The following is a 54707-nucleotide window of genomic DNA, read 5'->3' as shown; positions in this document are numbered from 1 at the left end:
CATCGTCGCGCCCAGAAGCCATAGCGGCTTGCCAACCGCCGCAAAGGCCACCAGCCCGCCAAGGTTCGAGGCGAAATTCAGCAGCTTGGTATGCGCTGTGGCCTTCAGCACGCCATAGCCCGCCAGCATGACGAACCCCAGCATCAGGAATGCCCCGGTCCCCGGCCCCAGAAGCCCGTCGTAAAAGGCGATGGCCGGCACCACGGTCAGGCTGAACAGCGCGGGCGCCATGCGCTGCGTGCGGTCAAGATCGTTCAGCCCCGGCTTCAGCGCAAAAAACAGCGCAATCCCGATCAGCACCACCGGCAGGACATAGCGCAAAAGCTGCGTCGGCAGGGCAGCGACGCAAAGCGCGCCCGCCAGCCCGCCGGCAAAGGCGATGGCCGCGGCGCGCCTTTGGCTGTGCAGATCGACCAGCCCGCGCCGGGCATAGGAAATCGCGGCAGTGGCAGCGCCGAACGCTCCCTGCACCTTGTTGGTGGCCAAGGCCTGCGTCGGCGGGATCCCGGCCAAAAGCAGCGCCGGCACGGTGATCAGCCCGCCGCCCCCGGCGATGGAATCGACGAAACCGGCGGCAAAGGCCGCGCCCACCAGCATCAGGACAAGATCAAGCGAAAGGTCGAACATAATGGCGCTGATGCGGCTGCCGCGCGAAATTGTAAAGCCCGGCGCGGGTGGCAAGGCCGATGGGTATTTGGAAAATGGTGAAATGCCAGAACGCGCCCCAAAGGCAGAGGCCGCGCCAGCTGAGCGCGACCTCGAGCATTTCACCATTTTTCAAATACCCATTACCCATATCCAGGATCGCGGTCAGGAAGCTTACGTTCGGGGATGCGCGGCGCGATAGACGGCCAGAAGATGCGCGTCATCGACGCCGGTATAGACCTGCGTCGTTGAGAGGCTGGCATGGCCCAGCAATTCCTGAATCGTGCGCAGATCGCCCCCTGCCGCCAGAAGATGCGTGGCAAAGGAGTGGCGCAGCGCATGCGGCGTCGCCGAAGCCGGCAGGCCCAGCGCCTGACGCAGCCCGCGCATCGCGCCTTCCAGCACCGAGGCGCTGAGCCTGCCGCCGCGCGCACCGCGAAACAGCGCCTCGTCGCGGTTCACGGGCCAAGGCGACAGGACGAGATAGGCGGCAATCGCCTCGCGCGCGACGGGCAGCACCGGCACCTGCCGTTCCTTGCCACCCTTGCCGCGGATGGTCAGCGCCTCGCGCAGCGGCCAGTCGCTGCCGTTCAGGCCCAGCGCCTCGCCGATGCGCAGGCCCGAGCCGTAAAGCAGCGTCAGCACCGCCGTGTCGCGGGCGGCGATCCATGGCTTGGGGTGGGTTTCGGCGGCAAGGTCCAGAAGTTCGCGGGCCTGTGCCTCGGCCAGCGGGCGCGGCAGCGAGCGGGTGAATTTCGGCGAACGCGAGGCCAGCGCACGCGAGGCGTCGAAGCCGTGCCGGTCGGACATCCAGCGGATGAAGCTGCGCACCGCCGACAGCCGGCGGGCCAGCGAGCGTGCCGACAGGCCGCGCCCGCGCTCGGCGGCGGCAAAGGCGCGCATGTCGGATTGGGTCAGCGCGCCCAGATTGCCCGGCAGCGCCGGTTCGCCGTGATGCCGGCCAAGAAAGGCCAGAAAGCTCAGCAGATCCGCCTGATAGGCGCGGATGGTGTGGTCGGAACGGCCGCGCACCGCGCGCTCGCCATCCAGCCAGCGCGCCAGCTCGTCGGCCATCAGCGGTGCCAGCGCCAGCAGCAGGGTCCGCGTCGCGGCCTCGGTGCTGGCCGCCGGCCCGGTCATTCCCGCAGCCAGCCCAAAAGCACCAGCCGGAACACCTGCCCGAAGAAGCGCAAGAGATCGGTGCCCTGCGCCGGGGTGAAGCGTCCGAGCTCGGCCGAGCCCATCAGCAGCAGCGCCGGAAAGCGACCCCGGCCAAGCTCGATCGGCAAGAGCGCCTCGGAGCGGATCGGCGCGCGGGTGTCGCCGTGATGGGGCAGCGTCTGCGCCGCCGCCCGGCGCAGGATGATGTCATCGCCGCGTGGCGCGCGCCGGCCGCCGGCGATCAGTTCCGCCATGGCATCGGCCGTGACGATGGACAGGCCCGGCGGCACGCGCGGCAGCATGTCATTGCTGCCCGAGGCCATGATCAGGCGCAGCGTCTCGACCCGCAGGATCGGCGCCACATTGCTGTCGAGGTTTTCCAAAAACCCCTCGAAATCGTCGGGCTCCAGCAGCGACAGCACCGCACGATGAATGGTGTGCATGCCGCTTTGGTTTTCGTAGGCGGTCGAGATCACCGATTCATGCGTGGCCTCCAGCCGGTCCAGCCGCGATTCCAGCGCCTGCATCGCAAGGCCCCGGATGTCGATGACGTTTTCGCCCAGCATCGCCTCGCGCGCCCCGATCAGGGCGCGCATCAGGTCGCGATCGGCAAGGATCAGGTCCGGCTGCGCCAGAAGCCGGGCGCGCAGTTCGTCAGGAAGGCTCATACCGGGGCCCCGCCGCTGGATTACAGGATCTTCTGGCCGGTCTTGGCCCAGTCCGCGTTGAACTGTTCCAGCCCCTTGTCGGTCAGCACATGGCTGGCCATCGCCTTGATGACCGAGGGCGGCGCGGTGATCACGTCGGCGCCGATGCGCGCGGCATCGGTGATGTGGTTCACCGAACGGATCGAGGCGGCAAGGATCTGGGTCGTGTAGCCGTAATTGTCGTAGATGGTGCGGATGTCCTCGATCAGCTGCATGCCATCGAGGTTGATGTCGTCCATGCGGCCGATGAAGGGGCTGATGAAGGTCGCGCCCGCCTTGGCCGCCAGAAGCGCCTGGGCAGCGGTAAAGCACAGAGTGACGTTGACCATATGGCCTTCGGAGGAGAGCGCCTTGCAGGCCTTGAGCCCGTCCCAGGTCAGCGGCACCTTGACCGCGATGTTCGAGGCGATCTTGGCCAGATGCTTGCCCTCGCGGATCATGTCCTCGGCATCCGAGGCGACCACTTCGGCGCTGACCGGGCCTGCGACGATCTCGCAGATCTCCTTGGTCACTTCCAGGATGTCACGGCCGGATTTCATGATCAGCGACGGGTTGGTCGTGACGCCGTCCACCATGCCCAGTTCATTCAGCTCGCGAATGGCGGCGGTGTCTGCGGTATCGACGAAGAACTTCATGCTCGTGCCCCTCCTTAGGCTTTCCCTGGGGGTTTAGCGCATAACAGTCGCTGCGGAAAGGGCAGCCGGCATGGCGCGCGCCCGGGTTGCGGGCAATGTCGCGCCCGTGGCACAGTCGGGCTCGTTCGTCGCAGGAGACCCTATGGAAGCCCTAGATCCCGGCATCTCGCCCGTGCTGGCCGGCCTGCTGGCCGGGCCATGGCTGGTGGGGAACTGGCCACTGCCCCTGCTACTGATGTGGCTGGGCCTTCCGGGCTGACGATGCGGCAGCCGCTGTTTTATCCGCATGGCGCCCGCATCGCGGTGCTGACGCAAGAGGTGGTCGGCGTGCTCGACTATCTTGCGCCCGAGGGCGGGGTGCGGCTGGGGCAGCTGGTCGTGGTGCCCCTGGGGCCGCGCCGGGTGATGGGCGCGGTCTGGGGGCCGGGCATGGGCGATTTCGACATGGCCAAGCTGCGCCCCGTCGCGCGGCTGGTCGAGGCACCGCCGTTGACGCCCGAGATGATCGAATTCCTGACGCGGATGGGCGAATACACCCTGACGCCGCTGCCCATGATGCTGCGCATGGCGACGCGGGCGCCGGATCTGGACCAGCCGCCGGCCGCGCGGCGCATCATCCATCGTGCCGGGCCTCCGCCCGAGCGCATGACCGACGCCCGCGCCGCCGTGCTGAGGGTGATCGAGGATCACGGCGGTGCCGGCTTCGCCCCGGGCGAGCTGGCGCAGCTGGCCGGGGTCAGCGGCGGCGTGGTGCAGGGGCTGGTCAAGGCTGGCACGCTGGCCGAGGTGCGGGCGCCGCGCGACCTGCCGTTTCCGCGGCTGGACCCGGACCTGCCCGGCAAGCCGCTGGCCCCCGATCAGGCCGATGCGGCGGCGCTGTTGCGGCAGGCGGTGCAGGGCCGCACCTATGGCACCACGCTGCTGCGCGGCGTCACCGGCTCGGGCAAGACCGAGGTTTACCTTGAGGCGGTGGCGGAATGTCTGCGCCAGGGCCGGCAGGCGCTGGTGCTGCTGCCCGAGATCGCGCTGTCGGCCGAATTTCTGAACCGGGTCGAGACGCGGTTCGGCGCGCGTCCCGGCGAATGGCATTCCGGCATCACCCGGACCGAGCGGCGCCGGCTGTGGATGATGGCGGCCGAAAACCATGTCGGCATGGTGGTCGGCGCGCGATCAGCCCTGTTCCTGCCCTTTGCCGATCTGGGGCTGATCGTCGTCGATGAAGAGCATGATTCCAGCTACAAGCAGGAAGACATGGTCTATTATTCCGCCCGCGACATGGCGGTGCTGCGCGCCAGCATCGGGCAGGCGCAGGTGGTTCTGGCCTCGGCCACGCCCTCGGTCGAAAGCTGGGTCAATGCAGCCAGCGGCAAATATGCCCGGCTGGACCTGCGCGCGCGCTATGGCACCGCCGAACTGCCCGAGATGGGCACCATCGACCTGCGCGCCGAGGAGATGGAAAAGGGCCGCTGGATCAGCCCGACGCTGGCGCGGGAAATCCGCGAGCGGCAGGCGCGGGGCGAGCAGTCTCTGCTGTTTCTGAACCGGCGCGGCTATGCGCCGATCACCGCCTGCCGGGCCTGCGGCCAACAAATCGGCTGCGATCAATGCGATGCCCGCATGGTCGAGCATCGGTTCCAGAACCGTCTGGTCTGTCACCAATGCGGCGCGACAAAGCCCATTCCGACTGCCTGCCCCTCCTGCGGTGTCGAGGGCAAGATGACCGCCATCGGCCCCGGCGTCGAGCGCTTGGCCGAGGAAGTGGCCGAACGTTTCCCCGAGGCACGGGCCTCGGTCCTGTCCTCGGACCTGTTCCATTCGGCGCGGGCGCTGAAAGAGGCCATCGCCACGATCAGCGCCGGCGAGACCGACATCATCATCGGCACCCAGCTGGTCGCCAAGGGGCACAACTTTCCCCGGCTGACGCTGGTGGGGGTGATCGATGCGGATCTGGGGCTGCAAGGCGCCGACCTGCGCGCGGCCGAGCGCAGTTTTCAGCTGATGCGGCAGGTTGCGGGCCGCGCCGGGCGCGAAGGCGGCGAAGCGCGGGGCCTTGCGCTGTTGCAGACGCATCAGCCCGAGCATCCGGTGATCCGTGCCATCCTGTCGGGGCAGGACGAGGAGTTCTGGGACGCCGAGGCAGCGCAGCGGCAGGCGGTCGGCATGCCGCCCTTTGGCCGGCTGGCGGGGATCATCCTGTCGCATCCCGATCAGCCAGTGGTCGAGGATTACTCCCGCGAACTGGTGCGCCGGGCCGGGCCGTTGGAAGAGATCGGCGCCGAGGTCTGGGGTCCGGCGCCGGCGCCCATCGCCCGCATCCGGGGGCGTTACCGGGTGCGGATCCTGATCCGCTCGGCCCGGCAGGCGCCGGTGCAGCTGGCGATCGCGGACTGGCTGCGGCTGGCGCCAAAGCCGCCAACCAATCTGCGGCTGGCGGTGGATATCGACCCGCAGAGCTTTCTGTGAGGGCGCGTTCGGGGGCGCTGCCCCCGGACCCCCGGGATATTTCACCACGAAAGAAGCGGAAGGGCGGCGGCTTACGGAAAGCCCTCGGCCCGGCGCAGCTCGCCGGTGACCTTGCCGCGCCAATTGGTCAGCGGGCCGGTCAGGTAACGCGCGACCGCCGGATCATTGCGGTCGATGAGCCCGAGATGCAGCATCAGCGTGGTGATCGCGGCCTCGGCGGCGCGGGTGCCGCCATCGGCGATTTTCAGCGCGATGCCCAACCGGCGCTCGGGGATGATGGCGACAAAGACCCCCTCGGCGCCGGTCTTGACCGCGACGCGGCCGCGCATCGCCCGCATCAGCGCCGTGCAGGCCCGGCCCTCGCCCGCGACCAGCTCGGGGTGGGCGACCATCGCGTCGAAAAGGCGACGCTGCGCCTGCCCGCGCGCGCCGGTGCCCGGTGCCGCGAAACCGGCCATGGCGCGGGCCAGCCCCTCGATCGTGCAGGCGAAATTCGGCGCCGAGCAGCCGTCGATGCCCCAGCCGGCGGCTTTTTCGTCCGTCACCTCCTCGAAGGCGCGACGCACGGCGCGCTGCACCGGGTGATCCAGTTCGACATATTCGGGACCGGCCTTGATATGGCGCATCAGAGTCAGGAAGCCGGCATGTTTGCCCGAACAATTGTTGTGAAGCTGGCAGGGCGCGGTCTCCGAACAGACCAGCCGGCGCCGTTCATGTGCATCGCCCGGCAGATGCGCGCCGCAGCGCAGGTCGCCCTCATCAAGTCCCAGATGCGCCAGCCATTCACCGACTGCGCCGACATGCAGCGCCGCCCCCTCATGGCTGGCGCAGGCCAGAGCCAGCTGGCGGTCGGTCAGCCGGGCGGCATCGGCCGCGCCGCTTTCCACCAGCGGCAGCGCCTGGATCATCTTGCACGACGAGCGCGGAAAGATCACCGCGCCGGGATTGCCCCAGGCCTCGACGATGCCGTTCACATCGGCAATCACCACATGGCCGCTATGGACGCTTTCGCGCAGCCCGCCGCGCCACAATTCGATGAGCCTTGCCGCCGTCATGGGTCGTTTTCCTCTGACAATCGCGCGATTTTTGTCACCGAGGGCTTTCTCGCGCCGCAGTTTTCGCATTATTCTGCCGAGAGATGGTTGAAAACACCACAATGATCGGCAACAAGCCCGGATAAACCGGACCATGGCAGGAGGCCAGAGCATGTTCACATCCGCGCCGCGTGTGGCGGCTGCCGCCACCGCATTCGCAATCGCCCTTTCGACCCCCGTGCTTGCACAGGACTCGACCAATGTGATCGGGACCGACGGTGACTGGACCGCCTTTTCGGCCTCGAGCCCCAAGGAATGCTGGGCAGTGTCCGCGCCGAAATCGACGCAGAACACCGATGCCAGCGGCAAGCCCAAGGATGTGACCCGCAGCGACATCCGCCTGTATATCGCCTATCGCCCCGGCCAGTCGGGCGAGGTCTCGTTCTCGGGCGGCTATCCCTTTGCGCCGGACTCGGCGGTCGAGGTCAATATCGGCGGCAATGTGTTCAAGCTGTTCACCGAAGGCGAAAGCGCGTGGACCGGTTCGCCCACGGAAGACGGCAAGCTGATCTCGGCGCTGCGTGCCGGTTCCTCGGCGGTGATCAGCGGCCGTTCGGCGCGCGGCACCCAGACCAAGGACACGTTCAGCCTGAAGGGCATCACCGCGATGACCAACAAGGCACAGGCCGCCTGCAAATAAGCCCGGCCAATCGCGACCGACATGAACAGGGGCACCGGCCCCTGTTTTCTTTTTGGGGGTTTTGCCCTATATAGGCGGCTTGCCCCCCTTCCGCCCGGATTGCCCAGCCATGAACGCCCCGATCACGCAAGACGTCCTGACCATCCCGCGCAAGCTGCCCGAGACGGCGCTGACCAATATCGTCGGCCTGACCCGCGACCAGCTGCGTCAGGCGCTGGTCGATGCCGGCACGCCGGACAAGCAGGCCAAGATGCGCGTGGGCCAGATCTGGCAATGGGTCTATCACTGGGGGGTGCGCGATTTCGCGCAGATGACCAATCTGGCCAAGGATTACCGCGCCTTTCTGGCCGAGCGGTTCGAGATCGCGGTTCCGGAAATCGTCACCCGTCAGGTCTCGGCGGATGGCACGCGCAAATATCTTTTGCGCATCGCCGGCGGGCATGAGGTCGAGACCGTCTATATCCCCGAGGAAAGCCGCGGCACGCTGTGCATTTCCAGTCAGGTCGGTTGCACGCTGACCTGCTCTTTCTGCCACACCGGCACGCAAAAGCTGGTGCGCAACCTGACGGCCGGGGAAATCGTCGGTCAGGTCATGGTCGCCCGCGACGATCTGGACGAATGGCCGCAACCCGGCGCGCCCAAGGATGAAAGCCGGCTGGTCTCGAACGTCGTGCTGATGGGCATGGGCGAGCCGCTTTACAATTTCGACAATGTCCGTGACGCGATGAAGGTGGTGATGGATGGCGAAGGCATCAGCCTGTCGCGCCGCCGCATCACGCTGTCGACCAGCGGCATCGTTCCGGAAATTGCCAAGACCGCCGAGGAAATCGGCTGCCTGCTGGCGGTCAGCTTTCACGCCACCACCGACGAGGTGCGCGACAAGCTGGTGCCGGTGAACAAGAAATGGAACATCGAGACGCTGTTGAACGCGCTGCGCGAATACCCGCGCCTGTCGAACAGCGAACGCATCACCTTTGAATATGTCATGCTGGACGGCGTGAACGACAGCGACGAGGACGCCCGCCGTCTGGTCAAGCTGATCCGGGGCATCCCGGCCAAGATCAACCTGATCCCGTTCAACGAATGGCCGGGCGTCGCCTATCGCCGCTCGGGCTGGGAACGGATCGAGGCATTCGCCGACATCGTCTACAAGGCGGGCTACGCCAGCCCGATCCGCACCCCGCGCGGCGAGGATATCATGGCCGCCTGCGGCCAGCTGAAATCCGCAACCGAGCGCGGCCGCAAATCGCGGGCAGAAATCGCGGCGGAAACCGGCACCGGCGCCTGATCGGCCCGGGGCACAAGGCTTGAGCCAGGGCCGGTTTCGGCCTAGCCTGAAGCGATCCCGGGGGCGGGGCTCGCCCCCTGCTGCAAAGCCATGCAAAGGATCGGACCATGACCGCCCAATCTCGCCGCAGCTTTCTGAAAGTCGGACTTGCCGCCGGGATCGCCCCGGCACTCGCCGCCCTGCCGCTTGCGGCGCGGGGCGCCCAGCCGCGCGTCTTCGCGCCGCAACCCTCGGACTGGCGGGGCTACGAGATCACCACCCGTGTCACCCTGCCCAAGGCCGCGCCGGCCCAGATCTGGCTGCCGGTGCCATCGCTCGACAACGACTATCAGCACAGCCTCGATGACAGCCATTCCGGCAATGCCACGCAGGCCGAAATCATCCTCGACCCGGCCAACGGCGCGCGTTACCTGCACGCCCGCTTCGACGGCAGCGCTCCGCCCGAACTGGCGCTGACCTCGCGCTTCCAGACCCGCAACCGCACGGTCGACTGGTCGAAACCCATGCCAGCCAGTGCCGATCCCGCCGTCCTGCAGGCCGCGCTGCGCCCCAGCGGCAGCAAGCCGCTGGACGGCATCGTCGCCGAAACCGCTGCCCGCATCACCGCCGGCGCGGGCAGCGACCTCGACAAGGTCCGGGCGATCTATGCCTGGATCGTCGCGCATTGCTACCGCAACCTCGACACGCCCGGCTGCGGCCCGGGCCATGCCGTGGCCACCCTGACCAGCGCCGGGCTCGGCGGGAAATGCGCCGATCTGAACGGGCTCTTCGTGGCGCTGGCCCGGGCCTCGGGCGTTCCGGCCCGCGACGTCTACGGCGTGCGGGTCGCCCCCTCGTCCTTCGGCTTCAAGCAGCTCGGCGCCAACAGCGAAACCATCACCGCCGCCCAGCACTGCCGGGCCGAGGTCTGGCTCTCGGATTACGGCTGGGTGGCCATGGACCCCGCCGACGTACTCAAGGTCATGCGCGCCGAAACCGAAACCTGGATCAAGGATCCCGGCGATCCGGTGGTCAGCCAGGTGAATGCCGCGCTTCTGGGCAATTGGGAAGGCAATTGGGTCGGCTTCAACACGGCCGAAGACCTCGCGCTGGCCGACCGCGCCACCCGCCTGCCCTTCCTGATGTATCCTCAGGCCGAAATCGCCGGCCAGCCCCTGAATGAGTTGGATGCCAAGGGCTTTGCCTACCAGATCACTGCCGCCCCCATCGCCGCCTAGGCCGCAACCGGGCGCCGCCCCTGCCCATCCGGGGCGGCGCCCGCATCTTCACCATTTCCCAAATACCCATGCGACCGCGCCACTGGCGCGACAACGGGATTCGGCGGGGCCACGCCACGGCCACTTGCCGAACTTGCCCCCTGCCGCCGGGAATCGTAGAAGCAACGGTACAAGCGAAAGAGGCCGCCCATGACCCATCCCAAACCCGTCGTCCTGTGCATCCTCGATGGCTGGGGGATCTCGTCGCGGCCCGAGCAAAGCGCGCCGGATCAGGCAAATACGCCGAACTTCGACCGGCTGATGCGCGACTGCCCGCATGGCACGCTGATCACCTTCGGTCCCGATGTCGGCCTGCCGCGCGGCCAGATGGGCAATTCCGAGGTCGGCCACACCAATATCGGCGCCGGCCGCGTCGTCGCCATGGATCTGGGCCAGATCGACCTCGCGATCGAAGATGGCAGCTTCTACGCCAATACCGGGCTGGGCGACTTCATCCGCAAGCTCAAGGCGACCGGCGGCACCGCGCATCTGATGGGCGTGATCTCGGATGGCGGCGTGCATGGCCATATCCAGCATGTCATCGCCGCCGCCCGCGCGGTTGCCGACAAGGGGGTGCCGGTGGTGATCCATGCGGTGACCGACGGGCGCGACGTGCCGCCCAGCTCGGCCATGGGCTTTATCACCGAACTTCAGGGCAATCTGCCGCAGGGCGCGCGCATCGGCACGGTCTGCGGGCGCTATTTCGCCATGGACCGCGACAACCGCTGGGAACGCGTCAGCCGTGCCTATGCCGCCATGATCCAGGGCCAGGGTCAGGCCGAGCCCGATGCCGCGCAGGCCGTCGTCGATGCCTATGCGCGCGGTGAGACCGACGAATTCATCCAGCCCAGCGTAATCGCCGATTATGCCGGCGCCCGCGATGGCGATGGCTTCTTCTGCCTCAATTTCCGCGCCGACCGCGCGCGTGAAATCCTAGCCGCCATCGGCCAGCCGGGTTTCGACGCCTTCGACACCGGCAAGCGGCCGGAATGGGCGGCGCTGCTGGGCATGGTGGATTACTCGGCCCGGCACGACGAATACATGACCGCCGCCTATCCCAAGCGGCAGGTGGTCAATACCCTGGGCGCCTGGGTCGCCGCAAAGGGCCTGCGCCAGTTCCGTCTGGCCGAGACCGAGAAATACCCGCATGTCACCTTCTTCCTGAACGGCGGCAAGGAATCGCCCGAGCCGGGCGAAGACCGCTTCATGCCGCAAAGCCCCAAGGTCGCGACCTATGATCTGGCCCCGGAAATGGCCGCGCCCGAGGTCAGCGCCAAGCTGGTCGAGGCGATCGAGGCCGGTTATGATCTGATCGTGGTGAACTTTGCCAACCCCGACATGGTCGGCCATACCGGCAGCCTGCCCGCCGCCGTTCGCGCCTGCGAGGCGGTGGACAAGGGGTTGGGGATGATGCTGGCGGCGCTGGACAAGGCCGGCGGCGCGGCGGTGGTGATTGCCGACCACGGCAATTGCGAAACCATGATCGACCCCGACACCGGCGGTCCGCATACCGCCCATACCGTGAACCCGGTGCCGGTGATCGTTTATGGCGGCCCGGCGGGCAGCAGCCTGCACAACGGCCGGCTGGCCGATGTCGCGCCGACGGTGCTGGACCTGATGGGCCTTGACCTGCCGTCCGAAATGACCGGCCGCACCCTGATCGACAAAGCATGATTCGACGTTTCCTTCTGCCCTGCCTCATGGCTGCCGGCCTTTGTGCCGCAGCCCCCGCGACCTCGGCGCAGCAGGCCGGCACTCCGGCCACCGAACCGGCCGAGCCGCTGGGGCAGGCCGCAGCCGAAGCCGCAGCCGCCGCCCAGATGCTGCGCGATGCCACCGGCCAGCTGGATCAGGCCCTGACCCAAGAGGATCAGGTCGCCTCGCTGACCCAGATGATTCAGGCCTATGAGCGCGGCCTTGCCGCCCTGCGCGAAGGGCTGCGCCGCGCCGGCATCCGCGAGCAGGAAATCCGTGCCGAATTCGACGCCCGCCGCGACAAGCTGGGCCGGGTGCTGGGTGTGATGACGGCGATGCAGAAATCGCCCGAAACCCTGCTGCTTCTGCATCCCGCCGGCCCCGAGGCCTCGGCCCGCGCCGGCATGATTCTCAGCTCGGTCGGCCCCAGCCTGCAGGCCGAGGCCGAGTCGATGCAGAAGGACCTTGAAGAAATCCGCACCGTCCGCGCCATCCAGCTGAACGCCGCCAATACGCTGGCGCAAGGGCTGGCGCAGGTGCAAGAGGCGCGGCGGCTGCTGACCTCGGCCACCACCGACCGTTCGCAGATGCCGGTGCGCTATGGTCAGGACCCCGAAGAGCTGCGCACGCTGGTGCAATCGGCGGATTCGCTGGATGCCTTTGCCTCGGGGATCAGCGGCATGGAAAGCGATGTCGGCCCGCCGATGGCCGATTTCGAGGGTGCGCAGGGCAGCCTGCCGCTGCCGGTGATGGGCACCGTGCTGCGCCGCTACAATGAGCCGGATGCCGCCGGGGTCAAGCGGCCGGGTCTGGTCATCGCCACCGGCCCGGCGGCGCTGGTCACCACGCCTTGGCCGGCGACGATCCGCTATCGCGGCCCGCTTCTGGACTATGGCAATGTAGTGATCATTGAGCCGGCGCGCGGCTATCTGATGATCTTTGCCGGCCTTGGTCAGGTCTTTGGCGAGACCGGCGACGTGTTGCAGGCCGGCGAGCCGGTCGGGCTGATGGGCGGCACTGAACCCAGCGCACAGGAGTTCGGCGCCGACTTCGTCGCCAATGCCGCCATCGGCGGCGGCGCGGGGCAGGATGAAACACTGTATGTTGAACTGCGCAAAGGCAAGGAAACGCTGGACCCGGCAGAGTGGTTCGTGATGAATCCGATTATCGGCGAGAAATCCCAAGCCTCCGCCAGCCCAGACACCGAGCAGAACCCGGCAGAACGGAACGACGAATGAAACATTACCTTCTGGCCGGCGCGATCGGCACCCTCGCAGGCGCGGTCGCGGCCACCCAATTCGCCGGCCCGATCCTTGCGCAAGAGACCGGCAAGAATGCCTCGGTCTATGAGCAGCTCGACCTGTTCGGCAACGTGTTCGAGCGCGTGCGCTCGGATTACGTCGAGCCGGTGGACGACAAGAAGCTGATCGAAGCGGCGATCAACGGCATGTTGACCTCGCTTGACCCGCACAGTTCGTTCCTGTCGGCCAAGGATTACGAGGACATGCAGACCCAGACCCGGGGCAGCTTTGGCGGCCTTGGCATCGAGGTCGGGCAAGAGGACGGGCTGGTCAAGGTCATCTCGCCCATCGACGACACCCCTGCGGCGCAGGCGGGCGTCAAGGCCGGCGACTATATCACCCATGTGAACGGCGAATCGCTGATGGGGCTGACACTGGACGAGGCGGTCGAAAAGATGCGCGGGCCCATCGGTTCGGAAATCAAGATCACCATCCTGCGTCAGGGGGTCAAGGAACCCTTCGACCTGACCATGACCCGCGACACGATCAAGCTGACCGTGGTCAAGACCCGCATCGTCGGCCATGCCGTGGTGCTGCGCGTCACCACCTTCAACGACGAGACCATGGACACGCTGAAGACCGAGATGGCCAAGGCGATCAAGGACGCCGGCGGCATCGACAAGGTCACGGGCTTTGTGCTGGATCTGCGCAACAACCCCGGCGGCCTGCTCAATCAGGCTATCTCGGTGTCGGATGCCTTCCTCGACAAGGGCGAGATCGTCTCGACCCGCGGCCGCAAGCCCGAGGAATCGGAGCGCTGGAACGCCGAGCCGGGCGATCTGGCGCAGGGCAAGCCGATGGTCGTGCTGATCAACGGCGGCTCGGCCTCGGCCTCGGAAATCGTGACCGGCGCGCTGCAGGATCACCGCCGCGCCATCGTCGTCGGCACCAAATCCTTTGGCAAGGGCTCGGTCCAGACGGTGATGCCGGTGACCGCCGACAGCGCCATCCGGCTGACCACGGCGCGCTATTACACGCCCTCGGGCCGCTCGATCCAGGCGCTGGGGATTCAGCCCGACATCATCGTCGAACAGCCGGCACCCAAGCCCGGCGAGGACGAGAATGCCGACAAGCCCAAGACCGATTCGAAATTCCTGAACTCGGAAGCCGATCTGCGCGGCGCGCTGAACAATGACGCGGTGTCCGACGAAGAGAAGAAGCAGATCGAGCAGGAGGCCCAGCAGGTCGAGGCCACCGCCAAGCTGCGCGAAGAGGACTATCAGCTGGCCTATGCCGTCGACATCCTGAAAGGCCTGTCGGCGATGAACGTGCGCTCCGATGACGTGCCCGACAGCGCCAAGCCCGCCAATACCGGCGAGGATGCCGCCAGTCAGGGGGCCAAGCAGCAATGAGCGGCGCCGAGACCATGACCGGCCCCTCGGGCCTGCCCTACCGGCCCTGCGCGGGTGTGGTGCTGATCGATGATCGCGGGCTGGTCTTTGCCGGCCAGCGCATCGACAATCCCGGCCACGCCTGGCAGATGCCGCAAGGCGGCATCGACCCCGGCGAGACCCCGCGCGAGGCGGCCTTGCGCGAGCTGGTCGAGGAAACCGGCGTCACCCCCGATCTGGTCGAGGTGCTGGCCGAAAGCCCGGACTGGGTGACCTATGACCTGCCGCCCGAATTGCTGGGCAAGGTCTGGAAGGGCAAATACGGCGGCCAGCGGCAGAAATGGCTGGCGCTGCGCTTTCAGGGCCGGGACGAACAGGTGCGCATCGAAACCGCCCATCCCGAATTCGACCGCTGGCAATGGATGCGCGCGGCCGATCTGATCGACAGCATCGTGCCGTTCAAGCGCGCGGTCTATCAGCAGGTTCTGGGCGACTTCGACGCCTTTCTGGCCTGAGCCACGCACCAAAGGCGTGACCCCGGCCCGATCCGGCCGGGGTGCGTGTCTTAGCTGTTGCGGTTCGACAGGATCAGGTCGCGGCCGGCAAAGATCCCGCCGACGCATTCCATCTGGAAGCGGTTGCTGTCACGGCTGCGGATCTCTTCCATCACATTGTCGATCTCGTCGGGATCATCGCCAAGTTGCACCAAGGCCTCGCGCCCCATAACGAAACCGCTTTCCAGCGTCTCGCGCACCTGAAAATCGGCCCCGGCCTTGACCAGCTCCAGCGCATGTTCGCGGTCATAGGCACGCGCCAGAACCGGAACCAGCGGGAATTCATGCTTGACCAGTTCGACGATGCGGGTGGTCGCGTGCTTGTCGCCGGGCACGGCAACGATCAGACTGGCCTTTTCGGCGCCGGCGGCATGCAGCACGTCGCTGCGCGAGCCATCGCCATACCAGACCTTGAAGCCGAACTGATCGGCGTCGCGGATGGTCTGCGGATCGCTTTCGATGATCGAGATGGAATGACCGCGCGCAATCAGCGGCTGGCTGACGATCTGGCCCATGCGGCCAAAGCCGATCATCAGCACCCGCGCCTCCAGATCACGGGCCGGCTCGACCCCCTCCAGCGACACCGGCGCCGGCCGGGCCTGACGGTCATGCAGGATGATCATCAGCGGCGTCAGCACCATCGAGACGATGACGATGGCGGTCAGCGTGGCGTTTTCCTGACCGTTGATGATGCCGAACTGCATGGCGGTCGAATACAGCACAAAGGCGAATTCGCCGCCCTGCGCCATCAGCACCGCGCGTTCCAGCGATTCGGCATGGCTGGCGCGGAACAGCCGGGCCACGACATAGATCACCAGCAGCTTCAGGACCATATAGGCCGGCACGCAGATCGCGATCAGCGCCCAGTTGGCCACGATCACGTCAAGGTCCAGCGCCATGCCGACGCCCATGAAGAACAGGCCCAGCAGCAGGCCCCGGAACGGTTCGATATCGGCCTCGAGCTGGTGGCGAAAGCTTGATTCGGACAGCAGCACACCGGCCAGAAAGGCGCCCATCGCCATCGACAGCCCGCCCCATTGCATCAGCAGCGCCGCCCCCAGCACGACCAGCAGCGCCGAGGCGGTCATCACCTCGCGCCCGCCGAACCGTGCCAGCAGGCCGAACATCGGATTGAGCAGATAGCGGCCAGCCACCACCAGCGCCGCAATGCAACCCAGACCGATGCCGATGCCGACCAGCCGTTGCGCAAGCGTCACGGTTTCGCCACCCGGCGCCAGAAAGGCGACCAGCGCCAACAGCGGCACGATCGCCAGATCCTCAAGCAGCAGGATCGAGACGATGCGCCGCCCCTTGGGCAGCGACATCTCGTTGCGCTCGGACAGCATCTGCATGACGATCGCGGTCGAGGTCAGCACAAAGCCCGCGCCCGAGACAAAGCTGGCCGGCGCCGGAAAGCCCAGTGCCAGACCAACGCAGGTCAGCGCCGCCATGGCCAGCACCACCTGCGCCAGACCGATGCCAAAGATCTCGCCCCGCATCGACCACAGCCGCGAGGGCTGCATTTCAAGGCCGATGATGAACAGAAACAGCACCACGCCCAGTTCGGCCACGGCGATCACCGATTGCGGATCGTTGAACAGGCCCAGCCCAAAGGGCCCGACCACCAGCCCGGCCGCCAGATAGCCCAGCACCGACCCCAGCCCTGCGCGGCGAAACAGCGGCACGGCGATCACCGCCGCCGCCAGCAGCACCACGACCGGGCCGATATTGGCGCCGTGCTCTACATGCTGCGCGACCTGATGCGCCGCCTCAGTCCCTTCCATTCCTGCCACTCCTGATCACGCGTTTCTGACCAAGACTAGCCGGGCTCCCGCCGGGCTTGAAGTCGGGAAAATGCCTTGCCTTCCGGTGGGGTGGAACAACCCGCGCGATATTCGCCCTCAGAGCCTGAAACCAGTTTCGGCGCCGGGCCGTTGACAGGATCGAAGGGCTGTTACCAAATAGCCATGTTGCGGATCGCCCAGGCGGGCCGCGAACACCCCGGGCGGCCAGCCCGCCCGGGCGGCGTAACGACAGGCCGGACAAAGGAAAGGACGGACCAACATGCGCTATCAAATCAGCGGAAAGCAGATCGACGTCGGAGATGCCCTCTCGACACATGTGCAAACAGAACTGGGCGAGACCATCGACAAATATTCGCAGCGCCCGACCGATGCGACGGTCATCTTTTCCAAGAATGCGCATGAATTCATCTGCGACGCGGTGGTGCACCTGTCCACCGGCCTGACCGTTCAGGCCAAGGGTGGCTCGACCGAGGTCTATGCTGCCTTTGAACAGTGCAAGGAACGGATGGACAAGCAGCTGCGCCGCTACAAGCGCCGGCTGAAAGACCATCACAAGGACCGGGTCGAGCCTGTGGCCTTCGAGCAGGCCGGAATGTATGTGCTGGCCGCCGACGAGGACGAATGGGAGGCGCAGGACGACGCCCTGCAACCCGTCATCATCGCCGAGATGGAAACCAGCGTCCCGACCCTGTCGGTCGGCGAGGCGGTGATGCAGATGGAACTGTCGGGATCACCCCTTCTGGTGTTCCGCAATGAGAAACATGGGGGCGTCAACGTCGTTCATCGTCGTGACGATGGCAACGTGGGCTGGATTGATCCCCGCAATCTGAGCTAGACTGTCCGACGAACAGTGTGACGAATAAACGTCCCGGTCACGTTTGGCGTGGCCGGGACAAGGACAATTTCGGGCGATATGCAGATTAGCGACATTCTATCACCCGCCGCCGTGCGGACGATGACCCAGAGCACCAGCAAGAAGCGGTTGTTCCAGGAAATTGCCGAACAGGCCCGCGCGGTCTATGGCGTCGATGCCGCCCAGACCCTGGATGCCCTGCAAGAGCGTGAAACGCTGGGCCCGACCGGGGTCGGCCATGGCGTCGCCCTGCCGCATGCCCGGCTGCATGGGCTGGACCGGGTGGTGGGCCTGTTCCTGCGGCTGGAAAAGCCGCTGGATTTCGACGCGGTGGACCGCCAGCCGGTGGACCTGATCTTTGCCCTGCTGGCGCCCAAGAATTCGGGCGTCGACCATCTCAAGGCGCTGGCGCTGGTCTCGCGCACGCTGCGCGATCAGGATCTGCGCAGCAAGCTGCGGGCCAATGACGACCCGGTGGCGCTGCACGCCATGCTGTCGGCCGCGCCGGGCATCAAGGCGGCCTGAATCCGCCCGTCCGGCCTTGGACGGCAGTTTCAGGATGAATTTCCGCCGATCCTGGGCTATAGTCGGGTCTTCTTGATCAGCGAGGCACAGCATGAAACATGTTGCCGACAAGCAGCACGAGACCGGCGCGGGCCGGATCCTGCACTTTACCCGACATGAGCGCGAATCGGGGCTGCACCCTGCAGTGGCCCGCCTGCATGCGCGCGCGCGCAACGAAAATGCGCAGGCGACGCGGCGCATCCGCGAATTCGCCCGTATCGAACGCGGCCAACAGGTCTGATCGGCGGCGGCCGGCCCTTGCGGCGCGGCCGCCCCTTTGGTCGCGGCGCGATCAGCTGCGCACCAGCCGCTCGTAGGCGGCAGCGATGTCGCGGCTGACCGGGCCGATGCGAAAGCGCCAATCCTCGCCGATCTGCGCCACCGGGGTGATTTCGGCGGCGGTGCCGGTCAGGAAACATTCCTCGAAACCAGCGATCTCGGCGGGCAGGATATGGCGTTCATGCACGGCCACGCCCCTGTCGCGCAGCAGTCCAATGACGGTCTGGCGGGTGATGCCGTTCAGGAAGGCGTCGGCCAGCGGCGTATGCACCTCGCCATCCTTGACGAAGAACACATTCGCCGCGGTCGCCTCGGCCACATAGCCCCGGTAATCCATGAACAGTGCATCCGAGCATCCCTTGGCCTCGGCCGCGTGTTTCGAGATGGTGCAGATCATGTAAAGCCCGGCGGCCTTGGCGGCGGTCGGGATGGTGTCGGGGCTGGGACGTTTCCATTTCGCGATGTCGAGCCGGGCGCCTTGCCATTTCGCATCGCCGTAATAGTTGCCCCATTCCCAGGCGGCGACCGCCAGCCGGATCGGGTTGCGCACCGCTGACACGCCCATGTCCATCCCCGAGCCGCGCCACATGATCACCCGGATATAGGCGTCGCTCTGCCCATTGGCCTGCAAGACGGCGGCCTTGGCGGCGTCGATCGCATCGGCGTCATAGGGTGATTTCAGGTCCAGCAGCCGCCCCGATTCGATCAGCCGCTCGGAATGGGCGCGGCCCTTGAAGATCTTGCCGCCATAGCAGCGCTCGCCCTCGAACACCGAGCTGGCATAGTTCAGCGCATGGGTCAGGATATGCACCTTGGCCTCGCGCCACTCGACCAGCGCGCCGTCCATCCAGATTTTCCCGTCACGATCGTCATAGGCGGCAGCCATCCATTCCTCCGGCCATTTATTTACGATTATTTCGCATATGCAGATTAGCACGCATTTTAGTTGCGCATTTCGTCACCCGGGCTAACTTTCAGCGATTGGAATGTCAACAATTCTGACGTAATAAGACGTGACAGAAACAAGGGGGAAACCATGCAGAACCAGCCCGGCCAGATCCCGACCGGCGGCGAGAACCTGCTGTTCCTGACCGATGACCAGCTGCGCCGCGGCATCGAGGCGATGTTCTTTGCCTATCGTGCCTTTACCAGCGACCCCGACCTGATCCTGTCCGAACTGGATTACGGCCGCGCCCATCATCGCGCGCTGCATTTCATCAACCGCGATCCGGGGCTGACGGTCACAGCGCTGCTGGATGTGCTGGGCGTGACCAAGCAATCGCTGAACCGGGTCTTGCGCGCCCTGCTTGACGACGGGCTGGTGGAAAGCCGCGTCGGCCGCCGCGACCGGCGCGAGCGCCAGTTGTTCCTGACCGAACAGGGCATCGCACTTGAACGTCGCCTCTCGGAAACCCAGCGCGCCCGCATGCGAGCCGCCTATCGCGCCGCCGGCCCGCATGCGGTGGCCGGCTTCCGTCAGGTGCTTGAGGCGATGATGGATCGTGATACGCTGCGCCAATACAAGGCCCTGAAAGACCTGCAAGAGCCGACATGACCCAGCCCGACCAGCCGCTTGCCCATATCCTGATCGTTGATGACGACGAACGCATCCGCACCCTGCTGCGGCGCTTCCTGATGCGCAGCGGCTTTCTGGTCACCACGGCCCGCGACGCCGCCCATGCCCGCCGGCTGCTGTCGGGGCTGGATTTCGACCTGATCGTGCTGGACGTGATGATGCCCGGCGAGGACGGATTCTCGCTGACCCGCGACCTGCGCCAGCGCATGGCGACGCCAATCCTGCTGCTGACCGCCAAGGGCGAGACGCAGGACCGGATCTCAGGTCTGGAAAGTGGCGCCGACGACTACCTCGCCAAGCCCTTCGAACCGCGCGAGCTGTTGCTGCGCATCGCCGCCATCCTGCGCCGCATGCCGGCGGCCGAAACGCGCGGCCCCAAGTTCCTGTCGATCGGCCCGCTGCGCTATGACGCCGACAAGGGCGAGCTTTGGCAGGGCGAGGTGCCGCTGCGCCTGACCGGCACCGAACAGGCGCTGCTGAGACGCCTTGCCGATACGCCGCGCCAACCGGTCAGCCGCAGCACGCTGATCGAGGATCTTGGCCGCAGCCCGGGCGAAGACGCCGGCGAAAACTCGGAACGCGCCATTGACGTGCAGATCACCCGGCTGCGCCGCAAGATCGAACCAGACCCGCGCGAGCCGCGCTATCTGCAAACCGTGCGCGGCACCGGGTACATGCTGGTGCCCGACTGACCAGCGCCGTTCTGACAGCACCGCCGGATTTGGGTATTTAAGAAATGGTGAAAGGGCTGGAGGCGCACCGCCCCCCAACTCTTCACCATTTTCCAAATACCCAATGCCAAGCTGGCCAGAGGCGTCGGCGATGAAAAAAGGGGCCCGAAGGCCCCCATCTCATGCCAATGCGCCGTGGCAGTGCTTGAACTTCTGGCCCGAACCACAGGGGCAGGGATCGTTGCGCGACGGGTTGCCCCAGGTGGTGGGGTCGGTTTCGTCGAAGCCCGGCACGCGGCCCGAGACCTCACCGCCTTCGGCCTCTTCATGTTCGGGCTGCAGATGCGTCTCGGTTTCGTCCTGCTGCTGCTGGTGTTGCCGAAGCATCTCCTCGCGCTCGGCATCGGTCAGCGGGCGGATGCGAGCCAACTGCTGCGTCACGTCGAAGCGCAGCCCGTCCAGCATGGTTTCGAACAGCTGGAAAGCCTCGGTCTTGTATTCCGACAGCGGGTCGCGCTGCGCATAGCCACGGAAGCCCACGACCGAGCGCAGATGTTCCAGCGTCACCAGATGTTCGCGCCATTTGGCGTCGATCTGTTGCAGCAGCACCTGCTTTTCGATCTGGCGCATGTTCTCGTCGCCGAACTGCTCGGCCTTCTGCGCCATATAGGCGTCGCTCGCCTGTTGCAGGCGTTCGCGCATCGCGTCCTGATCGACGCCGTCCTCGGCTGCCCATTCGGCGATGGGCAGGTCGAGATTCAGCTGTTCGATGGCCGCATCGTGCAGGCCTTCGACGTTCCATTGCTCGGCATAGGCGCGCGGCGGCAGGTATTCGTCGATCAGGTCATCCACCACCTGCGTGCGCATGTCGGCGGCAACTTCGGCGACCTCGTCGGTATGCATGATCTCAAGGCGCTGGCTGAAGATCGCCTTGCGCTGGTCATTCATCACATCGTCGAACTTCAGCAACTGCTTGCGGATGTCGAAGTTGCGACCCTCGACCTTGGCCTGGGCACGCTCCAGCGACTTGTTGACCCAAGGGTGGATAATGGCCTCGCCCTCTTTCATGCCGAGGGTCGACAGCACCTTGTCCAGACGCTCCGAGCCAAAGATCCGCATCAGGTCGTCTTCCAGCGACAGGAAGAACAGCGAGCGGCCCGGATCGCCCTGACGGCCCGAACGGCCGCGCAGCTGGTTGTCGATACGGCGGCTTTCGTGGCGTTCGGTCGCAAGGACGAAGAGCCCGCCTGCGTCCAGCACCGCCTGCTTCTCGGCGGCATGCTCAGCCTCGATGCGCGCGCGGATCTCGTCGGGATGCGCCTCGGGATCGGCGGCCAGCGCCTGCATCACCTTGATCTCGACGTTGCCGCCCAGCTGGATGTCGGTGCCGCGACCGGCCATGTTGGTGGCGATGGTCACCGCGCCCAGCTTGCCGGCTTCGGCGACGATATAGGCTTCCTGTTCGTGCTGGCGCGCGTTCAGCACGTTATGGGCGATGCCAGCTTCGGTCAGCATCTGCGATAGCATCTCGGATTTCTCGATCGAGGTGGTGCCGACCAGCATCGGCTGGCCCTTGGCATGGGCTTCCTTGATCGCCTCCAGCACGGCGGCATATTTCTCGGTGGCCGAACGATAGACGCGGTCATGTTCGTCGATACGCTGGATCGGGCGGTTCGTCGGCACCTCGACCACGCCGAGCTTGTAGATTTCCGAGAATTCTTCGGCCTCGGTGGCGGCGGTGCCGGTCATACCGGCCAGCTTGTCATAGAGGCGGAAATAGTTCTGGAAGGTGACCGAGGCCAGCGTCACGTTCTCGGGCTGGATATCGACGCCCTCTTTCGCCTCGATGGCCTGATGCAGACCGTCCGACAGGCGGCGGCCCTTCATCATGCGGCCGGTGAATTCGTCGATCAGCACGATCTCGCCATCGCGCACGATGTAATGCTGGTCGCGCATGAACAGCTTGTGCGCCCGCATCGCCTGATTGGCGTGGTGCACGATGGTGGTCGATTCCGGGTCGTAAAGCGTCTGACCTTCGGGCAGCACGCCGGCGGCTTGCAGGCGTTTTTCCAGATATTCGTTGCCTTCCTCGGTGAAGGTGGCGTTGCGCGACTTTTCGTCCAGCTTGTAATGCTCGGGCGTCAGCTCGGGCATGAAGGCATCGAGCGTGCGGTAAAGCTCGCTGCGGTCCTGCGACGGGCCCGAGATGATCAGCGGCGTGCGCGCCTCGTCGATCAGGATGCTGTCGACCTCATCGACGATGGCATAGAAATGGCCGCGCTGGACCATCTGATCGATCGAGCCCTTCATGTTGTCGCGCAGGTAGTCGAAGCCCAACTCGTTGTTGGTGGCATAGGTCACGTCGGCCTGATAGGCCTGCCGCTTTTCCGCATCGTCCTGGAACGGATAGACGACGCCCGTGGTCATCCCAAGCTGGGCAAAGACCTTGCTCATCCATTGCGCGTCGCGTTTGGCCAGATAGTCGTTGACCGTGACGACATGCACGCCCTTGCCGGCCAGCGCGTTCAGATAGGTCGGGAAGGTCGCCATCAGCGTCTTGCCCTCACCGGTCTTCATCTCGGCGATATTGCCCTGATGCAGGAAGATCCCCGCCATCAGCTGCACATCAAAGGCCCGCAGACCCAGCGCGCGGCGCGCGCCCTCGCGGCAGTTGGCGAAGGCTTCTGGCAAAAGCGCATCCAGACTTTCGCCGCCCTGGGCGCGGGCCTGCATCTCGCGGGTTTTCGCGATCAGCTCCTCATCGGACAGGGCGCGGAACTTGTCCTCCAGCGCATTGACCTGGGCCACCAGCGGGCGGGCCGTTTTCACCTTGCGGTCGTTGGGCGTGCCAAAGACCAGTTTCGCCAAGTTTCCGATGCCGAGCATGTGAGCCTTCAAAATCGCGTATCTGGGAGTGCGCGGGACGTTCCGACCACTTGCCGCCACCATTCGCCTTGCCCTATCACTTGGGCCGGAAAAACGGCGACGGGCGCGCATTTTCGGTTGGGCCGGATGTATGCGCCAAGGGCCATGCTGTCAATCTTTGCGCCGGTTCACCGATGCGTGGCGCGACCTTTTGGAACCAGTCCCCGGAAAGGGAAAACATGCTGAAATCGCTTCTTGCCGCCACCGCGCTTGCCGGCGCCGCCTTCGGCGGATTGCCCGCCTTTGCCCAGGATGCCAGCACGGTCGTCGCCACCGTCAATGGCGAGAGCGTGACGCTGGGCCAGATGATCGCCATGCGTCAGGGCATGGATGCGCAGACCACGCAGGGCCTGCCCGATACCGCGCTGTGGGATCTGATGCTGGACCAGATGATCCGCCAGACCGCCGTGGCCCAAGAGGCCGAGCCGCTGAGCAAGCGTGACACTGCCGCGCTTGAGATCGAAAAGCGCGCCTATCTGGCCGGTTCGGTGCTGGAAAAGGTCGCCTCCGCCGAGCCGACCGAGGACGAGCTGAAAGCCGCCTATGATCAGGCCTTTGGCGGCCAGACCACGCCCAAGCTGGAATATGATGCCGCCCATATCCTTGTGAAAACCAAGGAAGAGGCTGACGCCATCGAGAAGGAGTTGAAGGGCGGCGCCGATTTCGGCACGCTGGCCGAGCAGAAATCGACCGACCCGACCTCGGGCCCGAACAAGGGCGATCTGGGCTGGTTCCAGGCAGAACAGATGGTGCCACCCTTTGCCGAGGCGGTGAAGGCACTGAAAAAGGGCGAGATCTCGGCCCCGGTGCAGACCGGTTTCGGCTGGCATGTCATCAAGCTGATCGACTCGCGCGAGGTGACGCCGCCCAAGTTCGACGAGATCAAGGACCAGCTGGCCGTGCAGGTGCGCCGCGACAAGGTGCAGGCCGCCATCGAAAAGCGCGTGACCGAGTCCAAGATCGAAAAGACGCCGAACCTTGATCCGGCGCTGCTGAACAAGACCGATATCCTGGGGGAATGAGCCATGGCCAAGGCTGAAAAAAAAGCGAAACGCTCGGATAGCGAACGGCTGCAGGCGCTGAAGAAAAAGCTGAAAAAGCTCAAGCAGCGCGCCGAACAGGCTGTGGGTGAGATCGAGACCCGGATCGAGGACCATCTGCCGGGCGCCGCTTCGGCCGCGTCGCAGGCAACCGCCAAGGTGACGGCCAAGGCCGCCGCGAAAAAGACCAAGCTGGTCTCGCCTCTGGCGCCGGCCAGCTTTCCCGAACTGCCGGTGATCGCCGGGGCCGAATTCGCCTCGGGTGCGGCCGGGGTGAAATATCAGGGCCGCACCGACGTGATGCTGGTCCGGCTGGCGCCGGGCACGGCGATCGCGGGCGCCTTTACCAAATCCTCGACCCGGGCGGCCAGCGTGCTGGATTGTCAGGCCAAGCTGGCGCTGAAACCCGACACCGGGGCCGGCGCGGCGATCATCGTGAACTCGGGCAATGCCAATGCCTTTACCGGCGCCGATGGCCAGCAGGCGGTGGACAAGGTGACGGGCAGCGTCGCCTCGGCGCTTGGCGTGCCGCGTGACCGGGTGTTCTCGTCCTCGACCGGCGTGATCGGCGAGCCGCTGCCGGCCGGGCGCATCACCGCCATCGTCGATCAGCTTGCAGGCGAGCTGGACGCACAGGGCGCCGCCGCCGCCGCGCGCGCGATCATGACCACCGACACCTTCCCCAAGGGCGCCGCGGCCTCGTTCGAGGCGGAGGGCGGCACCATCAATATCGTCGGCATCGCCAAGGGGTCGGGGATGATCGCCCCGGACATGGCGACCATGCTGGTCTATGTCTTTACCGACGCCAAGATCGCACCCGATCTGCTGCAACGCATCCTCAGCAGCCAGATGGACAGCACCTTCAACGCCATCACCGTGGACAGCGACACCTCGACCTCGGATTCGCTGATCCTTGCCGCGACCGGCAAATCCCCGGCGGCCGAGATCACCGATCTGCGTTCGACCCCGGCCCGGCATTTCGTCAAGGCGCTGGGTGAGGTGATGCTGGATCTGGCCCAGCAGGTGGTGCGCGACGGCGAGGGCGCGACGAAATTCGTCGAGGTGCAGGTGACCGGCGCGACCACGCCCGAGGACGCCCATCGCGTCGCCATGGCCATCGCCAACTCGCCGCTGGTCAAGACCGCCATCGCCGGCGAGGACGCCAACTGGGGCCGCGTGGTCATGGCCGTGGGCAAATCCGGCGCCACCGCCGACCGCGACCGGCTGACCATCCGCTTTGGCGACATGGTTCTGGCCGAAAACGGCTGGCGCGCCCCCAGCTATGACGAGGCCAAGGCCAGCGCCTATATGAAGCGCGATCATCTGGTGATCGGCGTCGATCTGGGGCTGGGGAAGGCCGAGCGCACGGTCTGGACCTGCGACCTGACGCATGGCTACATCGACATCAACGCCGATTACCGCTCATGAGGATCGTGCTGGTCGCGGCCGTCGCCCTGATCGACAAGGACGGCCGCGTGCTGCTGGCACAGCGCCCCGAGGGCAAGTCCCTCGCAGGCCTGTGGGAATTTCCCGGCGGCAAGGTCGAGCCGGGCGAGACCCCCGAAGCGGCGCTGATCCGCGAGCTGCATGAGGAACTGGGCATCGAGACCTGGTCCTCGTGTCTGGCGCCGCTCAGCTTTGCCAGCCACAGCTATGACGATTTCCACCTGCTGATGCCGCTGTTCGCCTGCCGGCGCTGGCAGGGTGTGCCGATGCCTCAGGAAGGGCAGCGCCTGTCTTGGGCTACTGCCGAAGAATTGAACAAATACCCCATGCCGCCGGCCGATATCCCCTTAATTCCCGTTTTACGCGAGTGGATATGAGACTAATACAACACAACGGGTGGGTAATTTAATTATTCTGCCGGCCTGTTACACATTATTAGTTAACTTTTAACGATTCTGTGGCAATCCTGAAATCCTGTAGAGGAGGAGATCTGGACATGATTCGCACGATCACGATCGGGAGCTGCATTTCTGTCCAGGGCGTCTTTGAACGTCATGCTTCGAACGGCAATATCATTGTGCGCGTCGGCAGCAAGACTTACGAAGGCAAGCCCGTAGTGATGGCGTGACAAGCGCCCCAGCAGTGCCACAACACCATTGACGGGGCTCGCGCGGACGGGCCCCGTCTTTTTTTGTGCCGCGCCTTTCCCGGTGGTCCTGCCGCAGGCGCGGGCCGGATCATGACGCAAGATCAGCGGCTTGACCGCCCTTTGCTGCGGCTGCCCCCACGGGTGCCCAAAACTCACCTTTTCCGGCACCGTGCGCTCGGCCTGCCCCGGCTGAACCGCGCCCGCCGGATACCCAAAACGAAAGGGCGGCCCCGCAGGACCGCCCCGTTCTTGGATCATGTCGCCCGGATCACAGCTGGCGCTGCACTTCCTCGCGCTCAAAGATCTCGATGACATCGCCCTTGCGGATGTCGTCATAGTTTTCAAAGGCCATGCCGCATTCCTGACCGGATTGCACTTCCCGAACCTCGTCCTTGAAGCGCTTCAGCGTCTTCAGCGTGCCTTCGTGGACGACGACGTTGTCGCGCAGCAGGCGCACGCCTGCCGAACGGCGTGCCACGCCCTCGGTCACCAGACAGCCGGCGACATTGCCGACGCCCGTGACGCGGAAGACTTCGCGGATCTCGGCATAGCCGATGAAGTTTTCGCGCACCTCGGCCGACAGCAGGCCCGAAGCGGCCGCTTTGATGTCATCCACCAGATCATAGATGATCGAGTAGTAACGGATCTCGACGCCCTTCTGGTTGGCGGCATTCCGCGCCGGCGCGTTTGCCCGGACGTTGAAGCCGATGACCGGTGCCTGGCTGGCTTCGGCCAGACCCACATCCGACTCGGTGATGGCACCGACGCCGTAATGCAGCACGCGGACGCGCACCTCGTCGTTGCCGATCTTTTCCAGCGCCTGAACGATGGCTTCGGCAGAACCCTGCACGTCGGCCTTCAGCACCACCGGAAGCTCGGCGACGTTTTCGTCCGCCTTGGCCTTGGCCAACATCTGATCCAGCGTGATGGCAGCACCGGCAGCAGCGCGTTTGTCCTTGGTGGTCTGTTCGCGATAATCGGCGATTTCACGCGCCTGAGCTTCGGTTTCAACCACGTTCAGAACGTCACCTGCCGCAGGCGTGCCATTCAGACCCAGAACCTCGACCGGGACCGAAGGACCGGCCTCGTCGACGCGCTCGCCCTTGTCGTTGATCAGCGCGCGCACCTTGCCCCACTGTTCGCCGACAACAAAGATGTCGCCACGACGCAGGGTGCCATTCTGCACCAGAACCGTCGCGACCGGGCCACGACCGACATCCAGCTTGGCCTCGATCACCGCACCTTGGGCAGGGCGATCGGGGTTGGCGCGCAGCTCAAGGATCTCGGCCTGAAGGGCAATGGCTTCCAGAAGCTGGTCCAGACCCTGGCCGGTCTTGGCCGACACTTCCACGTCCTGCACGTCACCCGACATCGCCTCGACGACGATTTCGTGCTGCAGCAGGGCCGTGCGGACCTTTTGCGGATCGGCAGAGGGCTTGTCGACCTTGTTGATCGCCACAATCATCGGCACCTTGGCCGCTTTCGCATGGGCAATCGCCTCGATCGTCTGCGGCATCACGGCGTCATCGGCCGCAACCACCAGCACGACGATATCCGTCACCTGCGCGCCACGGGCCCGCATCGAGGTGAAAGCCGCGTGGCCGGGCGTATCGAGGAAGGTCAGCGTCGAGCCGTTCGAGGCTTTCACCTGATAGGCGCCGATATGCTGGGTGATGCCACCGGCCTCGCCCGAGACGACGCTGGTCTTGCGGATCGCATCCAGAAGCGAGGTCTTGCCGTGGTCGACGTGGCCCATGATCGTGACGATCGGGGCGCGCGGCTTCAGATCCTCGTCCTTGTCCTCGATCTGATCGATGACCTGTTCCACGTCGGCATCCGAGACGCGCACGGCGCGGTGGCCGAATTCATCGATGACCAGTTCCGCAGTATCGGCGTCGATCGCCTGGTTCGCCGTGACCATCAGGCCCATGCGCATCAGCGATTTGATGACATCGGGCGTGCGCTCGGCCATGCGGTTGGCCAGTTCCGACACCAGAATGGTTTCGGGCAGCTGCACGTCGCGTACCTGCTTTTCCTGACGCATGTTGCCGCCCATGGCCTTTTGCCGGGCTTTTTCCTGCTTGCGCTTCATCGCGGCCAGCGAACGCTGGCGGCCGCCTTCGCCGTCCATGGCCTGGCTCAGCGACAGCTTGCCGGTGCGGCGGCTGTCGTCGCGGCCCTTGTTGCGGTTGTCGCGATCATCGGTCGTGGTGCGGGTGTCACGCTCGCGCTCGGTCTTGCGCGGCGCGGTCGAGGTCACGCCCTTGGTCTCGGCACGCGCAGCCGCCGCTTCGGCCGCAGCGCGGTCGGCGGGGGCGGGACGGGCTTCGGGGGCCTTGGGCTTGGTGACTTCGGCTTTCTTCTGGGCGCGCAGCTCGGCCTCGCGGGCGCGGCGCTCGTCCTCTTCGGCCTTCAGGCGCAGGGCTTCCTCGCGTTCGCGATCCTCGCGCTCTTTCGCCTCGGCCTCCAGCCGGCGACGTTCGCGCTCTTCCTCGCGGGCCTTTTCCTCGGCTTCGCGCTGCGCGGCTTCCTCGACCTCACGGGCCTTGGCGGCACGCAGGGCGGCCATGCGGCGCTCCATCTCGGCATCCGAGATGCCCGCCGGGCGCTTGGAAGGATCGCCGCCGATCGCCGAGGGAGAGCCCGCGCGCGCACCGCCCGCCGCAGCCGGTTTGCCCGGCACGATCACGCGCTTGCGCTTGACCTCGACCGCGACATTATGGGTCCGGCCATGGCTGAAGCTTTGCTTCACCTGGCCCGAACGACCAGAGCCGCCACCAAGACCCAGGGGTTTCTTTCCGTCAGTATCGCTCATTCCGATTTCATTCCTTCCCGGCGGCCGCATTGCCGCCGTCATGCCCGCGCAGACCATTCAGTCTGCTCGCGTCCCTGATCAACGTGTCGGTCAGTGCCCCCGGCGCAAGCGCGCTGTGTATGACATGATCACGCCCAAAGGACAAACCCAATTCTGATGCGGTCAGGCAGCCGAACCAGCGCCCACCGGGCGGTGTCCACAGCTTGCCCTTGCCGCGTTCCGATCCGTCGCTGGCCTGCAACAGCACCTTGGCCCTGCCGCCTGCCAGCCACTCCTTGACCTTTTCAAAGCCGGCCACCGCGATGCCGGCCTTGCGGGCCAGCGACAGGGTATCGGTCACCCGCTTTGCCAGCCCGGATTCTATCATGGAAACCAGCTCCGGAGGAGCTGAAACCTGCGCCTTGGCCCCACGCGAGAACAGTCCCTTGGCCGCCGCCTTGTCCAGCGCGGCACGGTCGGCCAGCACCCAAAAGCCGCGCCCCGGCAGCTTTTCGGCCAGATCCGGCACCACCTGCGCATCAGGGCCCGCAACAAAGCGGATCAACCCAGCTTTTGGCTGGGTTTCGCCCGTCACGATACAGCGACGTTCCGACGTCTCGCGGTCCTTGATACGGCCCCCGCGTGTCATCAGGTCCCCGGGGCGTTACACCCCGGCCTCCTGTTCGTCTTCGCCTTCGGCCGCCTCGGCCTCCAGCTCGGTCGGATCGACCCAACCCAGCATCACGCGGGCGGTCATGACCATGGTCTGCGCATCCTCAAGGCTGACGCCGAAGGGTTCCAGAATGCCGTCGTCTTTCTTGCGCTGGCCATTCTCGGTGGTCCAGCCGCCGGCCAGTTCCCAATCGGCGCAGGTGGCGAAATCTTCCAGCGTCTTGACGTCGTCCTTGGCCAGCGCCTCGACCATCTGCGGGGTCAGACCGTCGAATTCGATCAGGCTTTCCTCGGCGCCAAGGGCGCGGGCATTTTCCAGAGCGGCGCGATTCGCAGCTTCCAGATGCTCGCGGGCACGGGTCTGCAGCTCGTCGGCGGTCGAAGCATCCACGCCGTCGATGGACAGAAGCTCGTCCTGATCGACATAGGCCACCTCTTCCAGATTGGTGAAGCCTTCAGCGACCAGCAGCTGGGCAAAGAACTCGTCCAGATCCAGCGTGTCCATGAACAGCTTGGTGCGGGCGTTGAACTCGGCCTGACGGCGCTTGGATTCTTCTTCCTCGGTCAGGATATCGATGTCGAGCCCGGTCAGCTGGCTGGCCAGACGCACGTTCTGGCCGCGACGGCCGATGGCCAGCGACAGCTGTTCGTCGGGCACCACCACCTCGATGCGGGTCGCGTCCTCGTCAAAAACGACCTTCGCGACCTCGGCCGGTTGCAGCGCGTTCACCAGGAAGGTCGCCTGATCATCCGACCACGGGATGATGTCGATCTTTTCGCCTTGCAGTTCACCCACCACGGCCTGCACGCGCGAGCCGCGCATACCGACGCAGGCGCCGACCGGGTCGATCGAGTTGTCATAGGAAATCACGGCGATCTTGGCGCGCGACCCCGGATCGCGGGCGCAGGCCTTGATCTCGATCACGCCGTCATAGATCTCCGGCACTTCCATCTTGAACAGCTCGGCCATGAACTGCGGATCGGTGCGCGACAGGAAAATCTGCGGACCACGCGCTTCGCGGCGCACATCCTTGACATAGGCGCGGATGCGGTCGTTCGGGCGATAGCTTTCGCGGCCGATCTTTTCGTTGCGGCGCAGGATGGCTTCGCCGCGGCCGACATCGACGATGATGTTGCCATATTCCTCGCGCTTGACGACGCCGTTGATGATGGTGCCGGCGCGGTCCTTGAATTCTTCGTACTGGCGATCACGCTCGGCCTCGCGGACGCGCTGCAGGATAACCTGTTTCGCAGATTGCGCGGCGATGCGGCCCAGCTCGACCGGCGGCACCTCGTCGATGATCTCGTCGCCGATCTGCGGATTGTCCAGATAGGGGCGGGCCTGGGCGACGGTCAGTTGCGCCTGATAATTCTCGACTTCTTCATCGGCAACGACGGTGCGGACGCGGGTAAAGGTGGCATTGCCGGTCTTGCGGTCGATCTTGACCCGGATGTCCATTTCGCTGCCGTAGCGCGACTTGGCGGCCCGGGCCAGGCTGTCCTCCATGGCCTCGATCACCAGATCGGGGTCGATCATCTTTTCCCGCGCGACGGCCTCGGCGGTTTGCAGCAGTTCAAGCTGGTTGGCAGAGGTGATGGCCATGGCTCACTCCTTCGCGGCGGCGCTGTCGTCGTCCGCCTCCGTTTCGATCTCGTCAAAGGCGCTTTCGTCGAGGTTGTCGATCTGCACGCCCGCTTCTTTCTTTTGCCGCAGCATCTCGGCGATCAGTTCATCGGTCAGCACCAGCTTGGCATCGCTGAGCCAGTCGAAATTCAGCCCGATGGTCTGGACCGCGCCGCCTTCCTCGATGTTCAGCAGCACCTCGTCGCCCTCGGTGCCGGCCAGCACGCCCTTGAAGCGCTTGCGGCCGTCGATGGGCTGGTTGGTTTCCAGCCGGACCTCATACCCCTCGAAGGTGTCAAAGTCCTTCATCCGGGTCAGCGGTCGGTCGATGCCGGGGCTGCTGACCTCAAGGTGGTAATTGTCCTCGATCGGGTCCTCGACATCCAGAACCGCGCTGACGGCGGTCGAGATATCGGCGCAATCGTCGACATTGATGCCGCCATCGGGCCGGTCCGCCATGATCTGCAGGGTCGCGGTCTTGCCGCTCTGCAGACGGATGCGCACCAGTTCGAACCCGAGATCCTCGATCACGGGGCCGATGATCTCGGCCAGGCGCCGGTCGATGGCGGTCTTGGCGATGAGGTCGGTCATATCGCTATCCCAAATACAAAAAACGGGCCGATTGGGCGGCCCGTGCGTCTTACCGGTGGGGCAGGTTTTGGACGCCTGCGCCGCTGTTGAGCTGCATATAGGCCAGATGCGCGGCTTTTGCAAGGAAAACCGAAGAGGCGTCAAATACCCTCGCCGGCCCGGCGCGGCGGGCGGGCGGCATCGCGCAGCCCGTCCATCACCCGCACCAGCTCGGCGGCGATTCGCGGCTCGCTGAGCGCATGACCCGAGGCGGGCACCAACCGCAGCTCGGCCTTGTTCCAGCCATCGACCAACTGCCATGCGGTCTGCGGCGGGCAGACCATGTCATAGCGGCCCTGCACGACCACCGCCGGAATATGCTCGATCCGGTGGCGGTCGCGCAAAAGCTGCTCGTCCTCAAGAAAACAGCCATGCACGAAATAATGGTTCTCAAGCCGGGCAAAGGCGCGGGCGTAATCGGGCGGGGCATGGCCGGGGCCGGCGATCTCAAGGCCCGCCAGCGCGTTTTCCCAGATCAGCCACGGCAGCGCGTGGCGGATTTCCTGGCCACGCTCGCCGCTGAACAGCCGGCGGTGATAGGCCGCGATCATGTCGCCACGCTCGCTTTCGGGGATCACCGACTGGAATTCGGCCCAGCGGTCGGGAAAGAACCGCGCCGCACCCCCGCCATAGAACCAGTCGAGCTCGCTTTTGCGGCCCAGAAACACGCCGCGCAGCACCAAAGCCGAAACCGCCTCGGGATGCGCCTCGGCATGGGCCACGGCCAGGGTCGCGCCCCAGCTGCCGCCGAACAGGATGACGCGACCAAGGCCCAGCTCGCGGCGGATGCGCTCGATATCAGCGATCAGGTGCTGGGTGGTGTTCGCCGCCACCTCGGCATGTGGGCGCGAGCGGCCGCAGCCGCGCTGGTCGAACAGCACCACCCGGAAATGCCCCGGATCGAAGAAGCGCCGCATATAGGGGCTGCAACCGCCACCCGGCCCGCCATGCAGCACGATCACCGGCACGCCATCGGGATTGCCGCTTTGCTCGACATGCAGCACATGGCCATCGCCCACGTCCAGCTGGCGCTGGTCGAAAGGCTCGACCATCGGGTGCAGCCTGCCATGCGACGGTGTGCCGCCGATTTGCCCTGCCAATCTGTCCATCCCCTGACTATATAACGCGCTGCGCGCGCCCGCCATACGAAGGACGGCCTGATGACCGAAAGACTAAGCAGCATCGACCCGGCCGAAGTGGCCAAGTTTCAGGCCATGGCCGCAGAATGGTGGGATCCGCAGGGCAAGTTCAAGCCGCTGCACATGCTGAACCCGACCCGGCTGGACTATGTGACCGCGCAGATCGCCGGGCAGTTCGGGCGCGACCGCGATGCCGCCCTGCCCTTCGAGGGGCTGACGATCCTCGACATCGGCTGCGGCGGCGGGCTGATGGCTGAACCCATGGCGCGGCTGGGTGCCACAGTCACCGGCGCCGATGCTGCAACCGGCAATATCGCCGTCGCCAGCCTTCATGCCGAGGAACAGGGGCTGGCGATCGACTATCGCGCCACCACCTCCGAGGCCTTGGCTGCCGAGGGGCACAGCTATGACGCGGTCATGGCGCTGGAGATCGTCGAGCACGTGGCAGATCCGGCCGAGTTCATCGCGACCTGCCGCGATCTGGTCAAACCCGGCGGGCTCTTGATCCAGTCGACGCTGAACCGCACCGCCAAAAGCTTTGGCGCGGCGATCATTGGCGCGGAATGGATCATGCGCTGGCTGCCCAAGGGCACGCATGACTGGCGCCGCTTCATCACCCCCGACGAGCTGGCCACGATGACCGAGGCCACCGGCCTGTCGGTCGTGGACCGCTGCGGCATGGTCTTCAACCCGCTGGGCTGGAGCTGGTCGCTGTCGCATCGCGACCTGTCAGTGAACTATGCCATGACGGCGCTGCGCACCGCCTGATCCGGCTCAGCGCAGCGGCTGGCGCAGCGTCTCGTCCAGCTGGCGGCGCAGGACGCGCAGCACCGGCAGCGCCGCCCGCACCCGGTCGGGGCCGACATCACGCACCACATCGGCGATGCGCGGCATGAAGGCCGCCAGCGCCATGTCGCGCGCCGCACGGCCCGCCGGGCTGATCGCCACGAACTTGCGCCGGGCATCGTCCCAATCGGGGCGGATATGCACATGCCCCGCCCATTCCAGCCGCGACAGCGTATTGGTCATCGCGCCCCGGGTGACATGGAACGCCTCGGCCAGTTCGGCCGGCGTGCGCTCGGCATTCATATGCGCCAGCAGATTCAGCACCGAGAAATGCGAGATCTGCATACCCTTGGGCAGCGACTTGCCGATCAGGTCACGGGCAAGCTGGTCGGCGATGAACACCTCGGCAAACAGGCTGGCCGCCAGCGAATCGGGCGCGGCTTCTGAGCCGGTGGGCTCGGTCACGGGCAAGGCTTTGTCAGGCATCGGTTTCTCGGGGAGCGGCATAGGGCCGGTCGTGGGTCAGCGACGGGATGCGGGACCGTGCCCCGACTACTGCCGCCGGGTCAAGCTGAACGAAAGTGACGCCACGGCACGTCCCGCCATCGGCCAGCACCCGGCCCCATGGATCGACCGCCAGCGAATGGCCATGGCTGCGGCGGGGCTTGCGGTCCGGGCACAGCCGGTTTTCATGCTGGCCGCATTGCGCCGGGGCCAGAACATAGCAGCCGGTCTCGATGGCGCGGGCGCGCAGCAGCACCTCCCAATGCGCGGCGCCGGTGGTGTCGTTGAAGGCGGCGGGCACGGTCAGCACCCGCGCCCCTGCCCGCGCCAGATCGCGGTAAAGCTGCGGAAAGCGCAGGTCGTAGCAGACCGTCATGCCGACGGGCCATGGCCCCTGCCCCAGCACGGCGCGTTCGCCGGGCCGGAAGGCCGCCGATTCGCGATAGCTCTCCGTCTCGGACACGGTCACGTCGAACATGTGCAGCTTGTCATAGCGGGCGCGGATCTCGCCATCCGGGCCGATCAGGAAACTGCGGTTGGCAAAGCGGCCATCGCAGCTGTCGGCGACCTTCAGCGACAGCGAACCGATCAGCAGCCAGATGCCCAAGGCCTGCGCATCCGCGCGCAGCGCCGCCAGCGTCGGATCGTCGCCTTCCAGATGCAGGACCCGTTCCTGCGTGTCGCGGTCGGCGTTCAGGATATTTGTCGCCTCGGGGGTCAGCACCAATGATGCTCCCCCCTGGGCCGCCTCGCGGATCAGGGCGCGGGTTTCAGGCAGGTTCGCCTGGGGATCGTCCGAGACGGACAGCTGCACCAGCCCGGCGCGCAGAGGGGCGCCGAAATCCGGCGCGGCAAAACCTGGCACCGCAAGATCCGCTGCCGGCCCGTCCCCGCGCCCCGATCCGGGCAGGCTCATGCCGGCAGGCCCAGAAGCCCGTCCAGCTTGCCCTGCGCGTCCAGCGCATGGATGTCGTCCGAGCCGCCGACCGACTGGCCGTCGATAAAGATCTGCGGCACGCTGCGCCGCCCGCCGGCGCGCTGCGTCATCGCCATGCGCAGGTCGGGATCGCGGCTGACATCGGTTTCCTCATAGGCGACGCCCTTTTTGCGCAGCAGGGCCTTGGCGGCCATGCAATAGGGGCAGGTGGGGGTGGTATAGATCTCGACCTTGGCCATGCGCGGCTCCTTTTCAGCTGTCTCTCCTGCTATCTAGGTATCCTTGACCGCCCGCGCCAGCACCAGCACCGACACCGGGCCCGATCCCGCCGCACGCAGCGCATTGGCCGCCGCCGCCAGCGTCGCGCCCGAGGTCATCACATCATCGACCAGCAGCACCGCGCGCCCTTGCAACCGCGCCGCCTGCCGGGGCGCCACGGTGATCGCATCCTCGACATTGGCAAAGCGGTCGGCGACGCTGCCGTGATCCTGCATCGGCGTGTGCCGGGTGCGGCGCAACGCCTGCGGCAGATGGGTCAGCCCATGCACCTGCGCCACCCGCGCCGACAACAGCGCCGCCTGATTGTATTTGCGTTTGGCCAGCCGGCGCAAATGCACCGGCACCGGCACCACGACCATATCTGGACGCACGAGGGGCGTCGCCGCTCGCGCCGTCCAGTCGCCCAGCGCCGGCGCCAGATCCAGCCGGTCGCCATGTTTCAGCATCAGGACCAGCTTGCGCCCGGTGCCGCGATAGACCAGCGCCGCCCGCCCCCGCACCCATGGCCGGGCGCGCGCCAGACAGTCGTCGCAGATCAGCGCGCCCTCGGCATCGTCCTGTCCCAGCCCCTCATCAGGCAGCGGCGTGCCGCAGCGCGAACAGGCCGTGCCCGAGATGAATTCCGCCTCGGCCCAGCAGGTCGGACACAGCCCGCCATCATCGCCCACCGGCTCGCCACAGCCCAGACATTGCGGCGGATAGATCAGCCGCAATGCGCCTTTCATCAGGGCGCGAAGCCCCCTATGGTGCGCCACCATGATGCCTGCCCGTCAAAGCCCCGTTTCCAGCCTGACCGACCGCGACGCATTGCTGCGCAACCGCGCCCGGGCAGGCCGTATCGGCCACGTCGATTTCCTGCATCGAATCGCCGCCGACGAGATCCAGGATAGGCTGGCCGAGGTTAACAGGACCTTTACCGCCGCCGCCGTCGTGACCGGCCACCCCGATTTCTGGTGCGCCGAATTCCCCGGCGCCCGCATCACCGCCGATGCGCCCGTGCTGGATCTGCAACCCGGCGCGCATGATCTGGTGATCCATGCCATGGCGCTGCATTGGGCCGATGATCCGGTGGGCCAGATCGTGCAATCGGCCCGCGCCCTGCGCCCCGACGGGCTGTTCATCGCCGCCCTGCCCGGCGGTCGCAGCCTGCAGGAACTGCGCGAGGTGCTGACCCGCGCCGAGGCCGAGGTCGCGGGAGGGCTGTCGCCGCGCGTCCTGCCGATGGGCGAGATCCGCGATCTGGGCGCGCTTTTGCCGCGCGCCGGACTGGCGCTGCCGGTCGCCGACCAGATCACGCAGGCCGCGAGCTATCGCAGCCTGTTCCATCTGGCGCAGGATCTGCGCGCCATGGGCGAGGGCAATGCGCTGGCCCAGCGCCTGCGCCGCCCGACCCGGCGCGACGTGCTGGCGCGCGCCGGCCAGATCTATGCCGAAAGCCACCCCGATCCGCATGACCCGCAGCGCATCCGCGCCACCTATGAGCTGGTCTTTCTGACCGGCTGGGCGCCCGATGCCAGCCAGCAGCAGCCGCTGAAACCCGGCTCGGCCAAGGTGCCGCTGGCCGAGGCGCTGGCCAGCCTCAGGAAACCGCAATGACGCAAGACACCCTGCCCTCCGCGCATCCGGCCATCCCGCCGCGCCGCATCGGCGTGCTGATCGCCAATCTGGGCACGCCCGATGGCACCGACTACTGGTCGATGCGCCGCTATCTGAACGAGTTCCTCTCGGACAAGCGGGTGATCGACCTGCCAAGCTGGAAATGGCAGCCGATCCTGCAGGGCATCATCCTGACCAAGCGGCCCTTCACCTCGGGGGCGAATTACAAGACCATCTGGAACACCGAGGCGAATGAAAGCCCGCTGATGACCATCACCAAAGAGCAGGTGGCGGCGCTGCGCGACCGCGCCGCGGGCCTCTGGGGCGATCGAGTGATGGTCGAGTTCTGCATGCGCTACGGCAATCCCTCGACCGAGGCGGTGGTGGATCGCATGGTCAAGGCCGGCTGCGACCGCATCCTGTTCCTGCCGCTTTACCCGCAATATGCCGGCGCGACCTCGGCCACGGCCAATGACCAGTTCTTCCGCGCACTGATGAAACAGGTCTGGCAGCCGGCGGCGCGCACCGTCGCGCCCTATTTCGACCGGCCCGACTATATCGCCGCGCTGGCGGGCTCGGTCACCCGCGCGCTGAACGGCCGGGTGCCGCGCAAGCTGGTCGCCAGCTATCACGGCATGCCGAAACGCTATCTGATGCAGGGCGACCCCTATCATTGCCAGTGCCAGAAGACCTCGCGCCTGCTGCGCGAAGCGCTTGGCTGGCCCGAGGGCGTGATCGACACCAGCTTCCAGTCGGTCTTTGGCCGCGAGGAATGGCTGAAGCCCTATACGGTCGAGCATGTCGCCGAGCTGGCAAGGCAGGGCATCACCGAGATCGCGGTGATCTCGCCGGCATTCTCGTCGGACTGCATCGAAACGCTCGAGGAAATCCAGGGCGAGATCCGCGAGGCGTTTGGGCATGCCGGCGGCAAGGAATTTACCTATATCCCCTGCCTGAACGCCGATCCCGACCATATCGACGTGCTGACCACGATCATCACCGAGAATCTGGGCGGCTGGATCTGACGCTCAGCCCGGCGCGCATCGGGTCAGGTCCGCCGGCCCGATGAAGGCGCCGTCGCGCCCCTCGGGGCCGTCGTGGCTAGCATTCCAGGCCTCGACGGCGGCCCAGCGCGGGTTTTCATCGCCCAGATGGCGCTGCAATCCCCAATAGCCATAGCGGCTGGGTCCGGCACATTCGACAAAGAGGTTGAACTGCTCGCCACCGGCCGCACGCCATTCGTCCAGCGCCGCCGCCTGCACCTGCGCGATCTCGGCGGAATAGGCGAAACGTTCGTAAAACGCGGCCAGCGCAGCATCCTCGGCCACCTCATCCGGCAGCACGATATGCGGCCCGCCCTCATACATGACCAGCCGCAAGCCATGTTTACCGGCGACGCGGGCGTGATGGTCCCATGTCTCGCGCAGATTGGCGATGGTGCGGCCGCTGTTGGGCCAGCCGCCGCTCAGCAGCTGGTCGCGCAGCGCGGTGCGGGCCTGCGCCTCGCCGCCCTGCGCCAGCAGCGCCCGGACCCGCGCCACATTCTCATCCGCGCTCAGCCCGCCCTCGAAATAGCCCGAGACGGCATAGGCATCGAAATGGCGATAGGGCGGCGGTTGCAGCGGATTTTCGGCCTGCCATTCGGGGGCGTTCAGCACTGCCTCTTCCAGACCCAGCCAATGCGTTTGGGTCGAGATCACCTTGACATGACCGACGCCCGAACCGGCATGCACCCGATCCAGAATCGCCGCCATCTCGACGGCGCGGGCGGCATAGAGCTGCATGAACCCGTCCCCGGCCGAGGGCCAGCGCCCCCGCGCCTGCTCGACGGCCCATCGCGCCTGTTCAAAGCCGAAATTCCAGACCTCGTTCGAATATTCATACCATGCCGTCAGGCCGGGACGCAGGCTGGTGCTGATCTGCCGGGCGAAGCCCTCGATCCAGCCGGCATCGGCCCGGTGCGGGATGCAGAACCACGGATCGGCGCCGACCTCGGCCACCAGCGCCAGCATCACCTCGACCGGAGCGCCGCGCCATGTGTAAAAGGCATCATCGACCCGTGGCCGGCCCTGCCAGCCGCGTTGCGCCGAGCCATTGGTCGCCATCCAGTCCATGAAGCGCAGCAGCCGGTAATTGCGGATCGCATCCAGCCATTCGCAGCGAAAGATCCCGCCCGCCCGCAACCGCGCCGCATTGTCGAGCTGCACCACGCGGATGTCGCGCAGGGGGCTGGTCAGCGCGTGGATCCGCAGCTCGATCATCCTGTCCAGCGCCGGGTCGTAATCGAATTCGATCCGGTTGCCGTCGCGCAGCAGGTTGCGCCCGCCCAGCAGCTCCAGCTCGGCCGTGCCGGTCCAGGTCATCTGATAGCGGTCGGCCAGATCCCGTGCGCCCGGATACAGCCCGGTCAGCAAGACCGTGCTGACCCAGTCCACGCCGGGGGGCACGGCGACCAGCCAGCCCTGCGCGTCCACGGCCCCCGCCTGCTGCAGCGCCTCAAAGGACCGCGCGCCGAACTGGCCGCTGATCGTGCCCGACCAGGGCCGCGCCATCTTGAAATGGTCAAGGAAAGGCTGCGCCGTGCTCCAGTCATGCAACCCGTTCAGGCCCACCGCCAGCGGCGGGTTGGACAGGGTGCCCGGCAGGGCATCGGCAAGGCTGGGCATGGGTGGTCCTTGTGTCGGTTCCGCGCCAGCCTGCCCAGCGGCGGGGCGCTACGCAAGGCCGCCGGCCTCACGATCCCGCAGAACCGCAACCGGCAGCGAATTCCCGGCTTCGGGGGTTGCAGCTATGGCAGGATCGCGCCACCTTGGCCCGATATCGGGCGGCGCGCCCCTGACGCCGGCCCGGCATGGACTGACGAAAGAGCGCCATGAATGCCCCGCCCCGCCGCCCGCCGCGGCAGATGACCCTGACCCCCGAACTGGTCGCGCTGACCCTGCGGCCCGAGCCCGACCTTGGCCCCGAACCCGGCTGGACCGAAATGGGCGAGAGTGAACTTGATGCCATGGCGCAGGCGCTGGACGAGGATTGCGGCCCGGATCCGCTGTGGGTCTTTGCCTATGGCTCGCTGATCTGGAAACCGGATTTCGACGCCATCGAGCATCGCCGCGCCTCGGCCTGGGGCTGGCACCGCTCGTTCTGCCTGAAGATGCACCGCTGGCGCGGCTCGCCGCAGCACATGGGGCTGATGATGGCGCTGGAGCGCGGCGGGCGCTGCGACGGCGTGATCTATCGCATCCCCGACCATGACCGCCGGGACCAGTTGCGACGGATGCTGCGCCGCGAGATCCGCTTTCACCAGAACCGCGACATGGTGCGCTGGATCCCGGTCCGCACCGAACAGGGCAGCCGGCGCGTGCTGGTGTTCTGGGCCGGACCGACCGGGCCGCGCATCCTTAGCCGGCTGCCGCTGGAACAGGTGGCGCAATTGCTGGCGCGGGCCTGCGGGCCGATCGGCTCTTGCGCCGAATACCTGTTCAACACCGTCAGCCATCTGGAACAATTCGGCATTCAGGACCGCAACCTGTGGCGGTTGCAGAAACTGGTCGCATCCGAGATCCGGGCGCTGCACACGGGTGACCGTCCGCAGGCCTAGCCCATGCGAAAGGCGCCGCCGGATCGCTCCGGCGGCGCATTCATGTCAGTCCAGCGGCTTCAGCCCGGCCTCGATCTGCTCGCGCCGGCCTTCAAGGAAGGGCGGCAGCGACAGGCTTTCGCCCAAGGTCGCCAGCGGCTCGTCCACGGCAAAGCCCGGATCATCGGTCGCGATCTCGAACAGATTGCCGCCCGGCTCGCGGAAATAGAGCGAGCGGAAATAGTAACGCTCGACCTCGCCCGAGCTGGGGATGCGCATCTGGTTCAGACGCTCGGCCCATTCGTGGATCGTCGGGTGATCGGGCACGCGGAAGGCGACGTGGTGCACCGCGCCCGCACCCTGCCGGGCCACCGGCAGATCGGGCTGGACCGCGACATGCAGCTCTGCCGAGGGGCCGCCCTCGCCCATCTCGAAGACATGCACGGTGCCATGGCCGTCCGGGCTGGCATAGTCGCGCCCCCGGCGCATGTTCATCACATGCGTCAGCACGATCTCGGTCGGCGCAAGGTCGGGCACCGAAATGGTGATCGGCCCCAGCCCGTGGATCTGATGGGCAGCCGGCACCGGGGATTTCTGCCACGGGTTGGCGGCGACCTCGGCCAGATCCTCGGTCAGGCGGAAACGCTGCCCTTCGGGATCCTCGAAATCCAGCGAGACGCGACCATCCAGCAGGCTGGGCGCCGCAATGCTTAGCCCTGCATCCCCCAGACGCGCGGCCCAATAGTCGAAGCTGTCCTTGCCGATGCGCAGCCCGGTGCGGCTGATCGAATGCGTGCCGCGTCGTTCGCGCGCCGCCGGCCAGTCGAAAAAGGTCAGGTCGGTGCCGGGCGAGGCCAGCCCGTCGGCATAGAACAGGTGATAGGCGCTGGTGTCGTCCTGATTGACGGTCTTTTTGACCAGACGCAGGCCCAGCGTGTCGGTGTAGAACCGCTTGTTTTCGCGCGCTTGCGCGGTGATGGCGGTCAGGTGGTGAATGCCGGTGAGTTGCATGACGGCTCCTCTCTTGGTTGGCAGGGATATCGGCCCGGACGGATGTTTCCGCCAGCGGCGCGGGGCCGAACCTTGTGTTCGGGCGGCACGAACGCCGGGGCTTTCCGTCGGTGGGCGGCATGGCTATCCTGTGGGCATGCGCTACGACCTGAACGATCTGGAAACCTTTCTGACCGTGATGGAGCTGGGCACCGTCACGGCGGCGGCGGCCCGGATGAACCTGTCGAAATCCGTGGTCAGCAAGCGGATCACCGATCTGGAGGCGACGCTGGGCGCGGCGCTGTTTCGCCGCAATGCCGGGCGGATCACACCGACCGAGGCGGCGCTGCGTCTGGCCGAACGCCTGCGCCCTGCCGTGGCCGAGCTGGTGGCGGCGGCGGAATCCACCGCTTGGGACATGGACGGGGTGGCGCCCTTGCGCGGCAGCCTGTCCATCGCCGCGCCGATGAGCTTTGGCGTGCTGCATCTGGGGCCGATCATCGCCCGCTTTGCCGAGGCCAACCCGGGGCTGGAGCTGACGGTGGATTACGACGACCGCACCCGCGATCTGGCGCGCGAGGGCTTCGACATCGGCATCCGCATCGGCAAGATCCGGGACAAGGCGCTGATGCAGCGCAAGCTGTGCGAAGATGAAAGCATGGCCGTGGCCGCCCCGTCCTATCTGGACCGGCATGGCCGCCCTGCCTCGATCCACGACCTGCGCGGCCTGCAGGTGATCGGCTACAGCCATGTCCCCAACAGCGCGCTGTGGCAGTTTCAGGAACGCGAGCGTTTCGTCTCGCCCATGGTCGAAAGCCGGATCTCGCTGAACAATGGCGAGGCGATCCGCTGCATGGCGATCCAGGGGCTGGGGCTGGCGATGCTGCCGGGCTTCATCGTCGCGCCGGCGCTGGCCGAGGGCACGCTGGAACGCGTGCTGCCCGATCATCCGACCCGGCGCATGCCCATCGTCGCGGTCTGGCCGCCGGTGACGCCGCTGCCGGCCAAGATGCGCCGCTTTATCGACCATCTCGCGGCCGAACTGCGCACGCCGCCATGGCTGGTCCCGGCGCGGGGCTGATGGCGGCAAGGAAAAAGGCCCCGCAGCGCGCGGGGCCTTGTCCTGTCATCGGGCGGGATCAGAAATCCAGCTTCAGGCCCAGCGTGACGGTGCGGCCCGGCGCGTAAAGCGGGTTGATGTCGCGCGCCAGCGCGCCGCCGCGGATCACGTCGCGTTCGCCATAGCTCGACCGTTCGTAATAGGTGCGGTCAAAGACGTTATCCACGCCAAGGCGCAGGACGACGTTCTGATAGCTCTCGGGCCGCCATTCGCCGTAAAGGTTCACGACCGTATAAGAGCTTTCATCGTAAAAGCCGCCGTCGGTCGTATTGTAGTTGCCCTTCAGCTTGTCGGCCCATTCCAGCGAGGCGCCGACCTTGGCGTTATACTGCGCAAGCTCCTGATCGACGAACAGCGTCGCGACCTTGCCGACCGGGACCGCCGCACCGCCGCCCGGCAGCACGTCGATGCCACCCTGACTGACATTGGCCTTGGTAAAGCTGCCGCCGACGCGACCCGAACCCCAGCTGTAGGTGCCTTGCAGCGTAAAGCCCCTGCTGCGGTATTCATCGACATTGCCCAGATAGGGCGCTTCGGTTTCCACCTCGGGGAAGATGAACTCGCCCATGTTCTTCAGGCGGGTGTCAAAGAAGGTCAGGTTGCCGGTCCAGTTGTCCTGATTGGCGTTCAGACCCAGCTTGATGTTGCGCGCGCTGGACGCCTTGTATTCATCCGCGACATAGAGGTTCGAGCCGCGCGCATGCAGCAGCGCATATTCGCCAAAGCGATAGCCCAGCCAGGTGTGCGAGGCACCGGCAAACACCTCATAGCCTTGGGCGAATTCATAGGACAGGGTGCCGTTGACGCTGGCGCCGGTGTCGGAATGGCGGCCGCCGTTGAAATCGGTGAAGCGATAATTGTCGACGCGGGCGCCGGTCGACAGGTCGATGCCATTGTCGAATTCGAACCGGCCCTGCACATAGGCGCCGATCTGCATCGTCTCCATGGTCCAGTAACGGTGATCGGTGTCGCCGTAGTTGTCGACATCGTAATCGTTATAGGCCCAGTCGATGCCCGAGGTGATCTTGCCCGCGCCCAGCGTATAGGTGTTTTTGAACTCACCGCCGATGGTGCGGTTCTTCAGCTTCATATCGCCGTTGGTGCCATCGGGGACATAGTTCGGGCGGTCATATTTGTTCTCGGTGATATAAAGCTTGGCCGCCGGATCCCAGGCATCGGTCGGCGCGGTCGAGCTGTATTTCAGGCTCAGCGAGTCGCGCGTGACCTTCAGCGGATAGACCAGCTTGTCCGCGTTCAGGTCCATGTTCATCTTGGTGGTGCGGTCGCCGTCGTCCTGACTGTGGTCGAAAGCCAGCTCCAGACGGTGGCCCTCGGCCTCATAGCCCAGCTTGACCAGCGCCCCGGCGGCACCCGGCTCGGTGCCGGCAATCTCATAGCCGGCGCCGTTCTTGTAATTCTTGCCATGGGTGCCATGCACCATCGCGAACCAGTCAAAGCCGCCATAGATGCCGTAACCGGCCAGCGACCCCGACCAGCCGCGCCCGTTCGTGCCCCAGGACAGGCCGACGCGCCCGCCCTGGCTGCGACCATCGGTCAAAAGATCCTTGGCGCCCACGGTCTCATAGCGCACCGCACCGGCGGCCGCGCCGAAACCGGCATCGGCGGCGGCGGCACCGGCCTCGACCTCGACGGACTTCAGGAAAGCCGGGTCGATCACGTTCGAGCCGGTGTGGTGCCAGCTGGTTGGGCCTTGCGGCACGCCATCGACGCTGACCGCAAGGTTCGACTGCTCCAGACCAAAAACATGGATCCGCTTGGCCGGCCCGGCGCCCCCCGACACGGTGATCGCCGAATCGCGTGCGAACAGGTCCGAGACATCGGCAGGTTGCAGCGCCTCGATATCCTCTTGCGAGACGGCGACACCTCCGGTCGCTTCGACGTTTTCCTTGCCATTGGCGACCAGCGTGATCGGGTCCAGCGTGATGGTGCCGGCGGGCTGGGCCGCCTCTTGCGCGGCCAGCGCCGTCGCAAGGGCCAGCGTCGAAACGCCCGCCAAAGGAATAATATGGTGCAATTTCATCTGCTTGCCTATAAGGTCATGGGGGTCCGCGGTGATTTATCGGGACGCCGGCATAATACACAAGTATTTTACTAAGGGATTATCCAGAATCCAAAGAGAAACACTAAGGATTGTTGCAGCAATGCCGCAACCGCAACCAAGGCTGCGCGGGCCACCGCCGGGCCGGCCCGGGCCGGGATGCGCCGGGGCTGGCGCGCCGGCCGCAAATGGGGGTAAGCCATCCCATCCCCATGGCCCTGCGCGGAGCTGCGATGAGCATTCACCTGTATCAGAACGACCTGCCCGACGATTTGCAGCTTGGTCCGGTGGTGGCCATCGACACCGAGACGATGGGGCTGGACCTGCGCCGCGACCGGCTGTGTCTGGTGCAGCTGTCCTCGGGCGATGGCGACGCGCATCTGGTGCAGATCGCGCGTGGCCAACGGCAGGCGCCGAACCTTGCCCGGCTGCTGGCCGATCCCAAGGTGCTGAAGCTGTTCCATTTCGGCCGCTTCGACATCGCTGCGCTGGAGGCGGCCTTTGGCGTCGTTACCGCCCCGGTCTGGTGCACCAAGATCGCCAGCCACCTGATCCGCACCTTTACCGAGCGGCACGGGCTGAAATACCTGTTGTCCGAACTGGTCGGCGTGGACATCTCGAAACAGCAGCAGACCAGCGACTGGGGCGCCGCCCTACTGACCGATGCGCAGCTGGAATATGCCGCCTCGGACGTGCTTTACCTGCACCGGCTGAAGGCCGAGCTGGAAAAGCGCCTGGAACGCGAGGGGCGCCTGGGACTGGCGCAGGCCTGTTTCGATTTCCTGCCCGCCCGCGCCCATCTTGACCTGATGGGCTGGGGCGATGAAAAAGACATATTTCATCATTAGATGGGCGGCATGAGCGCATATCTGGATACCGCCCGGCGGGTGATCCGCACCGAAATCTCGGGGCTTGAGGCATTGGCCGCCGGCCTTGACGACAGTTTCGACCGCGCGGTCGGACTGATCCTGGCCGCGCAGGGCCGGGTCATCGTCTCGGGCATGGGCAAATCGGGCCATGTCGGGCGCAAGATCGCGGCGACCTTCGCCTCGACCGGGACGCCGGCGCAATTCGTCCATCCCGGCGAGGCCAGCCATGGCGATCTGGGCATGGTGACGCAAAACGACGTGGCGCTGGTGCTGTCGAACTCGGGCGAGACGCCGGAACTGGCCGACCTGATCGCCCATACCCGCCGCTTTGAAATCCCGCTGATCGGCGTGGCCTCGCGCCCCGACTCGACGCTGCTGCGGCAATCGGATGTGGCGCTGCTGCTGCCTGCTGCACCCGAGGCCTGTGGTTCGGGCATCGTGCCCACCACCTCGACGACGATGACCATGGCACTTGGCGATGCGCTGGCCATCGCGCTGATGGAACATCGCAAATTCACGCCCGAACATTTCCGCACCTTCCACCCCGGTGGCAAGCTGGGGGCGAAACTGTCGCGGGTGGGCGATCTGATGCATCGCGACATCCCGCTGGTGGCTGAAACCGCCCCCATGTCCGAGGCGCTGCTGGTCATCAGCCAAAAGGGCTTTGGCGTGACCGGCGTCATCGATGCGCAGGGCAACCTGACCGGCATCATCACCGACGGGGACTTGCGGCGGCACATGCAGGGGCTTTTGGACCTGCGCGCTGCACAGGTGATGACGCGCGATCCGCGCACCATCTCGCCCGAGAAACTGGCCGAGCAGGCGCTGGCCCAGATGCAGGAGCGCAAGATCACCAGCCTGTTCGTGCTTGAGGATCGCAAGCCCGTCGGCCTGCTGCATATCCACGACTTCCTGCGCACCGGGATGGTCTAGGCCATGCTGCGCTCGCGGATCGTCGCCTGGCTGCGCGTGCTGTTGCCGCTGACGGCGCTGGCGATCCTGTCGGTGCTGTTCCTTCTGGGCCGCAAGCCCGAACCCGACGTGGGCATCCCCTATGCCAATGTCGATCCGCAGGATCTGGCCGAGCGGCAGGCGGTGACCAATCCGACCTATACCGGCGTCACCGACAATGGCGCGCAGCTGACCATCTCGGGGGCCGAGGCGGTGCCGGGCAAAGGCAAGGGCAGCGGCAGCCTTAGCGCGGTGCGCATGACGATCCGTGCGCAGGACGGCCGCGCCGCCGATGTCAGCGCGGGCTCGGCCCGGGTCGAGGGCGATCAGGTCACGCTGGGCGACGGTGTGCGCATGACTACCGCCGATGGCTGGGTGCTGACCGCGCCCGAATTCCTTGCCTCGACCAGCGCCGGCACGGTGCGGTCCGACCAGCAGGTGGATGTGCGCGCCCCCTTTGGCGATCTGACCGCCGGCAATATGGAATTACGCCCGGTCGCACCCGATGCGAGCGAGCAGATTCTTGATTTGAAGGGCGGAGTCCGCTTGATATATCGGCCATGACCCGGGCTGCGTCGGCCCCGAGCGATATCGTGCGGCAGAAAGGAATCCTGATGACCCGGCTTGGCCTGCTGCCCTTTGCCCTGTCCCTGCTCATGACTGGCCCGGCGCTGGCCCAGACCGGCTTTGGCCGCGCGCAGGATGTCGGCCAGCCGGTCGAGGTGACGGCCGACACGTTGCAGGTCGATCAAAAGACCGGGCTTGCCACCTTTTCCGGCCATGTGCTGATCGGTCAGGGCGAGATGCGGCTGTCAGCCGACAAGGTCACGGTGATCTATGCCCAAGGCAATGCGCAAAAGATCAGCAAGCTCAGCGCGCAGGGCAATGTGACGCTGGCCAGCGGTCAGGACGCCGCCGAGGCGCAAACCGCCGATTACGATGTCGCCTCGGGCAATGTCGTGCTGAAGGGCGACGTGCTGCTGACCCAGTCGGGCAATGTGCTGGCCGGCGATACGGTGACGGTCAATCTGGCCAGCGGCACCGCCAATGCCTCGGGCCGGGTGCGCAGCGTGCTGCAACCGGGGAAGAAGTGATGGCGCAGGGCGATCATTCCGGCCATGGCCTGCGGGTGCGCGGCCTGCGCAAATCCTATCGCAACCGCCCCGTCATCCGCGAGGTCGCGCTGCGGCTGGACCGGGGCGAGGTGGTGGCGCTGTTGGGGCCGAACGGCTCGGGCAAGACCACCTGTTTCTATTGCGTCGCGGGCCTCGTGGCGCCGGATGCCGGACAGGTGCTGATCGACGGCCAGGATGCGACCGCGCTGCCGATGTATCGCCGCGCCCAGATGGGCATCGGTTATCTGCCGCAGGAAATGTCGATCTTTCGCGGGCTGACGGTCGAACAGAACATCACCGCCGTTCTGGAGCTGGTCTGCCGCGACGCGCATCACCGCCGCGACCGGCTGGAACAGCTTCTGGGCGAGTTCTCGATCGAGCATCTGCGCAATGCCTCGGCCATGGCGCTGTCGGGGGGCGAACGCCGCCGGGTCGAAATCGCGCGCTGCCTTGCCGCCAATCCGGCCTATCTGCTGCTGGACGAGCCTTTTGCCGGCGTCGATCCCATTGCCGTGGGCGAAATCCGCGGGCTGGTGCATGACCTGAAAAGCCGCGGCATCGGCGTGCTGATCACCGATCATAATGTCCGCGAAACGCTTGAGATCGTGGACCGTGCCTATATCCTGCACGATGGCCATGTGCTGATGTCGGGCACCACCGCCGAGATCGTCGCCGATCCGCAGGTGCGCCGCGTCTATCTGGGCGAAGGCTTCAGGATGAACTAGGCCGCGCCCGGCCCCCCAAAGACCACCTTGATCAAGGCCGCCTCCCATGGACAAGATCCCTTGCCTGCCGCCCGGATACAGCGCCGTCGCCCCCGGACATATCGCGACCGTGGTGACCAGCCTGCAGATGTTCCAGCGCCCGGCGCCACGCCCGGGTGCCGGCCTTGCGCCGGGCCTGCAACTGAGCCGGCTGGAACGCCCCTCGATCCAGCGTTACCGCCACCTTTACCGTGCCGTCGGGCAGGATTGGCTGTGGTTTTCGCGGCTGGTGATGGCCGATGACAAGCTGGCCGCGATCCTTGCCGATCCGTTGGTCCATATCTACGCGCTACAAGACGGCCAGCAGGATCTGGGCATCCTAGAACTGGATTTCCGGGTTCCCGGCGAATGCGAACTTGCCTTCTTTGGCCTGACGCCGGCGGCGGTCGGCACCGGCACCGGCCGCGCGCTGATGAACGAGGCGCTGGCGCTGGCATGGTCGCAGCCGATCAACCGGCTTTGGGTGCATACCTGCACGCTGGACCATCCGGCCGCGCTGGCCTTTTACCGGCGCTCGGGCTTTACGCCCTATGCCGTGCAGGTCGAGACCGGGCCGGACCCGCGCCTTGCCGGCACCCTGCCGCGTGATTGCGCCAGCCATGTCCCGATCATCGAACCCGCCGGCACGCCGGACTGACCGGGGCCGGCTTCACGCGCCCCTATTCAGGTGGCGGGCGCGCCTAGCCCCTGCGGCAGTTCCAGCTCCGAGCCGCGCGCATGCAGCGTGTCGGTCAGAAACTCGATCACCGCCCCGGCCCAGCGCATCATGCGCAGGTCGCGGTGACAGGTCAGCCAATAGCTGCGGGTCAGGCGCACCTGTCCGGGCAGGACCAGATGCAGCTCCTCGGGGTATTTTCCGGCGATGAAATAGGGCAGAACCCCCACGCCCAGCCCGTTGCGCACTGCCGCCAGCTGGTTGAAGATGCTTGAGCTTTTGACCGTGGCCCGCAGCGCCGGATGCACCTCGCGCAAGTAGTCGAGGCCGGGGGCAAAGATCATTTCCTCGATATAGCCGATGATGCGGTGTTCCAGCAGATCCTCGGGGCTGGTGATCGGCGGATGCGTGGCCAGATAGTGCGGCGTCGCATAAAGATGCAGCGTATAATCGGCCAGCCGCTGCGAGCGATAGGGGCCACCCGCCATCGGGTCCAGCGTGACCCAGATATCGGCCTCGCGCCGCGACAGCGACAGCACCTGCGGCATCGGGATCATCTCGGGCAGCAGATGCGGAAAGCGGGCGATGAATTCGGGCAGCAGATAGGTGGAAAACAGGCTGGCGAATCCCTCGGGCATCGCCAGCCGCAGCGCGCGCAGCGGGTTCGAGGCGATGCCATGACCGCGCGGCAACTGGCTTGCCGCCTCTTCCATGCGCTCGGCGGTCTCGATCAGGCGCATGCTGGCCGGGGTGGGTTCGTATCCGCGCGGATTGCGTTCGAACAGCCGGGTGTTCAGCGCCCGCTCCAGCCGGTCGATGCGGCGCGAGACGGTGACATGCGAGGTGCCCAGCTGTCGCGCCGCCCGCGACAATTGCCTTTCGCGCACCACGGCAAGGAAAAATTGCAGATCGTCCCAGCTGAGCGTCGACATATGTTCATAAATGGACAGGAGCTGTAAGAAATAGAACCTATCTGAACGCTTGTGTCAAAGCGATTTTGCCTGCATCGTTCCACAAGGGGCGGCAGGAGGAAGGTCGCCCGAAAAAACGTCCCCCGCTGGCGCAGGCGCCGGCGTAACGGACGGTCAGGGAGGAAACATGCACAAGATTCTGCTCACGACCGCTGTGATGGCGGTGCCGGCGATGGCCGAGGTTTCGGATGGCAAGGTCAAGATCGGCATCCTGAACGACCAGTCCGGGGTCTATGCCGATTTCGGCGGCAAGAACTCGGTCGAGGCGGCCAAGATGGCGATCGAGGATTTCGGCGGCAAGGTGCTGGATGCGCCGATCGAGCTGGTCAGCGCCGACCACCAGAACAAGCCCGACATCGCCTCGAACATCGCCCGGCAATGGTATGACACCGATCAGGTCGACACGATCATGGACCTGACCACCTCCTCGGTGGGTCTGGCCGTGCAGGCGCTGAGCCTCGACAAGAAAAAGATCACCATCAACACCGGCGCCGCCACCACCGACCTGACCGGCAAGGCCTGCACGCCCTATGGATTCCACTGGGCCTATGACACGCATATGCTGGCCGTGGGCACCGGCGGCGCGCTGGTGAAAGAGGGCGGCGACAGCTGGTTCTTCCTGACTGCCGATTATGCCTTTGGCTATTCTCTGGAAGAGCAGACCTCGAACGTGGTCAAGGAACATGGCGGCACCGTGGTCGGCACCGTGCGTCACCCGCTGGCGACGACGGATTTTTCGTCCTTCCTGCTGCAGGCGCAAAGCTCGGGCGCCAAGGTGATCGGTCTGGCGAACGCCGGCCTCGACACGCAGAACGCCATCAAGCAGGCGGCGGAATTCGGCATCACCGCCGGCGGCCAGAAACTGGCGGCACTCTTGTTCTCCATCGCCGAGGTGCATGGGCTGGGCGTCGAGGCGGCGCAGGGCCTGACCCTGACCGAAAGCTTCTACTGGAACCGCAACCCGGAATCGGCCGCCTTCGGCAAGCGCTTCTTCGAGCGCACCGGCGCGATGCCGAACATGGTCCATGCCGGCACCTATTCGGCAGTCACGCAATATCTGAAGGCCGTGCAGGCCGCCGGCACCGATGAGACCGAAGCCGTCGCCAAGAAACTGCATGAGATGCCGGTCGATGACGTCTTTGCCCAAGGCGGCAAGGTCGGGCCGAACGGGCGGCTGATCAAGGACGCCTATCTGATGGAGGTCAAGGCCCCCGCCGACGTCAAGGAGGACTGGGACTATTACAAGGTTCTGGCCACCATCCCCGGCGACCAGGCTTTCCTTGATCCCGCGAAAAGCGGCTGCCCGCTGGTCAAGTGATGGCAGGTCCGGCTGCAACGGCCGAGCCGCGGGTGGTTTTGTCCGCCCGCGGTCTGGGCAAGGATTTCGCCGGGTTCACGGCGGTGAACGGGGTGGATCTGGACGTGCATCACGCCCGGATCCACGCGCTGATCGGGCCGAACGGCGCCGGCAAGACCACGGTCTTCAACCTTTTGACCAAATTCCTGCAACCGACGCGGGGCCAGATCACGCTGCTGGGTCAGGACATCACCCGCACGCCGCCCGACAAGGTCGCCCGCATGGGGCTGGTGCGCAGCTTTCAGATCTCGGCGGTGTTTCCGCATCTGAGCGTGCGCGAAAACGTCAAGGTCGCGCTGCAACGCCCGGCGGGGCTGGCGACGCAGTTCTGGCTGCCGCTGTCTTCGCTGGACCGGCTGGACGCGCGGGCGGATGAGCTGATCGAACAGCTGGGGCTGGCCCGCTGGCGCGACCATCGTGCCGCCGATCTGTCCTATGGCCGCAAGCGCGTGCTGGAGATCGCGACCACGCTGGCGCTGGAACCCGAGGTTCTGCTGCTGGACGAACCCATGGCCGGCATGGGACAGGAGGACGTGCAGATGGTGGCCGAGATCATCCGCAACGTCGCCACCGAACGCGCCGTGCTGATGGTCGAGCACAATCTGAACGTCGTGGCCGACATCTGCGACCACGTCACCGTGTTGCAACGCGGCGAGATCATCGCGCGGGGCGATTACGCCACCGTGTCGAACGATCCGCGCGTGCGCACCGCCTATATGGGGTCCGAGGCATGAGCGCCCTGCTGTCCGTCGAGAACCTGCAAGCCTGGTATGGCGAAAGCCATGTCCTGCACGGGGTGAACCTGCATGTGAACCAGGGCGAGATGATCTGCATCCTTGGCCGCAACGGCATGGGCAAGACCACCACCCTGCGCAGCATCATGGGCATCCTGCGCAAGCGCAGCGGCAAGATCAGCTTTGCCGGGCAGGACATGATGGCCCTGCCCCTGCACAAGACCGCCCGCGCCGGTCTGGGCTTCATCCCCGAGGAACGCGGCATCTTTGCCAGCCTCTCGGTCGAGGAAAACCTGATGCTGCCGCCGAAAGTCGCCGAGGGCGGCATGTCGGTCGAGGAAATCTACACGCTGTTCCCGAACCTCAAGGAGCGCCGCAACAGCCCCGGCACCAAGCTGTCAGGGGGCGAACAGCAGATGCTGGCCTTGGCCCGCATCCTGCGCACCGGCGCGCGCTGCCTGCTGCTGGACGAGCCGACCGAGGGGCTGGCCCCGGTCATCATTCAGGCCATCGGCGATGTGCTGGTGCAGCTCAAGGCGCGCGGCATGACCGTGGTGCTGGTGGAACAGAACTTCCGCTTTGCCGCCAAGGTGGCCGACCGCTTCTATCTGATGGACCACGGCAAGATGGTGGCCGAATTCCCGGTGGCCGAACTGCCGAACCGGATGGACCTTCTGCATCGCGAATTGGGGGTATGACATGACCATGATCTTCGGCGTGCCCCTGCAGGCGCTGATGGGGCAGTTGCTGGTCGGGCTGATCAACGGCAGCTTCTATGCGCTGCTGTCCCTGGGGCTGGCCATCATCTTTGGCCTGCTGCGCGTCATCAACTTTGCCCATGGTGCGCAATACATGCTGGGCGCCTTTGCCGCGCTGTTGCTGCTGACAGTGGGCGGGGTGAACTACTGGTTCGCGCTGATCCTTGCGCCGCTGATCGTCGGCCTGTTCGCCGCCGTGATCGAGCGCACCATGCTGTCGCGGCTTTACAAACTGGACCCGCTTTACGGGCTCTTGTTCACCTTTGGCCTCGCCTTGGCGATCGAGGGCACCTTCCGCTATTTCTACGGCGCTTCGGGCAAGCCCTATGCACCGCCGCCGCAACTGACCGGCGCGGTCAATCTGGGCTTCATGTTCCTGCCGGTCTATCGCGGCTGGGTGGTCATCGCCTCGCTGGCGGTCTGCATTGCCTCTTGGGTTTTGATCGAAAAGACCAAGCTGGGCGCCTATCTGCGCGCGGCGACGGAAAACCCGGTGCTGGTGCAGGCCTTCGGCGTCAACGTACCGCTTCTGCTGACGCTGACCTATGCGCTTGGCGCCGGGCTTGCCGCCTTTGCCGGCGTGCTGGCAGCGCCGGTCTATCAGGTCAGCCCGCTGATGGGCTCGAACCTGATCATCATCGTCTTTGCGGTGGTGGTGGTCGGCGGCATGGGCTCGATCCTTGGCGCCATCGTCACCGGCTATCTGCTGGGCGTGGTCGAGGGGCTGACCAAGGTGTTCTACCCCGAGGCCTCGAACATCGTGATCTTCGTCATCATGGCCATCGTGCTGATCCTGCGGCCTGCGGGCCTTTTCGGAAAGGAGGCCTGACATGGCCGGCAAATCCGAGCCGATCCCGACCGATACCGTCGCGGTCCACCCGCAGGCACGCAGCATCCGGCTGGTGCTGGGGCTGGCGATGCTGGCGGCGCTGTTCATCGCGCCGCAGTTCCTCTACCCGATCTTTCTGATGAAGCTGCTGGCCTTCGCGCTCTTTGCCTCGGCCTTCAACCTGCTGCTGGGCTATACCGGCCTACTGTCCTTTGGCCATGCGGCCTTTTTTGGTGGCGCGGCCTATTTCACCGCCCATGCCGTCAAGGAATGGGGCTGGTCGCCCGAGGCCGGAATCCTGCTGGGCGTCCTTGGCGCCGCCGCGCTGGGGCTGGTGATGGGCGCCATCGCCATCCGCCGCCAGGGCATCTATTTCGCCATGATCACGCTGGCGCTGTCGCAGATGTTCTTCTTTTTCT

55 protein-coding genes (2 of these 55 cut by a window edge) are annotated in these 54707 nt (G+C 65.9%); 34 read left to right on the top strand and 21 right to left on the bottom strand.

Translation table 11 applies throughout. The features are described 5' to 3' along the window. Positions 1–627, bottom strand: the 5' portion of a protein-coding gene (locus tag GL279_RS02240; protein WP_155062993.1) for a TSUP family transporter. Its footprint begins 132 nt before the window's first position; the window shows 627 of its 759 coding nt (coding positions 1–627); it begins with the start codon at positions 625–627; the stop codon falls past the left edge of the window. Between the two features lies 1 nt (position 628). Here GL279_RS02240 and GL279_RS02235 point away from each other — a divergent pair, with 1 nt between their 5' ends. Next, on the top strand, positions 629–847 hold the full coding sequence (locus GL279_RS02235; RefSeq protein ID WP_155062992.1) for a hypothetical protein: 219 nt from the start codon (positions 629–631) through the stop codon (positions 845–847). Here the strand turns inward: GL279_RS02235 and GL279_RS02230 are convergent. From GL279_RS02230 to fsa, 3 genes are read right to left on the bottom strand one after another with little or no spacing between them, the layout of a single operon-like run. Beyond that, positions 820–1785, bottom strand: coding sequence for a tyrosine recombinase XerC (locus GL279_RS02230; RefSeq protein ID WP_155062991.1), 966 nt, complete (start codon positions 1783–1785; stop codon positions 820–822). The genes GL279_RS02235 and GL279_RS02230 overlap by 28 nt on opposite strands. Next, positions 1782–2474 carry a DUF484 family protein gene (locus tag GL279_RS02225; protein ID WP_155062990.1) on the bottom strand — a complete coding sequence of 231 codons (693 nt, stop codon included), beginning with the start codon at positions 2472–2474 and terminating at the stop codon, positions 1782–1784. Before GL279_RS02225 ends, GL279_RS02230 begins: the two co-directional genes overlap by 4 nt. Positions 2475–2494: 20 nt before the next feature. Beyond that, a complete protein-coding gene (gene fsa / locus GL279_RS02220; protein WP_155062989.1) occupies positions 2495–3148 on the bottom strand; it encodes a fructose-6-phosphate aldolase in 654 nt (217 codons plus the stop codon). Between the two features lie 261 nt (positions 3149–3409). On the opposite strand from fsa, the gene GL279_RS02215 reads away from it, so the two are divergent. After that, positions 3410–5611, top strand: a complete 2202-nt coding sequence (locus GL279_RS02215) for a primosomal protein N' (protein ID WP_155062988.1) — start codon at positions 3410–3412, stop codon at positions 5609–5611. Between the two features lie 71 nt (positions 5612–5682). Here the strand turns inward: GL279_RS02215 and GL279_RS02210 are convergent, their stop codons facing one another. After that, positions 5683–6666, bottom strand: a complete 984-nt coding sequence (locus GL279_RS02210) for an asparaginase (protein WP_155062987.1) — start codon at positions 6664–6666, stop codon at positions 5683–5685. 151 nt (positions 6667–6817) lie between these two features. Here GL279_RS02210 and GL279_RS02205 point away from each other — a divergent pair, with 151 nt between their 5' ends. The 7 genes from GL279_RS02205 (at position 6818) to GL279_RS02175 (ending at position 14731) form a co-directional block, all read left to right on the top strand. Beyond that, entirely contained in the window at positions 6818–7345 is a 528-nt protein-coding gene (locus GL279_RS02205; RefSeq protein ID WP_155062986.1) for an invasion associated locus B family protein, read from the top strand. A 109-nt stretch (positions 7346–7454) separates the two neighbouring features. Further along, the gene (gene rlmN / locus GL279_RS02200) at positions 7455–8633 is read left to right on the top strand and encodes a dual-specificity RNA methyltransferase RlmN (protein WP_155062985.1); all 1179 of its coding nucleotides are present in this window, start codon (positions 7455–7457) and stop codon (positions 8631–8633) included. Between the two features lie 107 nt (positions 8634–8740). Beyond that, on the top strand, positions 8741–9850 hold the full coding sequence (locus GL279_RS02195) for a transglutaminase-like domain-containing protein (RefSeq protein ID WP_155062984.1): 1110 nt from the start codon (positions 8741–8743) through the stop codon (positions 9848–9850). A gap of 189 nt (positions 9851–10039) precedes the next feature. Then, positions 10040–11563 carry a 2,3-bisphosphoglycerate-independent phosphoglycerate mutase gene (gene gpmI / locus GL279_RS02190; protein ID WP_155062983.1) on the top strand — a complete coding sequence of 508 codons (1524 nt, stop codon included), beginning with the start codon at positions 10040–10042 and terminating at the stop codon, positions 11561–11563. Further along, positions 11560–12822 carry a murein hydrolase activator EnvC family protein gene (locus tag GL279_RS02185; RefSeq protein WP_155062982.1) on the top strand — a complete coding sequence of 421 codons (1263 nt, stop codon included), beginning with the start codon at positions 11560–11562 and terminating at the stop codon, positions 12820–12822. The genes gpmI and GL279_RS02185 overlap by 4 nt, the downstream gene beginning before the upstream one ends. Next, entirely contained in the window at positions 12819–14237 is a 1419-nt protein-coding gene (locus GL279_RS02180) for a S41 family peptidase (RefSeq protein WP_155062981.1), read from the top strand. Before GL279_RS02185 ends, GL279_RS02180 begins: the two co-directional genes overlap by 4 nt. After that, positions 14234–14731 (top strand): RNA pyrophosphohydrolase, encoded by a 498-nt coding sequence (locus GL279_RS02175; RefSeq protein ID WP_246175087.1) that lies wholly within the window; start codon positions 14234–14236, stop codon positions 14729–14731. The genes GL279_RS02180 and GL279_RS02175 overlap by 4 nt, the downstream gene beginning before the upstream one ends. 50 nt (positions 14732–14781) lie before the next feature. On the opposite strand, the gene GL279_RS02170 is transcribed toward GL279_RS02175, so the two are convergent. Continuing rightward, the gene (locus GL279_RS02170) at positions 14782–16554 is read right to left on the bottom strand and encodes a monovalent cation:proton antiporter-2 (CPA2) family protein (protein WP_155062980.1); all 1773 of its coding nucleotides are present in this window, start codon (positions 16552–16554) and stop codon (positions 14782–14784) included. A 280-nt stretch (positions 16555–16834) separates the two neighbouring features. Between GL279_RS02170 and hpf the strand changes: the two genes are divergently transcribed. From hpf to GL279_RS02155, 3 genes are all read left to right on the top strand, one after another. Further along, positions 16835–17410 (top strand): ribosome hibernation-promoting factor, HPF/YfiA family, encoded by a 576-nt coding sequence (gene hpf, locus GL279_RS02165; protein WP_155062979.1) that lies wholly within the window; start codon positions 16835–16837, stop codon positions 17408–17410. Between the two features lie 78 nt (positions 17411–17488). Further along, a complete protein-coding gene (locus tag GL279_RS02160; protein ID WP_155062978.1) occupies positions 17489–17953 on the top strand; it encodes a PTS sugar transporter subunit IIA in 465 nt (154 codons plus the stop codon). A 91-nt stretch (positions 17954–18044) separates the two neighbouring features. Beyond that, on the top strand, positions 18045–18233 hold the full coding sequence (locus tag GL279_RS02155; RefSeq protein ID WP_155062977.1) for a hypothetical protein: 189 nt from the start codon (positions 18045–18047) through the stop codon (positions 18231–18233). 51 nt (positions 18234–18284) lie between these two features. Here GL279_RS02155 and GL279_RS02150 read toward each other — a convergent pair whose 3' ends face one another. After that, positions 18285–19157 carry a branched-chain amino acid aminotransferase gene (locus tag GL279_RS02150; protein WP_155062976.1) on the bottom strand — a complete coding sequence of 291 codons (873 nt, stop codon included), beginning with the start codon at positions 19155–19157 and terminating at the stop codon, positions 18285–18287. Positions 19158–19307: 150 nt separating this feature from the next. On the opposite strand from GL279_RS02150, the gene GL279_RS02145 reads away from it, so the two are divergent. Both GL279_RS02145 and GL279_RS02140 read left to right on the top strand, forming a co-directional pair. Next, positions 19308–19826: a MarR family winged helix-turn-helix transcriptional regulator gene (locus tag GL279_RS02145; protein WP_155062975.1), complete on the top strand. Its 519-nt coding sequence runs from the start codon at positions 19308–19310 to the stop codon at positions 19824–19826. Then, complete coding sequence (locus tag GL279_RS02140) at positions 19823–20539, top strand: response regulator (protein WP_155062974.1); 717 nt, start codon at positions 19823–19825, stop codon at positions 20537–20539. Before GL279_RS02145 ends, GL279_RS02140 begins: the two co-directional genes overlap by 4 nt. 159 nt (positions 20540–20698) lie before the next feature. Here GL279_RS02140 and secA read toward each other — a convergent pair whose 3' ends face one another. Further along, positions 20699–23404, bottom strand: a complete 2706-nt coding sequence (secA, locus tag GL279_RS02135; RefSeq protein WP_155062973.1) for a preprotein translocase subunit SecA — start codon at positions 23402–23404, stop codon at positions 20699–20701. 218 nt (positions 23405–23622) lie between these two features. On the opposite strand from secA, the gene GL279_RS02130 reads away from it, so the two are divergent. From GL279_RS02130 to GL279_RS19540, 4 genes are all read left to right on the top strand, one after another. Further along, positions 23623–24465, top strand: a complete 843-nt coding sequence (locus GL279_RS02130) for a peptidylprolyl isomerase (RefSeq protein ID WP_155062972.1) — start codon at positions 23623–23625, stop codon at positions 24463–24465. Positions 24466–24468: 3 nt separating this feature from the next. Further along, entirely contained in the window at positions 24469–25911 is a 1443-nt protein-coding gene (argJ, locus tag GL279_RS02125; protein ID WP_155062971.1) for a bifunctional glutamate N-acetyltransferase/amino-acid acetyltransferase ArgJ, read from the top strand. Next, positions 25908–26306, top strand: coding sequence for an 8-oxo-dGTP diphosphatase MutT (gene mutT, locus GL279_RS02120; RefSeq protein ID WP_155062970.1), 399 nt, complete (start codon positions 25908–25910; stop codon positions 26304–26306). The genes argJ and mutT overlap by 4 nt, the downstream gene beginning before the upstream one ends. Positions 26307–26425: 119 nt before the next feature. Then, positions 26426–26557 (top strand): hypothetical protein, encoded by a 132-nt coding sequence (locus tag GL279_RS19540; RefSeq protein ID WP_281348939.1) that lies wholly within the window; start codon positions 26426–26428, stop codon positions 26555–26557. A gap of 289 nt (positions 26558–26846) precedes the next feature. Here GL279_RS19540 and infB read toward each other — a convergent pair whose 3' ends face one another. From infB to pip, 5 genes are all read right to left on the bottom strand, one after another. Then, positions 26847–29393, bottom strand: coding sequence for a translation initiation factor IF-2 (infB, locus tag GL279_RS02115; protein WP_155062969.1), 2547 nt, complete (start codon positions 29391–29393; stop codon positions 26847–26849). A 7-nt stretch (positions 29394–29400) separates the two neighbouring features. Further along, on the bottom strand, positions 29401–30021 hold the full coding sequence (locus GL279_RS02110; RefSeq protein ID WP_155062968.1) for an RNA-binding protein: 621 nt from the start codon (positions 30019–30021) through the stop codon (positions 29401–29403). 15 nt (positions 30022–30036) lie between these two features. Continuing rightward, positions 30037–31647, bottom strand: coding sequence for a transcription termination factor NusA (gene nusA, locus GL279_RS02105; RefSeq protein WP_155062967.1), 1611 nt, complete (start codon positions 31645–31647; stop codon positions 30037–30039). A gap of 3 nt (positions 31648–31650) precedes the next feature. Then, the gene (gene rimP, locus GL279_RS02100) at positions 31651–32259 is read right to left on the bottom strand and encodes a ribosome maturation factor RimP (protein WP_155062966.1); all 609 of its coding nucleotides are present in this window, start codon (positions 32257–32259) and stop codon (positions 31651–31653) included. Positions 32260–32399: 140 nt separating this feature from the next. Further along, positions 32400–33407 (bottom strand): prolyl aminopeptidase, encoded by a 1008-nt coding sequence (gene pip / locus GL279_RS02095; RefSeq protein ID WP_155062965.1) that lies wholly within the window; start codon positions 33405–33407, stop codon positions 32400–32402. 51 nt (positions 33408–33458) lie between these two features. Between pip and ubiG the strand changes: the two genes are divergently transcribed. Beyond that, on the top strand, positions 33459–34205 hold the full coding sequence (ubiG, locus tag GL279_RS02090; protein ID WP_155062964.1) for a bifunctional 2-polyprenyl-6-hydroxyphenol methylase/3-demethylubiquinol 3-O-methyltransferase UbiG: 747 nt from the start codon (positions 33459–33461) through the stop codon (positions 34203–34205). Between the two features lie 6 nt (positions 34206–34211). Here ubiG and GL279_RS02085 read toward each other — a convergent pair whose 3' ends face one another. The 4 genes from GL279_RS02085 to GL279_RS02070 all read right to left on the bottom strand — a co-directional run bounded on the left by GL279_RS02085 (position 34212) and on the right by GL279_RS02070 (position 36668). Beyond that, the gene (locus GL279_RS02085; RefSeq protein WP_343039683.1) at positions 34212–34688 is read right to left on the bottom strand and encodes a MarR family winged helix-turn-helix transcriptional regulator; all 477 of its coding nucleotides are present in this window, start codon (positions 34686–34688) and stop codon (positions 34212–34214) included. Between the two features lie 13 nt (positions 34689–34701). Next, the gene (locus GL279_RS02080; RefSeq protein ID WP_155063126.1) at positions 34702–35556 is read right to left on the bottom strand and encodes a carbon-nitrogen hydrolase family protein; all 855 of its coding nucleotides are present in this window, start codon (positions 35554–35556) and stop codon (positions 34702–34704) included. Positions 35557–35639: 83 nt separating this feature from the next. Then, a complete protein-coding gene (gene grxC, locus GL279_RS02075; protein ID WP_155062962.1) occupies positions 35640–35903 on the bottom strand; it encodes a glutaredoxin 3 in 264 nt (87 codons plus the stop codon). A gap of 33 nt (positions 35904–35936) precedes the next feature. After that, positions 35937–36668 (bottom strand): double zinc ribbon domain-containing protein, encoded by a 732-nt coding sequence (locus tag GL279_RS02070; RefSeq protein ID WP_155062961.1) that lies wholly within the window; start codon positions 36666–36668, stop codon positions 35937–35939. A gap of 31 nt (positions 36669–36699) precedes the next feature. Between GL279_RS02070 and GL279_RS02065 the strand changes: the two genes are divergently transcribed. Together GL279_RS02065 and hemH are read left to right on the top strand one after the other, a co-directional pair. Further along, a complete protein-coding gene (locus GL279_RS02065) occupies positions 36700–37539 on the top strand; it encodes a methyltransferase domain-containing protein (protein ID WP_155062960.1) in 840 nt (279 codons plus the stop codon). Then, complete coding sequence (gene hemH, locus GL279_RS02060; RefSeq protein WP_155062959.1) at positions 37536–38564, top strand: ferrochelatase; 1029 nt, start codon at positions 37536–37538, stop codon at positions 38562–38564. Before GL279_RS02065 ends, hemH begins: the two co-directional genes overlap by 4 nt. A 3-nt stretch (positions 38565–38567) precedes the next feature. Here the strand turns inward: hemH and GL279_RS02055 are convergent, their stop codons facing one another. After that, positions 38568–40205 carry a hypothetical protein gene (locus GL279_RS02055; protein ID WP_155062958.1) on the bottom strand — a complete coding sequence of 546 codons (1638 nt, stop codon included), beginning with the start codon at positions 40203–40205 and terminating at the stop codon, positions 38568–38570. A gap of 206 nt (positions 40206–40411) precedes the next feature. On the opposite strand from GL279_RS02055, the gene GL279_RS02050 reads away from it, so the two are divergent. Then, positions 40412–41137 (top strand): gamma-glutamylcyclotransferase, encoded by a 726-nt coding sequence (locus GL279_RS02050; RefSeq protein ID WP_211371240.1) that lies wholly within the window; start codon positions 40412–40414, stop codon positions 41135–41137. Positions 41138–41182: 45 nt separating this feature from the next. Here GL279_RS02050 and GL279_RS02045 read toward each other — a convergent pair whose 3' ends face one another. After that, the gene (locus GL279_RS02045) at positions 41183–42127 is read right to left on the bottom strand and encodes a ring-cleaving dioxygenase (RefSeq protein ID WP_155062957.1); all 945 of its coding nucleotides are present in this window, start codon (positions 42125–42127) and stop codon (positions 41183–41185) included. A gap of 136 nt (positions 42128–42263) precedes the next feature. On the opposite strand from GL279_RS02045, the gene GL279_RS02040 reads away from it, so the two are divergent. Further along, entirely contained in the window at positions 42264–43187 is a 924-nt protein-coding gene (locus GL279_RS02040) for a LysR family transcriptional regulator (RefSeq protein WP_155062956.1), read from the top strand. Positions 43188–43245: 58 nt separating this feature from the next. On the opposite strand, the gene GL279_RS02035 is transcribed toward GL279_RS02040, so the two are convergent. Continuing rightward, positions 43246–45267, bottom strand: a complete 2022-nt coding sequence (locus tag GL279_RS02035) for a TonB-dependent receptor domain-containing protein (protein ID WP_155062955.1) — start codon at positions 45265–45267, stop codon at positions 43246–43248. 251 nt (positions 45268–45518) lie between these two features. Between GL279_RS02035 and GL279_RS02030 the strand changes: the two genes are divergently transcribed. The 6 genes from GL279_RS02030 to GL279_RS02005 are packed head-to-tail and all read left to right on the top strand — an operon-like array spanning position 45519 to position 49621. Continuing rightward, entirely contained in the window at positions 45519–46133 is a 615-nt protein-coding gene (locus GL279_RS02030) for a ribonuclease D (protein WP_155062954.1), read from the top strand. Between the two features lie 9 nt (positions 46134–46142). Further along, on the top strand, positions 46143–47087 hold the full coding sequence (locus GL279_RS02025; RefSeq protein ID WP_155062953.1) for a KpsF/GutQ family sugar-phosphate isomerase: 945 nt from the start codon (positions 46143–46145) through the stop codon (positions 47085–47087). Positions 47088–47090: 3 nt separating this feature from the next. Beyond that, positions 47091–47669 (top strand): LPS export ABC transporter periplasmic protein LptC, encoded by a 579-nt coding sequence (gene lptC, locus GL279_RS02020; RefSeq protein ID WP_155062952.1) that lies wholly within the window; start codon positions 47091–47093, stop codon positions 47667–47669. A gap of 50 nt (positions 47670–47719) precedes the next feature. Further along, complete coding sequence (gene lptA / locus GL279_RS02015; RefSeq protein WP_155062951.1) at positions 47720–48199, top strand: lipopolysaccharide transport periplasmic protein LptA; 480 nt, start codon at positions 47720–47722, stop codon at positions 48197–48199. Continuing rightward, positions 48199–48945 (top strand): LPS export ABC transporter ATP-binding protein, encoded by a 747-nt coding sequence (gene lptB / locus GL279_RS02010; protein WP_155062950.1) that lies wholly within the window; start codon positions 48199–48201, stop codon positions 48943–48945. Before lptA ends, lptB begins: the two co-directional genes overlap by 1 nt. Before the next feature lie 46 nt (positions 48946–48991). After that, positions 48992–49621: a GNAT family N-acetyltransferase gene (locus GL279_RS02005; protein ID WP_155062949.1), complete on the top strand. Its 630-nt coding sequence runs from the start codon at positions 48992–48994 to the stop codon at positions 49619–49621. A 26-nt stretch (positions 49622–49647) separates the two neighbouring features. On the opposite strand, the gene GL279_RS02000 is transcribed toward GL279_RS02005, so the two are convergent. Then, entirely contained in the window at positions 49648–50571 is a 924-nt protein-coding gene (locus GL279_RS02000; protein ID WP_155062948.1) for a LysR family transcriptional regulator, read from the bottom strand. Positions 50572–50737: 166 nt separating this feature from the next. Here GL279_RS02000 and GL279_RS01995 point away from each other — a divergent pair, with 166 nt between their 5' ends. The 5 genes in view from GL279_RS01995 to GL279_RS01975 are tightly spaced (at most 1 nt apart) and all read left to right on the top strand, a layout consistent with a single transcriptional unit that may run on beyond the window. Then, on the top strand, positions 50738–51928 hold the full coding sequence (locus GL279_RS01995) for an ABC transporter substrate-binding protein (RefSeq protein ID WP_155062947.1): 1191 nt from the start codon (positions 50738–50740) through the stop codon (positions 51926–51928). Then, positions 51928–52701, top strand: a complete 774-nt coding sequence (locus GL279_RS01990; protein WP_155062946.1) for an ABC transporter ATP-binding protein — start codon at positions 51928–51930, stop codon at positions 52699–52701. The genes GL279_RS01995 and GL279_RS01990 overlap by 1 nt, the downstream gene beginning before the upstream one ends. Further along, positions 52698–53399, top strand: a complete 702-nt coding sequence (locus GL279_RS01985) for an ABC transporter ATP-binding protein (RefSeq protein ID WP_155062945.1) — start codon at positions 52698–52700, stop codon at positions 53397–53399. The genes GL279_RS01990 and GL279_RS01985 overlap by 4 nt, the downstream gene beginning before the upstream one ends. Before the next feature lies 1 nt (position 53400). Beyond that, entirely contained in the window at positions 53401–54288 is an 888-nt protein-coding gene (locus tag GL279_RS01980; protein WP_155062944.1) for a branched-chain amino acid ABC transporter permease, read from the top strand. 1 nt (position 54289) lies between these two features. Then, positions 54290–54707, top strand: partial view of a branched-chain amino acid ABC transporter permease gene (locus GL279_RS01975; RefSeq protein ID WP_155062943.1) — the beginning only. Its footprint extends 581 nt past the window's final position; only the first 418 of its 999 coding nucleotides appear in the window; its start codon is at positions 54290–54292; the stop codon falls past the right edge of the window.

It is taken from the genome of Paracoccus limosus (assembly GCF_009711185.1).
Lineage (GTDB): Bacteria > Pseudomonadota > Alphaproteobacteria > Rhodobacterales > Rhodobacteraceae > Paracoccus > Paracoccus limosus.
The sequence above is the reverse complement of the archived record's forward strand: the minus strand, read 5'-3'. Positions and strand labels throughout refer to the sequence as shown.

Excerpts from the sequence above, each read along its gene's own strand:
- GL279_RS02070 (WP_155062961.1), bottom strand. The coding sequence starts at position 36,668 with ATGAAAGGCGCATTGCGGCTGATCTATCCGCCGCAATGTCTGGGCTGT.
- GL279_RS02170 (WP_155062980.1), bottom strand. The coding sequence starts at position 16,554 with ATGGAAGGGACTGAGGCGGCGCATCAGGTCGCGCAGCATGTAGAGCAC.
- GL279_RS01985 (WP_155062945.1), top strand. The coding sequence starts at position 52,698 with ATGAGCGCCCTGCTGTCCGTCGAGAACCTGCAAGCCTGGTATGGCGAA.
- infB (WP_155062969.1), bottom strand. The coding sequence starts at position 29,393 with ATGAGCGATACTGACGGAAAGAAACCCCTGGGTCTTGGTGGCGGCTCT.
- argJ (WP_155062971.1), top strand. The coding sequence starts at position 24,469 with ATGGCCAAGGCTGAAAAAAAAGCGAAACGCTCGGATAGCGAACGGCTG.
- GL279_RS02215 (WP_155062988.1), top strand. The coding sequence starts at position 3,410 with ATGCGGCAGCCGCTGTTTTATCCGCATGGCGCCCGCATCGCGGTGCTG.
- GL279_RS02205 (WP_155062986.1), top strand. The coding sequence starts at position 6,818 with ATGTTCACATCCGCGCCGCGTGTGGCGGCTGCCGCCACCGCATTCGCA.
- nusA (WP_155062967.1), bottom strand. The coding sequence starts at position 31,647 with ATGGCCATCACCTCTGCCAACCAGCTTGAACTGCTGCAAACCGCCGAG.
- pip (WP_155062965.1), bottom strand. The coding sequence starts at position 33,407 with ATGGACAGATTGGCAGGGCAAATCGGCGGCACACCGTCGCATGGCAGG.
- GL279_RS02185 (WP_155062982.1), top strand. The coding sequence starts at position 11,560 with ATGATTCGACGTTTCCTTCTGCCCTGCCTCATGGCTGCCGGCCTTTGT.
- GL279_RS02040 (WP_155062956.1), top strand. The coding sequence starts at position 42,264 with ATGCGCTACGACCTGAACGATCTGGAAACCTTTCTGACCGTGATGGAG.
- GL279_RS02230 (WP_155062991.1), bottom strand. The coding sequence starts at position 1,785 with ATGACCGGGCCGGCGGCCAGCACCGAGGCCGCGACGCGGACCCTGCTG.
- GL279_RS02160 (WP_155062978.1), top strand. The coding sequence starts at position 17,489 with ATGCAGATTAGCGACATTCTATCACCCGCCGCCGTGCGGACGATGACC.
- GL279_RS01995 (WP_155062947.1), top strand. The coding sequence starts at position 50,738 with ATGCACAAGATTCTGCTCACGACCGCTGTGATGGCGGTGCCGGCGATG.
- hpf (WP_155062979.1), top strand. The coding sequence starts at position 16,835 with ATGCGCTATCAAATCAGCGGAAAGCAGATCGACGTCGGAGATGCCCTC.
- GL279_RS02025 (WP_155062953.1), top strand. The coding sequence starts at position 46,143 with ATGAGCGCATATCTGGATACCGCCCGGCGGGTGATCCGCACCGAAATC.
- GL279_RS02140 (WP_155062974.1), top strand. The coding sequence starts at position 19,823 with ATGACCCAGCCCGACCAGCCGCTTGCCCATATCCTGATCGTTGATGAC.
- gpmI (WP_155062983.1), top strand. The coding sequence starts at position 10,040 with ATGACCCATCCCAAACCCGTCGTCCTGTGCATCCTCGATGGCTGGGGG.
- hemH (WP_155062959.1), top strand. The coding sequence starts at position 37,536 with ATGACGCAAGACACCCTGCCCTCCGCGCATCCGGCCATCCCGCCGCGC.
- GL279_RS02050 (WP_211371240.1), top strand. The coding sequence starts at position 40,412 with ATGAATGCCCCGCCCCGCCGCCCGCCGCGGCAGATGACCCTGACCCCC.
- GL279_RS02110 (WP_155062968.1), bottom strand. The coding sequence starts at position 30,021 with ATGACACGCGGGGGCCGTATCAAGGACCGCGAGACGTCGGAACGTCGC.
- lptA (WP_155062951.1), top strand. The coding sequence starts at position 47,720 with ATGACCCGGCTTGGCCTGCTGCCCTTTGCCCTGTCCCTGCTCATGACT.
- fsa (WP_155062989.1), bottom strand. The coding sequence starts at position 3,148 with ATGAAGTTCTTCGTCGATACCGCAGACACCGCCGCCATTCGCGAGCTG.
- GL279_RS02000 (WP_155062948.1), bottom strand. The coding sequence starts at position 50,571 with ATGTCGACGCTCAGCTGGGACGATCTGCAATTTTTCCTTGCCGTGGTG.
- GL279_RS01990 (WP_155062946.1), top strand. The coding sequence starts at position 51,928 with ATGGCAGGTCCGGCTGCAACGGCCGAGCCGCGGGTGGTTTTGTCCGCC.
- GL279_RS02005 (WP_155062949.1), top strand. The coding sequence starts at position 48,992 with ATGGACAAGATCCCTTGCCTGCCGCCCGGATACAGCGCCGTCGCCCCC.
- GL279_RS02030 (WP_155062954.1), top strand. The coding sequence starts at position 45,519 with ATGAGCATTCACCTGTATCAGAACGACCTGCCCGACGATTTGCAGCTT.
- GL279_RS02045 (WP_155062957.1), bottom strand. The coding sequence starts at position 42,127 with ATGCAACTCACCGGCATTCACCACCTGACCGCCATCACCGCGCAAGCG.
- GL279_RS01980 (WP_155062944.1), top strand. The coding sequence starts at position 53,401 with ATGACCATGATCTTCGGCGTGCCCCTGCAGGCGCTGATGGGGCAGTTG.
- GL279_RS19540 (WP_281348939.1), top strand. The coding sequence starts at position 26,426 with ATGATTCGCACGATCACGATCGGGAGCTGCATTTCTGTCCAGGGCGTC.
- GL279_RS02180 (WP_155062981.1), top strand. The coding sequence starts at position 12,819 with ATGAAACATTACCTTCTGGCCGGCGCGATCGGCACCCTCGCAGGCGCG.
- grxC (WP_155062962.1), bottom strand. The coding sequence starts at position 35,903 with ATGGCCAAGGTCGAGATCTATACCACCCCCACCTGCCCCTATTGCATG.
- GL279_RS02235 (WP_155062992.1), top strand. The coding sequence starts at position 629 with ATGGCGCTGATGCGGCTGCCGCGCGAAATTGTAAAGCCCGGCGCGGGT.
- mutT (WP_155062970.1), top strand. The coding sequence starts at position 25,908 with ATGAGGATCGTGCTGGTCGCGGCCGTCGCCCTGATCGACAAGGACGGC.
- lptC (WP_155062952.1), top strand. The coding sequence starts at position 47,091 with ATGCTGCGCTCGCGGATCGTCGCCTGGCTGCGCGTGCTGTTGCCGCTG.
- GL279_RS02055 (WP_155062958.1), bottom strand. The coding sequence starts at position 40,205 with ATGCCCAGCCTTGCCGATGCCCTGCCGGGCACCCTGTCCAACCCGCCG.
- GL279_RS02210 (WP_155062987.1), bottom strand. The coding sequence starts at position 6,666 with ATGACGGCGGCAAGGCTCATCGAATTGTGGCGCGGCGGGCTGCGCGAA.
- rlmN (WP_155062985.1), top strand. The coding sequence starts at position 7,455 with ATGAACGCCCCGATCACGCAAGACGTCCTGACCATCCCGCGCAAGCTG.
- GL279_RS02225 (WP_155062990.1), bottom strand. The coding sequence starts at position 2,474 with ATGAGCCTTCCTGACGAACTGCGCGCCCGGCTTCTGGCGCAGCCGGAC.
- GL279_RS02035 (WP_155062955.1), bottom strand. The coding sequence starts at position 45,267 with ATGAAATTGCACCATATTATTCCTTTGGCGGGCGTTTCGACGCTGGCC.
- GL279_RS02175 (WP_246175087.1), top strand. The coding sequence starts at position 14,234 with ATGAGCGGCGCCGAGACCATGACCGGCCCCTCGGGCCTGCCCTACCGG.
- GL279_RS02155 (WP_155062977.1), top strand. The coding sequence starts at position 18,045 with ATGAAACATGTTGCCGACAAGCAGCACGAGACCGGCGCGGGCCGGATC.
- rimP (WP_155062966.1), bottom strand. The coding sequence starts at position 32,259 with ATGACCGACCTCATCGCCAAGACCGCCATCGACCGGCGCCTGGCCGAG.
- GL279_RS02145 (WP_155062975.1), top strand. The coding sequence starts at position 19,308 with ATGCAGAACCAGCCCGGCCAGATCCCGACCGGCGGCGAGAACCTGCTG.
- lptB (WP_155062950.1), top strand. The coding sequence starts at position 48,199 with ATGGCGCAGGGCGATCATTCCGGCCATGGCCTGCGGGTGCGCGGCCTG.
- GL279_RS02130 (WP_155062972.1), top strand. The coding sequence starts at position 23,623 with ATGCTGAAATCGCTTCTTGCCGCCACCGCGCTTGCCGGCGCCGCCTTC.
- GL279_RS02150 (WP_155062976.1), bottom strand. The coding sequence starts at position 19,157 with ATGGCTGCCGCCTATGACGATCGTGACGGGAAAATCTGGATGGACGGC.
- secA (WP_155062973.1), bottom strand. The coding sequence starts at position 23,404 with ATGCTCGGCATCGGAAACTTGGCGAAACTGGTCTTTGGCACGCCCAAC.
- GL279_RS02195 (WP_155062984.1), top strand. The coding sequence starts at position 8,741 with ATGACCGCCCAATCTCGCCGCAGCTTTCTGAAAGTCGGACTTGCCGCC.
- ubiG (WP_155062964.1), top strand. The coding sequence starts at position 33,459 with ATGACCGAAAGACTAAGCAGCATCGACCCGGCCGAAGTGGCCAAGTTT.
- GL279_RS02065 (WP_155062960.1), top strand. The coding sequence starts at position 36,700 with ATGATGCCTGCCCGTCAAAGCCCCGTTTCCAGCCTGACCGACCGCGAC.